Origin of the sequence: Brevundimonas sp. (assembly GCF_036676055.1) — a bacterium.
Classification (GTDB): Bacteria; Pseudomonadota; Alphaproteobacteria; order Caulobacterales; family Caulobacteraceae; genus Brevundimonas.
The window spans coordinates 1-56048 of the sequence record NZ_JAKFDS010000021.1 but is presented as its reverse complement, the minus strand read 5'-3'; the positions used below and the strand labels follow the sequence as shown (position 1 = coordinate 56048).

The 56048-nt window shown below is 69.8% G+C and carries 50 protein-coding genes and 1 tRNA gene (1 of these 51 running past the window's edge); 31 read left to right on the top strand and 20 right to left on the bottom strand.

The genetic code is table 11. The features are described from left to right. The 3 genes in view from V6M45_RS04250 to V6M45_RS04240 are tightly spaced (at most 2 nt apart) and all read left to right on the top strand, a layout consistent with a single transcriptional unit that may run on beyond the window. A protein-coding gene (locus V6M45_RS04250; RefSeq protein ID WP_332654244.1) for a flagellar basal body P-ring protein FlgI crosses the window boundary here: on the top strand, positions 1–390 show its 3' end. It extends 717 nt beyond the left edge of the window; the window shows 390 of its 1107 coding nt (coding positions 718–1107); the start codon falls outside the window, past its left edge; it ends in the stop codon at positions 388–390. A gap of 2 nt (positions 391–392) precedes the next feature. Then, entirely contained in the window at positions 393–689 is a 297-nt protein-coding gene (locus V6M45_RS04245; RefSeq protein ID WP_332654243.1) for a rod-binding protein, read from the top strand. Further along, entirely contained in the window at positions 686–1129 is a 444-nt protein-coding gene (locus tag V6M45_RS04240) for a flagellar basal-body protein FlbY (protein ID WP_332654241.1), read from the top strand. Before V6M45_RS04245 ends, V6M45_RS04240 begins: the two co-directional genes overlap by 4 nt. Here the strand turns inward: V6M45_RS04240 and V6M45_RS04235 are convergent. Next, positions 1113–2738 carry an ABC-F family ATP-binding cassette domain-containing protein gene (locus V6M45_RS04235; RefSeq protein WP_332654239.1) on the bottom strand — a complete coding sequence of 542 codons (1626 nt, stop codon included), beginning with the start codon at positions 2736–2738 and terminating at the stop codon, positions 1113–1115. The genes V6M45_RS04240 and V6M45_RS04235 overlap by 17 nt on opposite strands. Before the next feature lie 235 nt (positions 2739–2973). Between V6M45_RS04235 and V6M45_RS04230 the strand changes: the two genes are divergently transcribed. Together V6M45_RS04230 and uvrA are read left to right on the top strand one after the other, a co-directional pair. After that, positions 2974–3462 (top strand): group III truncated hemoglobin, encoded by a 489-nt coding sequence (locus V6M45_RS04230; RefSeq protein ID WP_332654237.1) that lies wholly within the window; start codon positions 2974–2976, stop codon positions 3460–3462. Between the two features lie 170 nt (positions 3463–3632). Continuing rightward, the gene (uvrA, locus tag V6M45_RS04225) at positions 3633–6578 is read left to right on the top strand and encodes an excinuclease ABC subunit UvrA (RefSeq protein ID WP_332654236.1); all 2946 of its coding nucleotides are present in this window, start codon (positions 3633–3635) and stop codon (positions 6576–6578) included. On the opposite strand, the gene V6M45_RS04220 is transcribed toward uvrA, so the two are convergent. After that, complete coding sequence (locus tag V6M45_RS04220) at positions 6575–7507, bottom strand: type II CAAX endopeptidase family protein (protein WP_332654235.1); 933 nt, start codon at positions 7505–7507, stop codon at positions 6575–6577. The two genes, uvrA and V6M45_RS04220, sit on opposite strands and share 4 nt — an antisense overlap. Before the next feature lie 50 nt (positions 7508–7557). Then, positions 7558–8508 carry a hypothetical protein gene (locus V6M45_RS04215; RefSeq protein ID WP_332654234.1) on the bottom strand — a complete coding sequence of 317 codons (951 nt, stop codon included), beginning with the start codon at positions 8506–8508 and terminating at the stop codon, positions 7558–7560. A gap of 107 nt (positions 8509–8615) precedes the next feature. On the opposite strand from V6M45_RS04215, the gene trmFO reads away from it, so the two are divergent. Next, positions 8616–10007: a methylenetetrahydrofolate--tRNA-(uracil(54)-C(5))-methyltransferase (FADH(2)-oxidizing) TrmFO gene (gene trmFO / locus V6M45_RS04210; protein WP_332654233.1), complete on the top strand. Its 1392-nt coding sequence runs from the start codon at positions 8616–8618 to the stop codon at positions 10005–10007. 12 nt (positions 10008–10019) lie between these two features. On the opposite strand, the gene V6M45_RS04205 is transcribed toward trmFO, so the two are convergent. From V6M45_RS04205 to V6M45_RS04190, 4 genes are all read right to left on the bottom strand, one after another. After that, positions 10020–10547 (bottom strand): cytochrome b, encoded by a 528-nt coding sequence (locus V6M45_RS04205; RefSeq protein WP_332654232.1) that lies wholly within the window; start codon positions 10545–10547, stop codon positions 10020–10022. Between the two features lie 116 nt (positions 10548–10663). Further along, positions 10664–11872 (bottom strand): acyl-CoA dehydrogenase family protein, encoded by a 1209-nt coding sequence (locus tag V6M45_RS04200; RefSeq protein ID WP_332654231.1) that lies wholly within the window; start codon positions 11870–11872, stop codon positions 10664–10666. Between the two features lie 80 nt (positions 11873–11952). After that, a complete protein-coding gene (locus V6M45_RS04195) occupies positions 11953–12258 on the bottom strand; it encodes an SCP2 sterol-binding domain-containing protein (protein ID WP_332654230.1) in 306 nt (101 codons plus the stop codon). Positions 12259–12475: 217 nt separating this feature from the next. Continuing rightward, positions 12476–13351 (bottom strand): hypothetical protein, encoded by an 876-nt coding sequence (locus V6M45_RS04190; RefSeq protein ID WP_332654229.1) that lies wholly within the window; start codon positions 13349–13351, stop codon positions 12476–12478. 153 nt (positions 13352–13504) lie between these two features. On the opposite strand from V6M45_RS04190, the gene V6M45_RS04185 reads away from it, so the two are divergent. Both V6M45_RS04185 and V6M45_RS04180 read left to right on the top strand, forming a co-directional pair. Next, entirely contained in the window at positions 13505–15625 is a 2121-nt protein-coding gene (locus tag V6M45_RS04185; protein WP_332654228.1) for a TonB-dependent receptor, read from the top strand. 7 nt (positions 15626–15632) lie between these two features. After that, complete coding sequence (locus V6M45_RS04180) at positions 15633–16688, top strand: PepSY-associated TM helix domain-containing protein (RefSeq protein ID WP_332654227.1); 1056 nt, start codon at positions 15633–15635, stop codon at positions 16686–16688. On the opposite strand, the gene V6M45_RS04175 is transcribed toward V6M45_RS04180, so the two are convergent. Together V6M45_RS04175 and V6M45_RS04170 are read right to left on the bottom strand one after the other, a co-directional pair. Continuing rightward, positions 16685–17056 carry a helix-turn-helix domain-containing protein gene (locus tag V6M45_RS04175; RefSeq protein ID WP_332654226.1) on the bottom strand — a complete coding sequence of 124 codons (372 nt, stop codon included), beginning with the start codon at positions 17054–17056 and terminating at the stop codon, positions 16685–16687. The genes V6M45_RS04180 and V6M45_RS04175 overlap by 4 nt on opposite strands. A gap of 89 nt (positions 17057–17145) precedes the next feature. Then, positions 17146–17916, bottom strand: a complete 771-nt coding sequence (locus V6M45_RS04170) for a prepilin peptidase (RefSeq protein WP_332654225.1) — start codon at positions 17914–17916, stop codon at positions 17146–17148. 280 nt (positions 17917–18196) lie between these two features. On the opposite strand from V6M45_RS04170, the gene V6M45_RS04165 reads away from it, so the two are divergent. The 13 genes from V6M45_RS04165 (at position 18197) to gspM (ending at position 32681) form a co-directional block, all read left to right on the top strand. Next, entirely contained in the window at positions 18197–19708 is a 1512-nt protein-coding gene (locus V6M45_RS04165; RefSeq protein ID WP_332654224.1) for a hypothetical protein, read from the top strand. A 76-nt stretch (positions 19709–19784) separates the two neighbouring features. Then, a complete protein-coding gene (locus V6M45_RS04160; protein ID WP_332654223.1) occupies positions 19785–22436 on the top strand; it encodes a TonB-dependent receptor domain-containing protein in 2652 nt (883 codons plus the stop codon). A gap of 187 nt (positions 22437–22623) precedes the next feature. After that, a complete protein-coding gene (locus tag V6M45_RS04155) occupies positions 22624–23451 on the top strand; it encodes a type II secretion system protein N (RefSeq protein WP_332654222.1) in 828 nt (275 codons plus the stop codon). Further along, positions 23448–25538, top strand: coding sequence for a type II secretion system secretin GspD (gene gspD / locus V6M45_RS04150; RefSeq protein ID WP_332654221.1), 2091 nt, complete (start codon positions 23448–23450; stop codon positions 25536–25538). Before V6M45_RS04155 ends, gspD begins: the two co-directional genes overlap by 4 nt. 7 nt (positions 25539–25545) lie before the next feature. After that, the gene (gspE, locus tag V6M45_RS04145; protein WP_332654220.1) at positions 25546–27060 is read left to right on the top strand and encodes a type II secretion system ATPase GspE; all 1515 of its coding nucleotides are present in this window, start codon (positions 25546–25548) and stop codon (positions 27058–27060) included. Continuing rightward, the gene (gspF, locus tag V6M45_RS04140) at positions 27060–28277 is read left to right on the top strand and encodes a type II secretion system inner membrane protein GspF (protein ID WP_332654219.1); all 1218 of its coding nucleotides are present in this window, start codon (positions 27060–27062) and stop codon (positions 28275–28277) included. The genes gspE and gspF overlap by 1 nt, the downstream gene beginning before the upstream one ends. An 11-nt stretch (positions 28278–28288) precedes the next feature. Further along, the gene (gene gspG / locus V6M45_RS04135) at positions 28289–28738 is read left to right on the top strand and encodes a type II secretion system major pseudopilin GspG (protein ID WP_332654218.1); all 450 of its coding nucleotides are present in this window, start codon (positions 28289–28291) and stop codon (positions 28736–28738) included. After that, positions 28707–29177 (top strand): GspH/FimT family pseudopilin, encoded by a 471-nt coding sequence (locus V6M45_RS04130; RefSeq protein WP_332654216.1) that lies wholly within the window; start codon positions 28707–28709, stop codon positions 29175–29177. The genes gspG and V6M45_RS04130 overlap by 32 nt, the downstream gene beginning before the upstream one ends. Then, the gene (gspI, locus tag V6M45_RS04125; protein ID WP_332654214.1) at positions 29170–29535 is read left to right on the top strand and encodes a type II secretion system minor pseudopilin GspI; all 366 of its coding nucleotides are present in this window, start codon (positions 29170–29172) and stop codon (positions 29533–29535) included. The genes V6M45_RS04130 and gspI overlap by 8 nt, the downstream gene beginning before the upstream one ends. Continuing rightward, positions 29532–30122 (top strand): type II secretion system minor pseudopilin GspJ, encoded by a 591-nt coding sequence (gspJ, locus tag V6M45_RS04120; protein ID WP_332654212.1) that lies wholly within the window; start codon positions 29532–29534, stop codon positions 30120–30122. The genes gspI and gspJ overlap by 4 nt, the downstream gene beginning before the upstream one ends. Further along, positions 30122–31108 carry a type II secretion system minor pseudopilin GspK gene (gene gspK, locus V6M45_RS04115; protein WP_332654210.1) on the top strand — a complete coding sequence of 329 codons (987 nt, stop codon included), beginning with the start codon at positions 30122–30124 and terminating at the stop codon, positions 31106–31108. Before gspJ ends, gspK begins: the two co-directional genes overlap by 1 nt. Further along, a complete protein-coding gene (gspL, locus tag V6M45_RS04110) occupies positions 31105–32211 on the top strand; it encodes a type II secretion system protein GspL (RefSeq protein WP_332654208.1) in 1107 nt (368 codons plus the stop codon). The genes gspK and gspL overlap by 4 nt, the downstream gene beginning before the upstream one ends. Further along, positions 32208–32681: a type II secretion system protein GspM gene (gspM, locus tag V6M45_RS04105; protein ID WP_332654206.1), complete on the top strand. Its 474-nt coding sequence runs from the start codon at positions 32208–32210 to the stop codon at positions 32679–32681. The genes gspL and gspM overlap by 4 nt, the downstream gene beginning before the upstream one ends. A 58-nt stretch (positions 32682–32739) precedes the next feature. Here the strand turns inward: gspM and V6M45_RS04100 are convergent. Next, positions 32740–32831, bottom strand: a tRNA-Ser gene (locus V6M45_RS04100). A gap of 135 nt (positions 32832–32966) precedes the next feature. Between V6M45_RS04100 and V6M45_RS04095 the strand changes: the two genes are divergently transcribed. From V6M45_RS04095 to V6M45_RS04080, 4 genes are read left to right on the top strand one after another with little or no spacing between them, the layout of a single operon-like run. Further along, positions 32967–34550, top strand: a complete 1584-nt coding sequence (locus V6M45_RS04095; RefSeq protein WP_332654204.1) for an exopolysaccharide biosynthesis polyprenyl glycosylphosphotransferase — start codon at positions 32967–32969, stop codon at positions 34548–34550. A gap of 1 nt (position 34551) precedes the next feature. Then, entirely contained in the window at positions 34552–36003 is a 1452-nt protein-coding gene (locus tag V6M45_RS04090; protein ID WP_332654202.1) for a lipopolysaccharide biosynthesis protein, read from the top strand. Then, a complete protein-coding gene (locus V6M45_RS04085) occupies positions 36000–36941 on the top strand; it encodes a glycosyltransferase family 2 protein (protein ID WP_332654200.1) in 942 nt (313 codons plus the stop codon). The genes V6M45_RS04090 and V6M45_RS04085 overlap by 4 nt, the downstream gene beginning before the upstream one ends. Further along, positions 36941–37882, top strand: a complete 942-nt coding sequence (locus tag V6M45_RS04080; protein ID WP_332654198.1) for a glycosyltransferase family 2 protein — start codon at positions 36941–36943, stop codon at positions 37880–37882. Before V6M45_RS04085 ends, V6M45_RS04080 begins: the two co-directional genes overlap by 1 nt. On the opposite strand, the gene V6M45_RS04075 is transcribed toward V6M45_RS04080, so the two are convergent. Together V6M45_RS04075 and V6M45_RS04070 are read right to left on the bottom strand one after the other, a co-directional pair. Beyond that, on the bottom strand, positions 37879–38580 hold the full coding sequence (locus V6M45_RS04075) for a hfsB (protein WP_332654197.1): 702 nt from the start codon (positions 38578–38580) through the stop codon (positions 37879–37881). The genes V6M45_RS04080 and V6M45_RS04075 overlap by 4 nt on opposite strands. Positions 38581–38640: 60 nt before the next feature. Further along, positions 38641–40086 carry a GumC family protein gene (locus V6M45_RS04070; protein ID WP_332654195.1) on the bottom strand — a complete coding sequence of 482 codons (1446 nt, stop codon included), beginning with the start codon at positions 40084–40086 and terminating at the stop codon, positions 38641–38643. Between the two features lie 123 nt (positions 40087–40209). Here V6M45_RS04070 and V6M45_RS04065 point away from each other — a divergent pair, with 123 nt between their 5' ends. Then, entirely contained in the window at positions 40210–40968 is a 759-nt protein-coding gene (locus V6M45_RS04065) for a polysaccharide biosynthesis/export family protein (RefSeq protein WP_332654194.1), read from the top strand. On the opposite strand, the gene V6M45_RS04060 is transcribed toward V6M45_RS04065, so the two are convergent. From V6M45_RS04060 to V6M45_RS04050, 3 genes are all read right to left on the bottom strand, one after another. Continuing rightward, on the bottom strand, positions 40965–41219 hold the full coding sequence (locus tag V6M45_RS04060) for a PilZ domain-containing protein (protein ID WP_332654192.1): 255 nt from the start codon (positions 41217–41219) through the stop codon (positions 40965–40967). The genes V6M45_RS04065 and V6M45_RS04060 overlap by 4 nt on opposite strands. Before the next feature lie 80 nt (positions 41220–41299). After that, complete coding sequence (locus V6M45_RS04055) at positions 41300–41602, bottom strand: sel1 repeat family protein (RefSeq protein WP_332654191.1); 303 nt, start codon at positions 41600–41602, stop codon at positions 41300–41302. Positions 41603–41815: 213 nt separating this feature from the next. Then, on the bottom strand, positions 41816–42535 hold the full coding sequence (locus V6M45_RS04050) for a glutathione S-transferase N-terminal domain-containing protein (RefSeq protein WP_332654189.1): 720 nt from the start codon (positions 42533–42535) through the stop codon (positions 41816–41818). 166 nt (positions 42536–42701) lie between these two features. Here V6M45_RS04050 and V6M45_RS04045 point away from each other — a divergent pair, with 166 nt between their 5' ends. The 4 genes from V6M45_RS04045 to V6M45_RS04030 all read left to right on the top strand — a co-directional run bounded on the left by V6M45_RS04045 (position 42702) and on the right by V6M45_RS04030 (position 48245). Beyond that, complete coding sequence (locus V6M45_RS04045) at positions 42702–43313, top strand: RcnB family protein (protein WP_332654188.1); 612 nt, start codon at positions 42702–42704, stop codon at positions 43311–43313. 165 nt (positions 43314–43478) lie between these two features. Beyond that, on the top strand, positions 43479–44396 hold the full coding sequence (locus V6M45_RS04040; RefSeq protein WP_332654187.1) for an RcnB family protein: 918 nt from the start codon (positions 43479–43481) through the stop codon (positions 44394–44396). Positions 44397–44502: 106 nt separating this feature from the next. Further along, the gene (locus V6M45_RS04035) at positions 44503–46725 is read left to right on the top strand and encodes an RNA degradosome polyphosphate kinase (protein WP_332654186.1); all 2223 of its coding nucleotides are present in this window, start codon (positions 44503–44505) and stop codon (positions 46723–46725) included. Beyond that, positions 46725–48245, top strand: coding sequence for a Ppx/GppA family phosphatase (locus tag V6M45_RS04030; protein ID WP_332654184.1), 1521 nt, complete (start codon positions 46725–46727; stop codon positions 48243–48245). The genes V6M45_RS04035 and V6M45_RS04030 overlap by 1 nt, the downstream gene beginning before the upstream one ends. Before the next feature lie 7 nt (positions 48246–48252). Here V6M45_RS04030 and V6M45_RS04025 read toward each other — a convergent pair whose 3' ends face one another. From V6M45_RS04025 to V6M45_RS04015, 3 genes are all read right to left on the bottom strand, one after another. Beyond that, positions 48253–48816, bottom strand: coding sequence for a hypothetical protein (locus V6M45_RS04025; protein ID WP_332654183.1), 564 nt, complete (start codon positions 48814–48816; stop codon positions 48253–48255). A gap of 32 nt (positions 48817–48848) precedes the next feature. Then, positions 48849–49481 carry a methyltransferase family protein gene (locus V6M45_RS04020; protein ID WP_332654182.1) on the bottom strand — a complete coding sequence of 211 codons (633 nt, stop codon included), beginning with the start codon at positions 49479–49481 and terminating at the stop codon, positions 48849–48851. Positions 49482–49562: 81 nt separating this feature from the next. Continuing rightward, positions 49563–50519 (bottom strand): M28 family peptidase, encoded by a 957-nt coding sequence (locus tag V6M45_RS04015; RefSeq protein WP_332654180.1) that lies wholly within the window; start codon positions 50517–50519, stop codon positions 49563–49565. 150 nt (positions 50520–50669) lie between these two features. Here V6M45_RS04015 and ligA point away from each other — a divergent pair, with 150 nt between their 5' ends. Beyond that, positions 50670–53009 carry an NAD-dependent DNA ligase LigA gene (ligA, locus tag V6M45_RS04010; RefSeq protein ID WP_332654179.1) on the top strand — a complete coding sequence of 780 codons (2340 nt, stop codon included), beginning with the start codon at positions 50670–50672 and terminating at the stop codon, positions 53007–53009. Here ligA and V6M45_RS04005 read toward each other — a convergent pair. Continuing rightward, positions 53006–53995 carry an aldo/keto reductase gene (locus tag V6M45_RS04005; protein WP_332654178.1) on the bottom strand — a complete coding sequence of 330 codons (990 nt, stop codon included), beginning with the start codon at positions 53993–53995 and terminating at the stop codon, positions 53006–53008. The genes ligA and V6M45_RS04005 overlap by 4 nt on opposite strands. Before the next feature lie 72 nt (positions 53996–54067). Then, entirely contained in the window at positions 54068–55882 is a 1815-nt protein-coding gene (locus V6M45_RS04000; protein WP_332654177.1) for an aminopeptidase P family protein, read from the bottom strand. Positions 55883–56048: the final 166 nt, after the last annotated feature.

Genomic DNA, 56048 nt, shown 5'->3' with positions numbered 1-56048 from the left:
AGCCAGGTCGAGAACCTGCCTGTCACGGTCGACTCCCCGGCCAGGGTGATCATCGACGAGGTCAACGGCGTCATCGTCATGGGCGACGCGGTGCGCGTCTCAACCGTCGCCATCGCCCAAGGCAACCTGACCGTCTCCATCCAGGAGACGCCGCTGGTCAGCCAGCCGGAACCCTTCAGCCGGGGTGGAGAGACCGTGGTCGTGCCGCAGTCGGACGTCTCGGTCGAGGAGGAGCTCGGCCGTCAGATGCGCATCGTCGGCGGCGGGGCCTCGCTGTCCGATCTGGTCAACGGTCTGAACGCCCTCGGCGTCAGCCCGCGCGACATGATCAGCATCCTGCAGGCCATCAAGGCCGCCGGCGCGCTGCAGGCCGACATCGAGGTGATGTGAGCATGAGCGACCTCGCTGTCTCCCCTTCCCTGCTGCAACCGGTCCCGACCGCGCCCGCCGCCACGGCCCGGATGCGCGAAACGGCGGAGGCGTTCGAGGCCTCCTTCCTGTCGCAGATGCTGAAGCCGATGTTCGAGGGTCTCTCGACCGACGGTCCGTTCGGCGGCGGCGAGGCCGAGAGCACCTGGCGCGGCTTCATGATCGAGGCCATGGCCAAACAGACCGTCAAGGCCGGAGGGATCGGCCTTGCCGACCAGGTCGTGGCCCAGATGCTGAAAATGCAGGAGCAGACGCAATGACCGGAACCGCCGAACTCAACGCCACAGCCCGCGTTCGCCAGCTGATCGACCTGACCGAGCGCCTGACCGCCAGTCTCGGGGCCGAGGCGAAGGCGTTCGAAGCGCACCGCCCGCAGGACGCGGCCGCAACTCTCGCCGGGACGCAGGACCTCGCCAACGCCTACCGGCGCGAGTCGGCCCAGGTGAAGGCCAATCCGAAGGTCCTGGCTGCAGCACCCGCCAGTGAACGCAAAGCCCTGATCCGGGTCACGGAGACATTCGAGGCGGCCCTGAGCCGTCACTCCCACGCCATCGAGGCGGCCCGGATCATCTCGGAAGGCCTGGTCCAGACCATCGCCGCGGAGGTGGCGGCCCAGCGCGGCAGCCCGTCGGCCTACGGGGCCAGCGGCCGGGCCAACGCCGGCGACGGGCGGGCTGTGGCCTTCAACCGCACGGCCTGAGCTCCAGCGTTCGTTCCACGCCAATGGCGTTCAGGAAGTCCGGATCGTGGCTGACCACGATCACCGCACCATCGTAGTCGATCAGTGCAGCCTCGACCGCGGCGATGGAGTCGAGGTCGAGGTGGTTGGTCGGCTCATCCAGGATCAGCAGCGACGGCGGCCGGGCGCCGGTCATCACGCAGGCCAGTGCGGCGCGCAGCCTTTCGCCGCCCGATAGCGTCCCCACAATCCGCTGCGCCGCCGCGTTGCGGAACAGGAAGCGAGCCAGAGCCGCATGGGCCTCGTTCGGCGTGGCGTCGGGGTTGAGGCGGCGATACGCCTCGATCAAGGTCTCGTCCGGCCGTAGCAGCGCCGTTTCCTGATCCAGCAGGGCCGCCGCGACCGGGCGGTCGACCCGCCCGGCGGTGGGTTGCAGGCCGCCGGCCATCAGGCGGAGGAGCGTCGTCTTTCCGGCGCCGTTCGGGCCGGTTATCGCAACCCGCCCCGGACCGGTGAGCCGTGCCGAGAGCGGACCGACGATGCGCCGGCCGTCCGGCGCGTCCCAGGCCGCGTTCTCCAGCGTCAACACCGTCTTCCCCGTCGCCAGGCCCGATGAGGGCATGGGAATGGTAAGGGCCCGGACCCGCTCGACCCGCTCGCGCGCGTCGTTGAGTTGGGCTTCCGCCGCCTCCGCCCGGCGAGCGGCCAGCACAGTCTCGCGGGCGCCCGAATTCTCCGCACGCTCAGCCATGGCGCCGAGGAGGATCTTCGGCTCTGACTTCCGGGCCGCAAAAGCCCGGCCGGCCTTGTCGCGTCGCGCCTTCTTCTCGACAGCCCTCTGGCTCTCGCGCGTGATCCGGGCGGCGCTTCGCTCGGCGACGTCCAGGTTCCGCTCGGCCGCCGCCCGCTCGGCGGCCTTACGCTCTGCGTAGAGGTCGTAGTTCCCGCCATGGACGGCGGCGCCGAGGCTCGACAGTTCGACGATCCGGTCCATTCGCCGCAGCAGGGCCCGGTCATGGCCGGCCACGAGAACGCCGCCCTTCCAGCGAGTCAGAAGTTCGGCGATGGCGGCGCGACCGTCGGTGTCGAGATGATTGGTCGGCTCGTCCAGCACCAGCAGGTCGGGGGTCTCGAGCAACAGGGCCGCCAGGCGCACCCGGGTCTGCTCGCCGCCGCTCAGGGTCGCCGCCCGGCGGGCCGGGTCGAGCCCCGGGAGGCCGACGTCGGCCAGCGCCGCCTCGATCCGACCCTCCAGCGTCCAGTCGGCGGCGGCGAGATCGTCAGCTCCCCCCTCGCCGGCCAACACTCGCCGCACCACGACCATGGCGGGAGCGGCGCCAAGCAGGTCGAGGACGGTTTCGCCGGGGCGAAGCTCGCGCCGCTGCTCCAGCCAGCGGACCTTGCCGGCGTGCGAGACGGCCCCCTCGGCGGGTCGGGCGAGGCCAGCCGCCAGCCGTAGCAGGGTGGTCTTGCCGACGCCGTTGCGACCGACGACGCCCGTGCGCTCGCGCCCGAAGGCGAGGCTCAGGTCAGAGAATAGGGTGTGGCCGTCAGGCGTTCGGGCCGCGACGCGATCGAGCGTCACGAGTGCGGATGCGGACGGGTTTGGGGCGAGGCTGGGTGAGGACATGGACAAACGCGAGCAGCGAAGCGGAAAGGGCGAAACCAATTCCCAGTGCGCTGATCATGTTCGTCGGGCCTCCAGTGAGCTCAGTCGAAGCTGGAAGATGAGTGCGACGGTCCGGCTTCGCAAGCAATTTCGCTGTGCCGGACGGCTGACGATACCGTGACCGGACCCGCCCGGGGGCCGGCGTGCGACGCCGCGCCGGCTGGCTTCAGCGTCCCTTCATCCCTAGATGACGCCCATGAGCGACACCGCCGACACCCAGGACGCCGCGGGCCGCCGCGCGGCTATCGTCGAGCAGATCCGGGCCGAAACCGGCATCGACGAGGCCATGATCGCCCGGCTGGTCGATGGCTTCTACGACCGCGTGCGCGCCGACAGGCTGCTCGGCCCGGTGTTCGCTGACCGCATCAGCGACTGGGGTCCACACCTGGAGCAGATGCGGATGTTCTGGTCGTCCGTGGCCCTGATGAGCGGCGTCTATCACGGGCGTCCCATGCCGAAACACCTGCCCCTGCCGGTCGATGCGCGCCATTTCGACCGCTGGCTGGAGCTGTTCGAGGCCACGGCTCACGATCTGTGCCCGCCGGCCGCCGCCGCCCATTTCATCGAGCGCGCCCGCCGCATCGCGGAGAGTCTTGAGCTCGGCATCGCCGGGGCCAATGGCGTGCTGCTGGCCAAGGGTGAGCGTTACCTGCGGCCGACAGAGGCGTGGGCGCCCGTGGATTGAGCCGGCACGAAGCGGCCTGCTGCCAGAAAGTGTCAGCAGTCGGGAACGTCGGCTCGCCATGTTCCCACATTGTTCTTGCTGAATCCCGCGAACCAATCCCCATATAGCGCTGTCGCGCCGGACCCTCCCCGGCTCCCCCGCGTTTCCGGACTCCCCAGTCTTCAGGCCCCATGACCGAAAAGCACAACTTCATCCGCGTGCGCGGCGCCCGCGAGCACAATCTCAAGGGCGTCGATGTCGACATCCCGCGCGAGCAGCTGGTGGTGATGACCGGCCTCTCCGGGTCGGGCAAGAGCTCGCTCGCCTTCGACACCATCTATGCTGAGGGCCAGCGCCGCTATGTCGAGAGCCTGAGCGCCTACGCCCGCCAGTTCCTGGAGCTGATGGGCAAGCCGGACGTGGACCTGATCGAGGGGCTGTCGCCGGCCATCTCGATCGAACAGAAGACGACCTCGAAGAATCCACGCTCGACCGTCGGCACGGTGACCGAGATCCACGACTACATGCGCCTGCTGTGGGCGCGGGTCGGCGTGCCCTATTCCCCGGCGACCGGCTTGCCGATCGAGAGCCAGACCATCTCGATGATGGTCGACAAGCTGACCGCCCTGCCCGAAGGCGAGCGTCTGCTGCTGCTGGCCCCGGTGGTGCGCGGGCGCAAGGGCGAATACCGCAAGGAGATCGCCGAGTGGCAGCGGTCGGGCTTCCAGCGGCTGAAGATCGACGGCCAGTTCTACGCCATCGAGGACGCGCCGACGCTGGACAAGAAGTTCAAGCACGACATCGACATCGTCGTGGACCGGATCGTCACCAAGGCGGGACTTGAAGCCCGGTATGCCGACAGCCTGCAGACGGCCTTGGGCCTCGCCGACGGCATTGCGGTGGCCGAGTGGGCCAATGCGCCGGAGGGCGAGCCTCCCCGCCGCCTGACCTTCTCCGAAAAGTTCGCCTGCCCGGTTTCCGGTTTCACCATCAGCGAGATCGAGCCGCGGCTGTTCTCGTTCAACAATCCGTTCGGCGCCTGCCCAACCTGCGACGGCCTCGGGGTCAAGCTGGCCTTCGACGCTGATCTGGTGGTGCCGGACCGCGACAAGTCCCTGCACAAGGGCGCCGTCGCGCCGTGGTCGCGCGGCCCGTCGCCGCTGTATACGCAAACCCTGCAGTCGCTGAGCCGCCACTACGGCTTCTCGATGGACAAGCCCTGGCGCGACCTGCCGGAGAAGGCGCAGGCCGTGATCCTGCGCGGCTCGGGCGGGGACAAGATCAAATTCACCTACGACGACAACGCCCGGACCTATGAGACCACCAAGGCCTTCGAGGGCGTGCTGCCGAACCTCGAGCGGCGCTGGCGGGAGACGGATTCCTCATGGGTGCGCGAGGAGCTGGGTCGCTTCCAGTCCGAGACGCCGTGCGAGGCCTGCGGCGGTAAACGCCTCAAGCCCGAGGCTTTGGCGGTCAAGATCGCGGGCGAGGACATCGCCCAGGTGTCGTGGCTGTCGATCAAGCACGCCCACGAATGGTTCACGGCCCTCGATGGCAAGCTGACCGACAAGCAGATGGAGATCGCCCGGCGGATCCTGAAAGAGATCACCGACCGGCTGCGCTTCCTCAACAATGTCGGCCTCGACTATCTGAACCTGTCGCGGGCCTCGGGCACCCTGTCGGGCGGCGAGAGCCAGCGCATTCGTCTGGCGTCGCAGATCGGCTCGGGCCTGACCGGGGTGCTTTATGTGCTGGACGAGCCGTCCATCGGCCTGCATCAGCGCGACAACTCGCGCCTGCTGGAAAGCCTGCGAGGCCTGCGTGACCTCGGCAACTCCGTGCTGGTGGTCGAGCACGACGAGGAGGCCATCCTGACGGCCGACTACGTCATCGACATGGGCCCCGCCGCGGGCATCCATGGCGGGGAGGTCTGCGCCCAGGGCACGCCCGCCGACGTCATGGCCAATCCGAATTCCCTGACCGGCAAATATCTGACCGGCGAGCGCGAGATCGAGCTGCCGTCGGAGGGGCGCCGCCCGGTCGACCGCAAGCGGATGCTGAAGATCAGCGGCGCGTCCGGCAACAATCTGAAGGCCGTCACGGGGGAAATCCCCGGCGGCCTGTTCACCTGCGTCACCGGCGTGTCCGGCGGCGGCAAGTCGACCTTCACCATCGAGACCCTCTACAAGGCGGCCGCCCGCCGGCTGCACAACGCCTCGGACGCCCCGGCCCCGTTCGACCGCATTGAGGGTCTGGAGATGTTCGACAAGGTGATCGACATCGACCAGTCGCCCATCGGCCGCACGCCCCGCTCCAACCCGGCCACCTATACCGGCGCCTTCGGCCCGATTCGCGACTGGTACGCCGGCCTGCCCGAGTCCAAGGCGCGCGGCTACGGCCCCGGCCGCTTCTCGTTCAACGTCAAGGGCGGGCGCTGCGAAGCCTGCCAAGGCGACGGCCTGATCAAGATCGAGATGCATTTCCTGCCCGACGTCTACGTCACCTGCGACGTCTGCAAGGGCAAGCGCTACAACCGCGAGACGCTGGAGATCGTCTTCAAGGGCAAGTCGATCAGCGACGTGCTCGACATGACCGTCGAGGAGGCCGCCAGCTTCTTCAAGGCCGTGCCGTCGATCCGCGACAAGATGCTGACCCTGAACCGCGTCGGCCTCGGCTACGTCAAGGTCGGCCAGTCGGCGACCACCCTGTCCGGCGGCGAGGCGCAGCGGGTCAAGTTGTCCAAGGAGCTGTCGAAACGGGCCACCGGCAAGACCCTCTACATCCTCGACGAGCCCACCACGGGCCTGCATTTCGAGGACACGCGCAAGCTGCTGGAGGTGCTTCAGGAGCTGGTCGACAACGGCAACACCATCGTGGTGATCGAGCACAATCTCGACGTCATCAAGGTGGCCGACTGGCTGCTGGACTTCGGTCCCGAGGGCGGTGACGGCGGCGGCGAGATCGTCGCGGTCGGCACCCCCGAGCAGGTCGCCGCCAATCCGAAAAGCTGGACCGGCAAATACCTCAAGGAGGTGCTGGACCGGCACGAGCTTCGACGCAAGGCGCGGGTGGCGGCGCTGTCAGCGCCCGGCGAGGCGGCCCCCACAAGGCCAGCGCGGGCGAAGAAACGGGCCTAGTGCGGGCTGGCCGGTTCGGCCTCCACGCCGTGATCACGCGTACGGCCACGCAAGGCCAACGCCGCGGATCCAAGCAGCAGGACGACGGTGGTGACGATGCTGGCTTCCGGCCCGAAGGCGGCTCCCGTCAGCCACCAGGCGGCGTCGGCGCGCGTCGTCAGGTCGGTGATCAAGGGGGTCGTGGCCACGGCCTCGCCCGACACCTCGAGGCCGAAACCGAGCCCCAGCAGCCAGTTCCACGCCGCATGCCAGCCGCACACGCCCCAGAGCGACCCTTCGCGCGCGGCGTACAGGCTGATGAAGACCCCGAACAGGAGGACGTTGAACACGCCCATGGCCAGTTCGACGGAGGGCGTGATGTTGCCGGCGTGAACGAGGCCGAACAGCACGGCGTTTCCGATGACGGCGACCCACAGTCCGTGCCGGGACGCGATCAACTGCATCAGCCATCCTCTGAAGACGATCTCCTCGGTCGAGCCCTGCACAATGAAGCCGAGCAGGAGCAGCCCGATTGGCCCCAGGGCCGGGATCACGGCCGCGCTCTGGAACGCGCCGCCGGCTTCGATCTCATAGCCGCCCAGCGCCCAGATGATGCCGACGATGACGAGCAGGAACGCCAGGCCGATCGCATAGCCCCGGGCGAAGCGCGGCAGGCCACGGGCGTTGAAGCCGATCTCGCGCAGACCCCGGCGCTCGAAGATCATCACCCAGCCGATGGTGAGCGCGGCGCCGAGGCCGAAGGCGACGAAAAGGATGTAGGCCAGAGCCTGCCAGGTGTCGTCGGCCTCCAGCAGGCCCGACATCATGGCCGGGTAGACGGCGCCGATCTGCCCCAGCAGAATAAAAGCCACGCCCAGGACGACCGCCGCGGCGGTCCAGGTCCGACGATGTCGCGGCTTGCGCGGCGCGTAGAGTTCGATGCCTTTCATGGGTCCCCCCGGACGGTCACCGCCGCTGCGGGCGACGGCCTGTGGCTGGATCAAGCCGAGATGTCGGCGCCTGATCGGCGGACGACGATATCACGATAGGCCACGGCCGGCGGGGCCAGAAAAATGGCGTAGGTGAGAGCCGAGATCAGGGCATTGATCACCAGGTTGGCGATCATCGCCGGAGACAGGAAGGTCGCGACCGAAGTGTAGTCGGCCTCCATCGACTCAAGAATTGCAAGGAAGCTGCCGCCCTCGCCGCCGCCGAAGCCCAGCATCACCGCCATCGCGATAACGCCGCCCAGCAGGCCGACGACGATGCCGAGGATACCGGCGACGACGTAGCAGCCCAGCAACGACCAGAAATGGCCCTTGGTCGCGCTCCAGGATTCGAAAATGCGAATCCGACCGTCGTTGAAGGTCATCGGGCCGGCGAAGGAAAACTTCGTCCAGAATACGAGGGTGGCGAAGATCATGCCGATGTAGATGAGGATTATCAGCACCGCGACGGCGATGCCCGCCCCGATCCCGCCCGCGCCGCCCGCGTTCATTCCTACGCCCACAATGGCGCCGACGAGGCCGAGCACAAGGGTGACGACGATGCTGGCTGCAATCCCAAGCAGGAACAGCACGAGCATCACCACGGCAAGGCGCAGCTCGGTCATGCCCAGGCGCAGATAGCCAAAAGCGGAGTCGGCGGGGCGCAGCACGGAGCGGTAAACGGCGGCCGTGAATATGGCGAAAACCAGCAAGGCCAGGGGGAGCAGGAACGCATAGAGCAGGCCGACCTGTCCCAGCATGGCCATGACCTCGGCGGGATCGTCGCTCGGGGCCCGGCTCATGGCCATGAACTCATTCAGCGTCCCGCCGAACAGCGCCACCATCCCGATCGAGGAGACGAGGCTGATCACCAGCGACGCCGCCGCCCAGATCAGCATCGCCTTCGGCTTTTCGCGCGCAATCCGGAATCCCTCGATCGCCGCATCCATCGCCTGGAACGCCATGATTCCCTCCCCTGACCTCTGGCCCTCGCACGCTAGACCAAGCGCAGCTTCATGGTGAGTGAAAATCACGCAATGACGCCGTGGCCGGGCCTCGCTAGAAGCGCGCGATGAGCACTTCCTCCCCCTCCCCCGTCCATGTCATCGGCGGCGGCCTCGCCGGATCCGAAGCTGCCTGGCAGATCGCCGGCGCCGGCGTACCGGTGATCCTGCACGAGATGCGCGGCGTCCCGGGCGTCAAGACCGACGCCCACCACACCGACGGCCTGGCCGAGCTGGTCTGCTCGAATTCGTTCCGCTCGGACGACTGGGAGTACAATGCGGTCGGCCTGCTGCACGCCGAGATGCGGGCGCTGGACTCGGTGATCATGACCTGCGGCGACGCCAATCAGGTGCCGGCAGGCGGCGCGCTTGCGGTCGACAGGGAGGGCTTTTCGCAAGCGGTGACGGCGAAGCTGGAGGCCCATCCGCTGGTCACCATCGTGCGCGAGGAAATCGCAGGCCTGCCGCCCGCGGACTGGGACAATGTCATCGTCGCCACCGGCCCCCTGACCTCGCCGGCGCTGGCCGACGCGATCCTGAAAACGACGGGCGAGGAGAGCCTGAGCTTCTTCGACGCCATCGCCCCGATCGTCCACGCGGACTCGATCGATTTCGACATCGCCTGGCGACAGTCGCGCTACGACAAGGAAGGTCCGGGCGGTGACGCGGCGGCCTACGTCAACTGCCCGATGAATCGCGACCAGTACGAGGCCTTCATCGACGCCCTGCTGGCCGGGCCCAAGGCCGAGTTCAAGGAGTGGGAGAATGTTCCCTATTTCGACGGCTGCCTGCCCATCGAGGTGATGGCCGAGCGCGGCCGCGAGACGCTGCGTCACGGCCCGATGAAGCCGGTCGGCCTGACCAATCCGCGAGACCCGCAGGTCAAGGCCCACGCCATCGTCCAGCTGAGGCAGGACAATGCGCTGGGGACGCTGTTCAACATGGTCGGCTTCCAGACCAAGCTGAAGCACGGGGCCCAAGCGGAGGTGTTCCGGATGATCCCGGGCCTGCAGAACGCCCAGTTCGCGCGTCTGGGCGGACTGCACCGGAACACCTTCCTCAATTCGCCCAAGCTGCTGGACCGGCAGTTGCGGCTAAAGGCCATGCCGAAGCTGCGCTTCGCCGGGCAGGTGACGGGGGTCGAGGGTTATGTCGAGAGCGCCGCCATGGGTCTGCTGACCGGCCGGCTGGCGGCGGCGCAGGCGCTGGGCCGCGAGCTGGCGCCGCCACCGCCGGAGACGGCGATGGGGGCGCTGGTCGAACACATCACCGGCGGGCATCTGGAAGGGTCGAAATTCCAGCCGATGAATATCAATTACGGCCTGTTGCCGCCGCTGGAGGCGCCGAAGGTGGACGCCGAGGGCAAGCGGATCAATCCGAAGGATCGCGGCCGGGCGAAGAAGCGGCTGATGAGCGAGCGGGCGATCGCGGCGCTGAAGGCGTGGCGCGACGCCGGCTGATCGGTCGCGGTCTTACCAGGCGGTCATCCGGCGCAGCGCGCCGTCGCGGAGCATATAATGGTGCACGAGAGCGGCGGCGGCGTGGAGACCGACGAGCCAGTAGCCGACCGTGCCCAGCGTTTCGTGGATCGTCTCGGCCTGCTCGGCCAGGGCTTCGTTGGGGCCGGTCAGGGGCGGCAGGGGCAGGCCGAACAGTTGGATGGGATCGCCCTCGGCGCTGAGGACGGTCCAGCCCAGCAGCGGCATGGCGATCATGAAGGCGTACAGCGCCAGGTGCATCGCGGCCGCCGCGATGCCGAAAAACCCGCGCGCGTGCGTCCGGCCCCGGTGCAGCAGCCGAGCGACGGCGCGCAGCCCCACGAGGATGAAGACCGACAGGCCGAGGCTGAAATGCCAGGCCTTCAGGGCCTCGCGGATGTCGCTGCCGCGCGGATACTCCTCGCGTAGCAGGATGGTCGCATAGACCGCGATCAGCAGGGCCAGCATCACCCAGTGGAGAGCGACCGACAGCCGGCTGTAGGGACGGGGAAACGTGTTCATGGGAGCCGCACTCATGGTCTACTCCACAGTGATCCGGTCCAAGCTGCGCCGCAAGCCGGGAGACGTCCTTGCTCTGGCGCAATTCGCGCCGGAGGGAGGCGGACGGTGGTCGACCTCTAGCCGCCGCGGCCGCCGTGTTTGGCGTATTCGAGCCGGGCGATGGTGCGGTTGTGGACCTCGTCAGGACCGTCGGCGATGCGCAGGGTGCGGACCATGGCGTACATCTCGGCCAGCGGGGTGTCGGCCGAGACGCCGGCGCCCCCGAAGGCCTGGATGGCGTCGTCGATGATCTGCAAGGCCATGCGCGGGGCGGCGACCTTGATCTGGGCGATCTCGGATTTGGCGTTTTTCGCGCCGGCCTCGTCCATCATCCAGGCCGCCTTGAGGACCAGCAGGCGGCACATCTCGATGTTGGTGCGGGCCTCGCCGATGCGCTGTTCCCAGACCGAATGTTCGGCCAGGGCCTTGCGGAAGGCGGTGCGAGACAGCAGCCGTTCGCACATCAGCTCCAGCGCCCGCTCGGCCATGCCGATGACGCGCATGCAGTGGTGGATGCGGCCCGGCCCGAGACGCCCTTGGGCGATCTCGAAGCCGCGGCCCTCGCCGGCGATCAGGTTCTCGACCGGGACGCGGACATTCTCCAGCACCACCTCGGCGTGACCGATGGGGCGCTCGTCATAGCCGAAGACCGAGAGCATGCGCTCGACGCGGAAGCCGGGCGTGTCGACGGGGACGATAATCTGCGATTGCTGGGTGTGGACCGAGGCGTCCGGGTCGGTCTTGCCCATGACGATGGTCACGGCGACGTTCGGATGGCCCATGTTGGTCGACCACCATTTGCGGCCGTTGATCACATAGTGGTCGCCGTCGCGCTCGATGCGGGTCTGGATGTTGGTGGCGTCGGACGAGGCGACCTCGGGCTCGGTCATCAGGAAGGCCGAGCGGATCTCGCCCGCCATCAGGGGCTTGAGCCAGCGGGCCTGCTGTTCGGCGTTCCCGTACATATGGAGCACTTCCATATTGCCGGTGTCGGGGGCGTTGCAGTTGAAGACCTCCGCCGACCACAGGTGGCGGCCCATCAGCTCGGCCAGGGGGGCGTATTCGAGGTTGGTCAGGCCGGCGCCGTGATCGCCGGGCAGGAACATGTTCCACAGGCCGGCCTCGCGGGCCTGGGCTTTCATCTCCTCCATCGCCGGAGGCTGGCGGGTGTGATCCTCGCGGACCTGGGCCCAGTATTCCGCCGACCGCGGCAGGACCTTGTCGTCCATGAAGCGGCGCACGCGCTCCTGCCAGTGCAGGGCCTTGTCGCTGGGGCGGAAGTCCATGGGGTGGTCCTTCTCAAAAGACAAACGGCGCGGGGTCCCATCGGACGCCGCGCCGTCGAAGTCGTTGCTTCAGGTCAAGTTCAGCGCTTCAGCAGCGGGGCCAGCTTCTGGGCGATCATCATGTCGCCGGCGATTTTCAGCTTGCCCTGCATGAAGGCCATCATCGGGTCGAGCTTGCCGTCCGACAGAGCCATGAAGTCGTCCCACGTCATCGAGACGGTGGCGTCGGCGGGCTTGTCCTCATTGGTCACGGTGTTCGGGACCGAGGCGCCGTCGATGTAGATCTTGCCGGCGTCGCCAAGGTCCAGCTTCACGGTCTTGCCCAGACCGGAGTTGTCGCCGACGGCGCCGCGGATGTGTTCGGTGACTTGAGCCAGATCGGCCATGGTGCGTCTCCTGACGAGGTTGAGCCTTCGACCTAGACCGCGTGGAGGCGCATGCCAAGATCACGCGGGGTCAAGTTGTCGGCTGGGCCGACCCCCGCGGCGATGCCATGCGGCGTCGTTCCGCCGCACGGGCGCGGCAGGCCTTGGGACGGCGTGCGGAGATTTGCGGGTGCTTGCGTCGGGTGGCGCTCAACGCCTTACCGCAGCGCCTCCCCGGTCACGGGCGGACTTCAGCCCAGACGGGTCTGGGGTCGGAGGGGATCGGCTCCCAGCGCTGCGGCTCCCGGCGGGGGTCGCGGTCCTGATTCATCGCCCGCCGCCGCTCTTCCTGCTCCCAGCCGACGCGCGGGTCGACCAGGTCCGGACGGGCGGGACGTCTGTATTCGGAGCGATCCTCGCCCCACGACGGGGCGTCGCGCCCGTCGTCCCGGCGGCTTTCCCAAGCGTAGCGCTCTTCCGCGGCGCGCTCCCGCCGATCACGTTCGGCGGCCCGCCGTTCATAGGCGTATCGCTCGTCCTGCGCGCGCTCGCGACGGAAGCGTTCGGCGGCGCGGCGTTCGCGCTCATGGCGTTCCATCGCATCGATGCGGGCCCGACGGGCGGCGCGCTCGGCCTGATAGTCCCGACGCGGCGCATCGAAGCCGAACCAGCGCTGCACCGCGCGGATGGGGGCCGGCGGTTCGGGCTCGGGTTGCGAATAATAGGCTCTCGCCTCTGCCACAGGACGCGCCTCGGCCCGCGGCGATCCGAAGCCGCCGCCGTTCTCGTCCCAGCCGTCGTCGTACGACCACACGACGTCGGTGTACTGCGGACCCGGGGGCGGGAGCCCCTGGAAGCCGTCCACCAATTCGCCGACGTCCATCACCGAGCCGGCGACGATTTCGGGTTCGACGGGCTGGACCACCTCGATCCGCAACCGCTCATGATCGGCGATGGGCCGCGGGCCCGGCAGATCGGCGGCGCGCAGGCCCACCAGGCCGAAGCCGGCCGCGAAGACCACCGACAGGGCGACGACATGGCCCGCGCGCACCCGCGATCCCATCCAGCGCAGAGCCGGACCGAGACGGTCGAAATGGGGCGAAGGCAGGGTCATGGCGGTGCGCCGTGCGGAAGCTCTGTCTGCAATCCCTGAAATGCGCTCCGGTTTCATGACGCAGTTCGGTAACAATTGAGAATGCGAGTGCGATTGACTCGCAACTAAGACCGTGGTGGAAGGCCCCTCCTCTCCCGTGACCCTGGATTTGCCGTGACCCACCGCCTGCTCGCCACCGTCTCCGCCGCCAGCCTGCTGATCGCCGCGCCGGCCCTCGCCCAGGAGGCGGAGCCCGCCACCCTGGATGAGGTTGTGGTCACGGCGTCCCGGATCGAGGCCCCCCGCTCGGCCTTGGCGGCCACTGTAGAGGTCATCGACGCGCGCGCGGTCGAACAGCAGACCGCCCTCGCCGCCTCTGCGGTCGAGACGGTGTCGGCCCTCGTGCCGTCCTTCTCGCCGACGCGGCAGAAGCTGTCCGGGTTCGGCGAGACCCTGCGCGGCCGCTCGCCGCTGTATCTTGTCGATGGCGTGCCGCAGTCGACGCCGCTGCGCGACGACAGCCGCGACGGCTACACCATCGATCCCTTCTTCATCGACCGGGTCGAGGTCATCTTCGGCTCGAACGCGATCCAGGGGATCGGCGCCACCGGCGGGGTGGTCAACTATGTCACCGCGCGCAAGCCGGCCGAGGGCGCGGGCCTGACTGGCCGGATGATGGCCCAGCTGACCACCGACGACGAGGTCCAGGGCGACGGCTTCGGCGCCAAGCTGGCCGCCATCGGCGGACAGGATTTCGGGGCGTTCGACCTGACGCTCGGCGCCGCCCTCGAGACCCGCGGCGCCTATTATGACGCCGAGGGCCGCCGCATCGGCTTCGACGGCGCCCAGGGCGAGGTGCAGGATTCACGGGCGCTGTCGTTCTTCGGCCGAGCCGGCTGGGACCTCGGCGACGACCGTCGGCTGGACGGCTGGATCAACCGCTTCGACCTCGAGGGCGACGGGGACTATGTCACCGTGGCCGGGAACCGGGCGACCGGCCTGCCGACGAGCGCCGTCCGCGGCGCGCCGGAGGGCTATCAGCCGTCCAACGAAGTCACCTCGGCGGCGCTGACCTACACCGACCGCGATCTGTTCGGCGGCGTGTTCCGGGCGCAGGTCTTCGCCCACGACTATGCGGGCGTCTTCGGGGGCGGTTCGTTCGACAGCTTCCAGGATCCGGCCATCGCGCCCATCGGGACCCTGTTCGACCAGTCGGCCAACAATTCCGAGAAGCTGGGCCTCAAGGTCGACTGGCAGGGCGACGTCCCCGGCGTGGCGGGGTTGAAGGCCCTCGTTGGTCTCGACGCCCTGCGCGACCGGACCTACCAGGAACTGGTGCTGACCGGCCGCAACTGGGTGCCCGAGACGGCCTATGAAAGCCTGTCGCCCTTCCTGCAGCTGAACCAGTCGCTGCTGGCCGATCGCCTTACCCTCTCGGCGGGGGCGCGGCATGAGTCGGCCAGGCTGAAGGTCGACGATTTCGAGACCCTCTATTTCTACGGTCCGCAGACCGTGGCCGGGGGCGAGCCGGGTTTCGAGGAGACGCTGTTCAACATCGGCGCGACCTATGAGGTGACGCCGGGGCTGCTGGTCTACGGATCGTTCGCCCAGGGATTCACCATGCCCGACGTGGGCCGGGTGCTGCGCGGCATCGACACGCCCGGCGAGGACGTCGACGACTTCCTCGACCTTGAACCGGTGGTGACGGACAATACCGAGGTGGGCCTCGAATATCGCAGCGATCGTCTGGAGCTGTCTGCGGCGGCATTCCGGTCGGAGACGGGGCGCGGCGCGCTGTATGTCCGCCAGCCGTCCGGCGACCTTGCGGTGCAGCGCCGGGCCACGCGCATCGACGGTCTCGAGCTGAAGGGGCTATGGCGCGCGACAGACGCCGTCACCCTCGGGGGCAGCTATGCGGCGCTGGACGGCCGCAGCGCCGGCGTCGAGAACGGTCCGCTCGACCGCGACCTCGACGGCGCCAACATCTCGCCGGATCGGCTGCTGCTGTGGGGCGAGTACGAGACCGGACCGCTGGCCCTGCGTCTGCAGGCGCAGACCTTCCTCGAGCGCCAGTTCGAGGGCCAGCCCGCCGCCAACGCCTTCGAGGGCTATACGGTGCTGGACGCCGTGGCCCGCTATGAGGCCGGGTTCGGGACCGTGTCGCTGGGGGTGCAGAACCTGCTGGACGAGCAGTACGTCACCTATTTCTCGGACACCCAGGGCCCGACCGACAACCTGCGCTTCTTCGCCGGGCGCGGGCGGACGGCGACCCTGACGCTGGCGCGGAGTTTCTGAGCCGGTGATGGGCGCGATCCGCACTGTTCACGCCTGGGCCGGGGCCGCGCTGGCGGTGCTGGCGATCGTGTTCGGCCTGACCGGATCGCTGCTGGTGTTCGAGGACGACTGGGTGCGCGCCAGCGTGCCGGCCGCGCGGGCGGCCGTCGACCTCGACACCGCCCGGCTCGGCGCCGCGCTGGAAGCCATCGAGGCCGCGGAGCCGGGGGTGAAGACGGCGGTGATCCCCTCGGACGGGGTCGGCTCCTGGCGTCTCTATCTGCCGGACGAGGCCTTCGCCTGGGCCGACGCGGAGGGCGTGGTGGTCGAACGCTGGCGCGGCGCGGGACGGCTGGAGACGCTCGTCTTCGACCTGCATCACGAACTGCTGGCCGGCCATACGGGCAAGCTCGTGGCCGGCGGGGCGGGACTGGCGCTCGGGCTGATGATCCTGACCGGGCTGATCGTCTGGGTCCCCGCCTGGCGGGCCACCGGGTGGCGGATGTGGCCGCGCTCGGGCGCGCGGCGCGAGCTGATCGGCAGCCATCGCAACCTCGGCCTGATCTTCGCCCTGCCCCTGCTCCTGTTCAGCCTCACCGGGGCGGCCATCGTCTTCCACGGGACGACCCAGGCCCTGCTCAACGGCGGCGCGCCGGCGGCGCCCGCCGCGCCCGTCGTCGGACAGGGCGACATCGACTGGCCGCGCGCCCTCGCCGAGGCCCGCGCCCGCTTCCCCGGCGCCGCGCCGCGCATGGTCAGCTGGCCCGCGGGGCCCGGAAAGCCGGCCACGCTGCGGCTGCGCCAGCCGGGCGAATGGCACCCGAACGGCCGGACTACGGTCAGCATCGATCCGGCCACCAGCCGCGTCGCGGCGACGACCGACGCCCAGAGGCTGGCCGGGGGGACGCGGCTGTTCAACGCCCTGTATCCCGTGCACGCCGCCACGATCGGCGGCTGGCTGTATGAAGCGGTCACAGTGCTGAGCGGCCTGGCCATGGCCGGTCTGGGCGGCGTGGGTCTGTGGGCCTTCCTGGCTCAGCGGCTCGGGGGTCGGCGACGGGTCCGACGCGGGCGGGCCCTCTAGGGTCGACCCAACTCGCGGGCCAGGGCGACCAGCACGGCCCGCTTCGCCGGCGGCAGGCGGCCGGTCATACGGGCGACCTGGAGCACGACCCGGGTCTCGGGGTCCTCCGAAGCGCCATCGTCGAAGGCGTCGCCGATCAGGGCCGACAGGGGCATGTCCAGCGCGTGGGCGATCTGGACCAGACGGCCGAACGGAACCGCCATCTCGCCGCTCTCATAGCGCTGGATGAGCTGGTGGCCGCCGCCGACCGACGCGGCCAGATCGGCCAGGGTCAGCCCGCGGGCGGCGCGGGCAAGGGCGATGCGCTGGCCCAGCAGCCGGTTGTTCCGGGCCTCGGCCGCTCCGTCCGATTTGCGCTTGATGGTCATCTGTCGCGGCGTCCCCGTGTATCGGGACTAGCGCAGCCGCAACGCAGATTTGTGTCGTTTCGTGGAAGGTTTGCCGTCGCTACGGCTGCTCAGCGCGCGAGGCCCGGCGGGCCCAGCAACCAGACCAGCGCGATCCCGATCGCCAGAAACACGCCGAACGGCAGCCGGTCCGAGCCGGACACCCGGCCTCCGGTCAGGGCGCGCGCGGCGGCCACGCTCAGCCCGGCCAGAGCGGCCCAGAGCAGGACGCCGGGCAGGCCGATCCAGCCGGTCCAGGCGCCGCCCGCGGCCAGCAGGAAGGGGTCGCCGCCGCCCAGCCCTTCCCTGCCCCGAACCCGACGATACAGGCGGGCCAGCAGCCAGAGACCGCTGAAGCCGACCGCCGCGCCGGTCAGCGATTCGATCACCGTCAGCCGGTCCAGCGTCGCGGCGGCGAGGAGCCCCGTCCCGAGCAGGGGGAAGGTCAGCTGATCGGGGAGCCAGAAATGCTCGCCGTCGACCACCGCGATCAGCAGCAACTGCCATCCGAGCAGGGCGGTCAGGACGGCGGCGGCGACGGACGGCTGGGTCAAGGCCGCGCAGGCGCCGACGGCGGCGCTGGCGAGCTCCATCATCGGATAACGGAGCGGAATGGCCGCGCCGCAGCCGGCGCAGCGACCACGGGCGACGGCGTAGCTGATCAGGGGGATCAGCCGCCACGGCCCTAGCGGCTGGTCGCAGCCGCGACAGCGCGACCGTCCGGCGACGAACCCCTCGCCGCGCGGCAGGCGCAGGCTGACGAGGCCTAGAAAGCTGCCGGCCAGCAGTCCCGCGCCGCCGAGCGCGACAGCCAGAAGCGCCGCCCCTGTGTCGATGATCATCGAACTTCCCGACTGTCACACACGGTTTCGGGCCGCTCAGACACGCCCGTCGCCAGCGGCTCTACCGTCGGTATGTGACGATCCTGCCGTACCGGGACGGTCTTTCACTGAACGGCCAAGACAACTTCACAGAGCTGCGCCCCAACCGTCACGGTTCGGCGGCCACGGTGTCACAAGCCGCTTCTAACGAGAGCCCCGGGCAGGGGGCGAGTTCGCCGCGATGGGACACTGTGTCCGGTCGTCCTGCCGATGATCCTTTGGACCAGACACGGTGGAAACGATGACCGGCCTTCGACTGACAACCCTGCTCGCGGTCTCCGCCAGCGCACTGACTCTCGCCGCGTGCGGCTCGGCCGAGGTGGCCTCGCCCGGCGAAGGCGATTTCGGCGGCGGCACCGGCGGCACCGGCGGGGGCCCCGTGACCCCGCCCCCGGGCACCCCGGCGACGGATTGCCCGACCGGCTTCGCCAACGTGGGCCTGGTCGCCAACAACACCCTGCGCGTCTGCCAGCTGCCGCAGCAGATCCTCGGCGCCCTGACGGTGCCGCTGCGCGCCGGCACCATCTATTCGATCAGCGGCCGCACCGAAGTCGGCACCGACCGCGGCATCGACCCGGCCTCGCCGACCCCGGGCAGCGCCCAGGGCATCCTGACCATCGAGCCGGGCGTGCGCCTGTTCGCCTCGGGCGGCTCGGACTATCTGATCGTCAACCGCGGCTCGCAGATCTTCGCCGAGGGCACGGCCACCCAGCCGATCGTCTTCACCAGCCGTCAGAACATCGAAGGCACCACCAACGAGTCCTCGCAGGGCCAATGGGGCGGCCTGGTCATCGCCGGCCGGGCGCCGCAGGCCAACTGCCAGCTGACCGCGCCGGTCACCTGCACCGGCACCGTCGAGGGCACCAGCGCCTTCTACGGCGGCAATACGCCCACCGATAACTCGGGCCGCATCCGCTATGTGCAGATCAAGTTCTCGGGCTTCGAGATCTCCACCGGCAACGAGCTGCAAGGCCTGACCATGGCCGGCGTCGGCTCGGGCACCACGGTGGACCACGTCCAGATCCACAACAGCTCGGACGACGGCATCGAAATCTTCGGCGGCAACGTCAACCTGCGCCACCTGGTCATCACCGGCGCGGACGACGACGGCCTGGACACCGACACCGGCTGGCGCGGCGGAGCCCAGTTCGGCATCGTCACCCAGCGCCCGCCCAATGCGACCAGCCGCAGCGCCGGCTTCGAGTTCTCGTCCGCCCCGGCCTCGACGCCGCTGGCCACGCGTTACGTGTCGCAGGCGAAGATCGCCAACTTCACCCTGGTCGGCCGCAACTCGCCGACCAACGCCCACACCGTCGCCCACTTCGACACCGGGACCGATCCGACGATCATCAACTCGGTGTTCACCAGCGTGGCGGGCTCGCAGGCCGGCTGTCTCGACATCGCGGACGCCGACACCGAGACCAGCCTGCCGACCTTCAGCTCGGTGTTCATGTCGTGCGGCATCTCCTACCGCCCGGCCAACGCCGCGCGGTCGCAGGCGGTGTTCACCGCCGGGACCAACAACACCGCGGCCGGGGCCTCGACCCTGACCGCTCCGGCCTCGGGCACCAGCCTGAGCAACCAGGTCCTGACCTTCATCAACGGCGCCAACGAGACTGCGGTCCCCGTGGCCAACGCCCCGGCGGTCTATCCGTTCTTCACCGCCACGACCTACATCGGCGCCGTCCAGAACGCCGCCGACACCTGGTGGCAGGGCTGGACCTGCGGCCTGACCGCGGGCGCGACCTGCTGATGACGGATGCGGCGGCGGCTCCCCCGAGCCGCCGCCGGCTTTCGCCCGTCCGTTGAAACTCTCCAAGGCGCAGATCATGAAGACCGCTCACCTGACCCTCACCGGGCTCCTGCTGGCCACCAGTGCGCTGATCGCGCCCGGAATCGCCGCCGCCCAATCGCAACCCGCGCCGGCCGTCGGCGATTCGTCCCCGACCCAGCCGCAGGAGCCTGAGGAAACCCAGGTGGACGAGGTGGTCGTGCTGGGCCGCTACATCCCCGAGCCGAACCGGGAGAGCTCCGAGGTCGCCGCCTTCCTGACGACCGAGGACCTCGAGCGCACGGGCGACTCCAGCGCCGCCGCCGCCCTGACGCGGGTCACGGGCCTGACCGTCGTCGAGGGACGGTTCATCTATGTCCGGGGCCTGGGCGAGCGCTATTCGTCCGCCCTGCTGAACGGCTCGCCCCTGCCGAGCCCCGAACCCCTGCAACGGGTGGTGCCGCTGGATCTGTTCCCCTCGAACATTCTCGAGAGCGTGACGGTCCAGAAGAGCTATTCGGCCAACTATCCGGGGGAGTTCGGCGGCGGCGTCATCGACCTGAGGACGGTGGACGCGCCCAACGAGCCCTTCTTCAACTTCTCGGCCTCGATCGGCGGCAACACCGAGACGACCAACGAGGAGAGCCTGATCTACTACGGCTCGCGCACGGACTTCACGGGCTTCGACGACGGCACCCGCGACGTGCCGGGACCCATCGCCCTGGCCTTCGGGTCCGGCCGGCAGATCAACCGCGCCAATTTCTCGACCAACGAACTGCAGGCCATGGGCCAAGCGCTGGTCAACGCGCCTCTGCGCCTGCTGCAGCGCGAGACCACGCCGGTGAATTTCGGCTTCGAGGCCACCGGCGGCCTGTCCAGCGACAGCAGCCTCGGCACGGTCGGCCTGATCGCCGTCGCCGGCTACAGTAACAGCTGGAGCACCCGCAACGGCTTCCAGGAAGAAGGCCAGTTCTCGGGCGGCGCCATCGTCCCGGTGACCAGCAAGGCCTTTGAGTCGAACCAGAACGACGTCCAGCTCAACCTGCTGGGCGGGCTGTCGCTGACGCGGCCCGACCATGAGCTGAAGTGGACCAATTTCTACGTCCGCAGCACCACGAAGGAAGCCCGCACCAGCGCCGGTCCAGACCTGAGCGCGGGCGGCGCGATCATCCGCGACGACTACACCGAATGGTTCGTCCGCCAGTTGTTCTCGACCCAGCTGAGCGGCGAGCACGTGTTCATGGATGGGGCGCTGGAGTTCGACTGGCGCGGCGCCTGGGCCCGCACCTCGCGGGACGCGCCGTATGAGTCGCGCTTCCAGTACGGCGTCAACGCCGCCGGCGACTACATCCACAATCCGTCCAATCTGATCTCGTTCAGCGAACTGGACGAGGATGTGATCTCCGGCGGGGCCGATGTCCGCTACACCCTGCCGCTGTCGGACTATCGTGAAGCGGTGTTCAGCCTCGGCGTGGCCCATACGGACAGCAGCCGCGACGCCACCCGTCGCGACCTGCAGCTGACGGCGGTCAGCGGGCTGACCGACGAACAGCGGGCCTCGCGGATCGACTATCTGTTCTCCGACTTCAACATCAATCCGACCACGATCGAACTGCGGCAGGTCGCAGGCACCAACGGCGCCGGCGCCTATGAGGCCGAGCTGACGGTCGACGCCGTCTACGCCCAGGTCGACGCCGAGATCATTCCGCTGGTTCGCACCACGGCCGGGGTCCGGTTCGAGGACGGCCGGCAGTCGGTGACTCCGCTCGACCTGTTCGGCGGCGCCTCCACCTTCGCAGCCACCGAAATCGAGGAGCAGTATTACCTGCCCTCCTTCACCGCGACGTGGAACTTCGCCGAGGACCAGCAGCTGCGCTTCGGCGCCTCGAAGACGATCGGCCGGCCCCAGTTTCGTGAACTGGCGCCGCAGTCCTACATCGACCCGGAAAGCGACCGCGAGTTCACCGGCAACCCGTTCCTGGTCGACACCGAGATCCTGAACCTCGACGCCCGGTACGAGTGGTATTTCGCCCGGCAGCAGTTTCTGACCGCCGGCGTCTTCTACAAGGATCTGGACAAGCCGGTGGAGTCGGTCGTCGTGCTGACCGGCGACCAGCGCCAGCAGTCGTTCCTGAACGCGCCCAAGGCTACGGTCTACGGCGCCGAGGTCGAGGCCAAGAAGTATTTCGAGTGGCCGGACGCCGGCTCGTCCTTCATCGCCAACAAGCGCTGGCTGGTGCAGGCCAACTACACCTGGTCGACCTCAGACGTGCAGGTCGGCGCGGACGACGTGGTCTTCACCCAGGGCGGCGGCGGCGCGCCGGAACAGGCGTCCTTCTTCATCGCCGACGGCAGCCGGCTGCAGGGTCAGTCCGACCATGTCGCCAACCTGCAGCTGGGCTGGGAAGACGACACCGCGCGGTCGCAGGCGACGATCATCGTCAACTACGTCAGCGAGCGGATCACCGCCCGCGGCGCCGGCGCGGCCGGCGCGCGCGAGCCCGACTACATCCAGGACCCGGGCGTGTTCCTCGACTTCGTCTACCGCAAGGACTTCGAATATGCGGGTCGCGATCTCGGCTTCGCCCTCGAACTGCGCAACCTTCTGAACACCGACTACGACGAGTTCCAGGAGCTTGGGAACAAGATCCTGATCAACAACTACGAGCTGGGTTCCAGCGCGACGGTCAGCCTGACCGCCCGCTTCTGACCGTCACACGGGGAGGCTGCCGCACCGCGGCCTCCCCGTCCGTGATTGCAGATTTGCGGCACTTGGTCCGGACCCGTCGCAACCGTCACCGCAACTTCTCTGGTCCGTCATGAGGCCGTGAAGCCCGGACACGGACGATTGGTCTACGAGGCTTTCGGGCCGTCGGGGCCCGTCGGGGCCTGCGATCGTGATCGGCGCAATTCGCAACTGGAGTACGGGGATCCGGGAGACTCTCGCCGCCCGCCCGGACCGGGTGCGGAGCGGCGTCGAGGCGGCGCTGGCGCTGGTTCTGATCGTCCAGCTGGGCCGACTGGCGTGGATCGCGGTCGAGCCGGTCGAGATCCCGGCCGCGGCAACGACGAGGCCCCCGGCCAAACCCGTCGACTTTTCCGTCTTCCAGCGTTTCGACGCCTTCTTCCGCACCGGGGCCCAGGGCAATCCGGTCGAGGATGCCGGCGGCGGCCAGATGCGGCTGTTCGGCCTTCGCTCGGATGGCGCCGGCGGCGGCTCCGCCATCATCGGCCTGGTGGACGGGCGTCAGCTGTCCGTCGCCGTGGGCGAGACCCTGGAGCCCGGGCTGATCCTTCAGTCGGTGGGGTCCGACCATGTCGTTCTGGCCCGGGGAAGCTCGCTGAGCCGGCTTGTCTTCAGCGACCTGCCCACCGGGGCCGCGCCGCCGCCGCCTCCGGTCCCTCAGACCGTCACGCCCAACCCCGCCCCGCCCGCCGGTCCGACAATCGATCCGGCGCGGCTGATGGCGGAGGGGTCGCTGCGGCCGCGGATGCAGGGCGTTCGCCTCAACGGCTTCACCATCGCCGACGGGGCCGACGCGGGGCTGCTGGACGCCGCGGGCCTGCAGGCCGGCGACGTCATCCTCTCGGTCAACGGCGTCGCGCTCGACAGCCCGGCCCGCATCGCCGGCCTGCGCGGCCAGCTGGCGAACGCAGCCAGCGCCGAAATCCGCTTCGAGCGGGACGGCGCGTCGCAGACCACCACCATAAGGACAGGCCGTTGAAACCGACCCGCCACAGAGCCCTCGCCGGCGTCCTCGCCGCTGTCCTGCTGGCCCAGGGGCCGCTGGCCGCAACGCCGGTGCGGGCGCAGGCGGGCCAGACCCTGAACGTGCAGGGCGCCGACATCCGCGCCTTCATCCAGGACGTGGCCCGCTCGACCGGCCGCACCTTCATCGTCGATCCGGCGGTGACGGGCACTGTGACGGTGACGAGCGACCGGCCGCTGTCCCGCGCCCAGCTGTTCGAGGTCTTCCTGTCGACCCTGCGCGCCAACGGACTGGTGGTGACGCCGACGAGCTCGGGCGCCTACCGCATCAGCCCGGCGCAGGGCGCGGCCCAGGGACCGGCGACGGTCGGGGCCGAGCGGTTCGCCACCGAGGTGTTCCAGCTGCGCAACATCGACGCCGCCTCCGCTGCCGAGACCATCCGGCCGCTGGTCGGGCCGCAGGGCCAAGTGTTGCCCAATGCGGGGGCCAACAGCGTCGTGGTCGCCGACTTCGCCGACAATCTGGCCCGCATCCGCGCCCTGATCGGCCGCATCGACGTCGACCGCACCGGTTTCGAGGTGGTGACGCTGGAAAACTCATCGGCGCGCGAGATCGCCGCCGTGCTGCAGTCGGTGCTGGCGCCGCCGGGTGGCCAGCCGGGTCAGGGCATGGTGTCGGTGACGCCGGTGGAGAGCTCGAACTCGGTCGTGCTGCGCGGCGACCCTTCGGCCGTGGCGCGGGTGCGCCCGCTGATCGAGGACCTCGACCGGCGGGCCCAGTCGGCTGACGACGTCAAGGTGGTCTTCCTGCAGCACGCCAATGCCGAGGCCCTGCTGCCGGTGCTGCAGCAGATCGTCGGCCAGCCGGTGACGGCGGCCAGCGCCAATGCGACGCCGGCCGCAGTCCGGGGCGGCGGGAGCGGCGGCGACAGCGAGGTCGCCTCGGCGGCGCCCTCCCCGGCCGCCCCTGTGCCGGGCCAGCGCGCCACCATCGCCCGCTTCCCGGGCGCCAATGCCCTGGTGATTTCGGCCTCGGGCGACACCCAGCGGATGCTGGCCGAGGTCATCCGCCAGCTGGACCAACGCCGACAGCAGGTGCTGATCGAGGCCATCGTCGTCGAGCTGTCGGACAACGCCGTCAAGGAGCTGGGCGTGCAGTGGCTGCTGGCCGGCGAGGACGGCAATCCGGTCGGCCTGACCAACTATTCGGACCGCGCCACGCCGCTGGTCCCGATCGCCGGCGGGGCCGGGGCGGGCCAGCTGGACGAGGACGATCCGCTGCGCGAGCAGCTGCAGAACCTGGCGCTGAACACCCTGCTGGGCGCCAACGGCTTCGTCGGCGGCGGCGGCGGGCGGATCGGCGACGGCCTGTTCGGCTTCATCATCAACGCCGCCAAGACCGACGACGGCTCCAACCTGCTGCAGACGCCGTCGCTGATGACCCTCGACAACGAGGAGGCGACCATCCTGGTCGGTCAGGAGGTGCCGATCACGACCGGCGAGACCCTGCTGGACGGCAACTCCAACCCGTTCCGCACGACCCAGCGGCAGGACATCGGCGTCAAGCTGATCGTCCGCCCCCAGATCAACGCCGGCGGCTCCATCACCCTGTTCATGCGGCAGGAGGTGTCGAGCATCAATGGCGTGCTGTCCAACTCGGCCAGCGATCTGGTGCTGAACAAGCGGGAGCTGGAGACGACGCTGGTGGTCGACGACGGCGACATCGCCGTGGCCGGCGGCCTGCTGGACCAGAACGACCGGATGTCGGTCGACAAGGTGCCGGGGCTGGGCGACATCCCCGGGATCGGCGCCCTGTTCCGCTCGACCAGCCGACAGCGCGGCCGGACCAATCTGATGGTCTTCATCCGCCCGAGCATCATCCGGTCGCAGGCCGACGCCCAGGCGCTCGCCGCCGACCGCTGGGGCTATATGCGGCAGCAGCAGCTTAACAACGATCCGACGGTGGAGCCCAGCCTGGACGAGATGCTGCGCGAATACATGCGGACCCAGGCGCCGGTCGCCCCACCGGCGGTCGACACGGCGCCGGTGGGCGAGGTGACCGTCTCGCCCCTGCCGCCCGCCCAGTCCGCGCCGCAAGAGTGACGGCGGCATGATCACCCTCGTCAATCCGACCCTGCCCTACGGTTTCGCCAAGCGGCACGGCGTCATCCTGCTGGACGCGGGCGAGATCGCCCTGGTCGGCCTGAGGGAGGGGGCCGATCCGTCGGCGCTGGTCGAGACCCGCCGGGCGCTGGGCCGGGCGCTGCGGATCGAGCGGCTGAGCCAGGCCGAGTTCGACCGGCGGCTGTCGCAGGTCTATGCCGGCGACCATCTGAACGCGACCGACGGCGACGATCTGGACATGCCGTCGGGGCTGGACAGCCTGATCGACGACATCCCCGCCGCCGCCGACCTGCTGGACACGGCCGACGACGCCCCGGTCATCCGGCTGATCAACGGCATCATCGCCGAGGCTGTGCGGGCCGGGGCTTCGGACATCCATCTGGAGCCCTACGAGACCGCCCTGACGGTGCGGATGCGGGTGGACGGGGTGCTTCGCGAGGCGCTGTCGCTGAACCCGCGGATCACGCCGCTGCTGGTCTCGCGGATCAAGGTCATGGCCCGGCTCGACATCGCCGAGAAGCGGGTGCCGCAGGACGGCCGCATCCCGCTGACCCTCGGCGGCAAGTCGCTGGACGTGCGGGTCTCCACCCTGCCCTCGCGGGCCGGCGAGCGGGTGGTGCTGCGCATCCTCGACAAGGACCAGGCCGAACTGAAGCTGGACCAGCTGGGCATGACCGGCGAGACGCTGGACGCCTTCCGCGCGGCGCTGCGCGAGCCCAACGGCATCATCCTCGTCACCGGGCCGACGGGGTCTGGCAAGACGACCTCGCTGTACGCCGGCCTGTCGCTGCTCAACGACTCCACGCGCAACATTCTTACGGTCGAGGACCCGGTCGAATACGCCATCGACGGCGTCGGCCAGACCCAGGTCAACACCAAGGTCGGCATGACCTTCGCCGCAGGCCTGCGGGCTATCCTGAGGCAGGACCCGGACGTGGTGATGGTCGGCGAGATCCGCGATGTCGAGACGGCCCGGATCGCGGTGCAGGCCTCGCTGACCGGACATCTGGTGCTGTCGACGGTGCACACCAATGACGCGGCGGGCGCCATCACCCGGTTGAGGGACATGGGGGTCGAGCCCTTCCTGCTGGCCTCGACGCTGCGGCTGATCGTGGCCCAGCGGCTGGTGCGGCGACTGTGCCCGGCGTGCCGCCGGTCGGAGCCGGCGGACCGGACCACAGCGCGGCTGCTGGGGGTCAAGGCCGGACAGCCGGTCTGGCGGGCGCAGGGCTGTGAACGCTGCCGACAGACCGGCTACGTCGGGCGGGTCGGCCTCTATGAGGTCATCGCCGTCGACGACCGCGTGCGCCGGCTGATCGCCGCCGAAGCCGACGAGGAGGCCATCAACGCGGCGGCGTTCGAGCGGGTGGACACCCTGACGCAGCGGGCGCGCGCCTTCGTGCTCGCCGGCCTGACCTCGGTCGAGGAGGCGGTGCGCGTCACGCGGCAGGATGTCGGGGCCCTGCAGGGCGACGCGCCCGCGGCGGAGGCGGCGGCCTGATGGCGGCGTTCGACTATGTGGCGGTGGACGCGGGCGGGCGCACGGTGACGGGGGCGCTGGTCGCCGCCGACGAGGCCGCCGCGCGGGGCCTGCTGGAACGTCGCAGACTGATGCCGCTGGAGATCACCCCGGCGCGCGGCGCGGCGCAGAAGCCCGTGCCCGTGGCGATGGCGCGCGCCGGCAAGCTCAACGCCAAGACCCTGGCCCTGACGACGCGGCAGCTGTCGACCCTGGTGTCGGTGGCGCCGATCGAGGAGGCGTTGCGGACCATCGCCCTGCAGGCCGATCGGCCCGCCGTGCGCCAGGTGCTGGAAGGCGTCCATGGAGGCGTCATGGAGGGCCGGCGGCTGTCGGACGCCATGGCGCTGCAGGGGCAGGCGTTTCCGCCGCTGTACCGGGCCATGGTCTCGGCCGGGGAGACGTCGGGCGCGCTGGAGCCGATTCTGGAGCGGCTGGCGGACGGGCTGGAGCGCGACCAGACGGTGCGCGGCAAGGTGATCACGGCGCTGGTCTATCCGGCCGTGCTGGCGGCGGTGGCGCTGGGCGTCATTGGCGCGTTGATGACCTTCGTGGTGCCCAGGGTCGTCGACCAGTTCGACAGCATGAACCAGACCTTGCCGCTGCTGACGCGGCTGGTGATCGGCGTGTCGGATCTGATGCGCGACTGGGGCTGGCTGGCGGCCGTGCTGCTGTTGCTGGCGGGTCTGGCGGGGGCGGCGGCGTTGAGGAATCCGGCCGTCCGGCTGCAGGCCGATACGGCCCTGCTGCGGCTGCCGCTGATCGGCCGGCTGACCCGCGACCTGCACGGCGCGAAGATGGCGAGGACCCTGTCGACCATGATCGCGGCGGGCCTGCCGGTGCTGGAGGGACTGACCATCACCGGCCGCACCGTCTCCAACCGCCGCCTGCGGCTGGCCACCGAGACCATGGCCGACGCCGTGCGCGAGGGCGGCGGCCTGTCGGCCGCGATGCGCCGGGCCGACGTCTTCCCGCCGATCCTCGTCTACATGACCGCCTCGGGCGAGAGCAGCGGCCGGCTGGAGCCGATGCTGGAACGCGCCGCCGACTATCTGGAACGCGAATTCTCGACCTTCACCGCCGTGATGCTGAGCCTGCTCGAGCCGGCCATCATAGTCGTCATGGGCGGCGTTGTGGCGATGATCGTGCTGTCGATCCTTCTTCCCATTCTGCAGATCAACACCCTGGCGATGGGGTGAGGAGCGTAGCCATGACGACTGAAATCGAAGACAAAACCGCGAAGCGTCGAAAGCGCCCGGGCTTTACGCTCGTCGAACTGATGGTGGTGATCGTCATCATCGGCCTGCTGGCTACGGTGGTGGCCATCAACGTTCTGCCCAGCCAGGACCGGGCCATGGTCGGCAAGGCGAAGGCCGACATCTCGGTGCTGGAGCAGGCGATCGAGACCTATCGCCTCGACAATCTGACCTTCCCGGACGACCTCCAGGCGCTGGTCGCGGCGCCGGCCGGGCTGGCCCAACCGGAGCGCTATCGCGAGGGCGGCTACGTCCGGCGCCTGCCCGAGGATCCGTGGGGCAATCCGTACCAGTACCGCCGCCCCAGCACGCACGGCGGCCAGTTCGACGTCTTCTCCCTCGGAGCGGACGGTCGCGAAGGGGGCGAGGGCAATGACGCCGACCTCGGCAACTGGCAGGCCTGATCGCCGCGGGCGCCGGGCGGGTTTCACGCTGGTCGAACTGTTGATGACGGTGACCATCATCGGTCTGGCGGCCGGCGCCGTGGTGCTGTCCGTGCCCGATCCCAGGCCGTCGGTGGCGGAAGACGCCGAGCGCTTCGCCGCGCGCCTGTCACGGGCGCGCGAGGAGGCCGTGCTGACCAATCGACCGGTGGCGGTCGAGGCGACGGCCGTCGGCTACGGCTTCTCCGTCTTCGACGGCGCGGACTGGTCGCCGCTGACGGATGGGCCCTTCGGTTCGGAGACGTGGAGCGAGGGCGTGTCCGTGTCGCCGACAGAACCGGTCCGGATGGTGTTCGACCCGACCGGCGTGGCCGAGCCCGCGACCCTGACCCTGAGCCGCGACGGGCGCGCCTCGCGCATCGAGATCGACGGCGCCGGCGAGGTGACCATCAATGGCTGAGCGCCCCAAATCCCCAAGGGACGGCTTCACCCTGATCGAGCTGCTGGTCGCCCTGGCGGTGTTCAGCCTCGCCGCCATGGCGCTGCTGAACCTCTCCGGCGAGAACACCCGCTCGGCGGCGCGGGTCGAGACGCGGACGCTGGGCGGGCTGGTGGCCGAGAACCTCGCGGTCGAGGCGATGATCGCGCCGCAAATCGCAGAGGGCGAGACGTCGGGCGTGGTCCCGCTGGCGGGCCGTCAGTGGCGCTGGACGCGGTCCGTAACGGGCGTCGAGGCCGGGATGGTGCGCATCGATATCCGGGTCGCCACTGACGAGGGACAGGCCGCAGAGCGCGCCCTGTTCCGGGCGCGGCCATGAGCGGGTCCCGTTCCGGCTTCACCCTCGTCGAGGTGCTGGTCTCCCTGCTGATCTTCGCCCTGATCGCAGCGGCGGGCGCGGCGGTGTTGAGCCTGTCGATCGACAACCGCTTCGCCATCAAGGCCGCCACCGACCGCACCGGCGACCTGCAACGGATGCGCAGCCTGCTGAAGGCCGATCTGGGACAGGCCAGCGGGCGGCGCTCGCGCGGGCCGACGGGTCGGCCGATGCCACAACCGATGAGCGGCGCGACCGTCCCCGGCGAGCCGGTGCTGGTCCTGACCCGGGCCGGCTGGAGCAATCCGGGCCAACGGCCGCGGCCGTCGCTGCAACGGGTCGAATACCGGCTGGTCGAGAACCGGCTGGAGCGGCGCGTCGCCACCCACCTGGACGGAGCGCGGCCGGGACCGCCGCAGGTGCTGTATCGCGGCGTCCGCGACCTGACCGTGGCCTTCGTCAAGGACGGACAGGAGGCGCCGGCCTATATCGCCACCGCCGAGCGGCCGCTGCCGGAAGCGGTGCGGATGCGGATGACGCTGGACGGCTTTGGCCCGGTCGAACAGCTTTTCCTCGTGGGCGGCGGCTGATGCGGCGCGGGGTGGACAAGCGCGAGGGCATGGCCCTGCTGACCGTGCTGCTGCTGGTGGCGGTGATGTCGGTCGTCGCCGTCGCCGTGCTGGACGATGTACGCTTCTCCGTGCGCCGCGCCACCAACGCCGAGACCCAGGCCCAGGCGCAGTGGTACGCCTCGGGCGCCGAGGTGTTGGCCCGGCGGCAGATCGCCGGCCTGATCAACGCCGGACCGACCCGCACGCCGCTTGAGCCCGAGTGGAACGGTCGCCGGCTGAGCTTCCCGATCGAGGCGGGGACGATCAGCGCCGTGGTCACCGACGGCCAGGCCTGTTTCAACCTCAACAGCCTGGTCGAGGGGTTCGGCGAGGACCTGATGGCGCGACCGCTGGGGACGGCGCAGTTCCTCGCTCTCGGCCGGGCCGTGGGCGCGCCGGACAGCCGCATGCGCGCCGTCGCCGACGCCCTGACCGACTGGCTGGACGCCGACGGCGAAGCGCGGCCGCTGGGGGCCGAGGACGGCGCATACGCCGGGCTGGAGACGCCCTACCGCACCGGCGGGGTGATGCTGGCCGAGGTCAGCGAGTTGCGCGCAGTCAAGGGCGTCGACGCGGACCTGTACCGCCGGCTGCGGCCGTTCGTCTGCGCCCTGCCGACCAGCCGGCTCTCGCCGCTGAACATCAACACCCTGACGCCGGAACAGGCGCCGCTGCTGATGATGCTGACCGACAACGCCCTGGGACCCGAGAGCGCCCGCGCCGTGATCGCCCGGCGGCCGCGGGCCGGGTGGGCGGACGCCGCCGCCTTCTGGTCTCAGCCCGCCCTGGCCGGGGTGGAGGTCCCGGACGAGGTCCGCAACCAGGTCACCGTCCTGACCCGCTACTTCAACCTGCGCGTCGATGTCGATTACGGCGGCGGCCGCGCGGTTCGCACCGCCCTCCTCGACGCACAGCCCGACGGCGCGGTGCGGACCGTCATCCAGCGCTGGATTCCCGAAGAATGAAACCGATCCGCCTGATCCTGATCCCAACCCTGCCCGGCCAGCCGGCGCCGTTCATGATCGTCGCCGCGGACGGGGGCGTGCTGGAGCGCGGAGCCCTGACTCCGGACGCACTGGAGCGGCCGGAACCGATGCGCACCGTCGCGGTATGCCCCGGCGCCGACGTCTCCGTGCGCTGGCTGGATCTGCCCGCGGGCGGGGCGGCCCAGCTGCGGGCAGCGGCGGCGTGGCGACTGCGCGAGGATCTGGCCGTGACGCCGGATCGGGTCGCCACCGTGGTGGGCCCGCCCTCCGGGCCGGGCGAGCCGAGGCTGGTCGCCGTGGTCAGCCACGGCCTGCTGCAGGCCTGGTCGGATTATCTGGACTCGCTGGGCGTCCGCCCCGACGTCGTCGTGCCGGACATGCTGACCCTGGCCGAACCCGATGATGCGGACGTCGTGCTGGCGGTGACCTTCGGCGAGAATGCGGCGCTGCGGGGTCGCCGCTTCGCCGTCACGGTGCAGCCGGATCTGGTGGACCTGGTCGCAGGCGACCGCCGCGTCGTCCCGCTTCAGGATCCGCGGACGGTCGAGCAGGCGCTGGCGGCCGCGGCGCGGTCCCCGGCCATCAATCTGCTGGACGCGGGAGACCGCGACCGAGCGGCGTCGCGGGCTGGATGGCGGCGCGCGGCGGGGCTGGCCGCTGCCGTCCTGGTCTCGCCGCTGCTGCTGACCGCCGCCGGAGCCGCCCGCGACGACATTGCCGCCCGCCGACTGGAAGCCGAGGCGGTGGCGGCGATCACGGTCGCGGCCCCCGAACTGGCGCGCGAAGCCGATCCGGCGGCCGCCCTGCGCCGCCGCGCCGCCGCAGCCCCGCCGCCCGGCGGAGTGACGGCCGCCGCCGCGGCCCTGTTCACCGCGATCGAGTCTGTCGAGGGGGCCGAGCTGGAGATGCTGGTGGCCGGGCCGGACGACGGGGTGAAGGCCACCCTCAGCCACCCGGCCTATTCGGACATTGAGGCGATCAACCTGCGGATGGCCGAGGCCGGCATGGCCGTCACCGAAACCGCCACCCTCGACGACGCCGGCCGCATCGTCAGCGACATCAGCATCGGAGCCCGCCCGTGAACGGTATCGTCGCCCAACTCCAGCAGGCCTGGGATGGACGCACCCGGCGGGAACAGCGGATGCTGGCCGTGATGGCGCTGCTCGCGGCGGCGGTCGTCGTCTGGCTGGGCGTGGTCCGCCCGGTCAACGACTGGCGGGCCGAGGCGGCCAACAATCATGCCCGCGCCGGCGCCGAACTGGTCGAGGTCCGAACGGCGCTGACGCACCTGGCGCCCGCAAAGGCCGGCCGGGCCCGCATGGACGCCCGGGGTCTGGAGCCGGTTGTGGTCCAGACGGCGGAGGCGGCGGGTCTCAAGCTCACCACTGGTATGGATGCGTCGGGCCGGCTCGGGTTCCGCGCAGCCGGAGCGCCAGCGGCCGCCGTGTTCGGCTGGCTGGCGGCCCTTGAGACGACCCACGGGCTCCGGCCCGCGAGCCTGAGCGTGTTCGAGAACGCCGACGCGACCCTGCAGGTCGAGGGGGCGTTCTAAGCCTGCCGCACAGGCTCGCGCCTGAACGACTGCAGAACTCCGGAAAGCGGGAAGGTTCTGGCGGAGACGGAGGGATTCGAACCCTCGGTACCCCTTACAGGGTACGACGATTTAGCAAACCGTTGCCTTCAGCCACTCGGCCACGTCTCCGGCAGGCGGCGTGGATAGCGGAGCGCGCGTGCGGGCGCAACGGGTCTTGGTGATGCGACGGGGCAGGCCACCGTTAACGCGACAGTGAGAGGGCCTGTGCAAGGTGGCGACGAACCCGCCGGATATGAGCCGAGATTGACCGACGCCGCGAACCGCCTTTCGTTCGACGCCGACCCGGCCGCCACGGCCGGCGGTTTCGACGTGTCGGGATTGCAGGCGCTAGCCGCCTCCTCCGCCGTGGGGCAAGGTCGCGGCGCACGGGCCGCGGGGTCGGCCCGGCGCGGGCCGTTCCGCCCCGAAGTCTGGCTGAACGCCCGGCAGAGGCACGCCTCGCGGCTGGCGGCGCACTATTTCCGGGCCTTCGACGTGCTGGCGGTGACGGCGGTCACCCTGCTGTGCGCCTGGGCGGCGACGCCGGGGCCGCTGCTGCACGCCGAGGCGTCGCGGCTGGCGCCTTTCGCTCTCGGGGCCCTGACGGTGCTGGGCCTGATGCGGTCTCTGGGCCTCTACCGGTTCGCCCGCGGCCAGAAGGCGTCGCTTCATCTGGCCTCGGTGGCGGGGATTGTCGCGGCCGGGGCGGCGGCGGCCCTGATCTCGGGCGGGCTCCTTCTCGGAGCCGAAGCGCAATGGTCGGCCTGGCTGGTGTGGAGCGGGCTGGTGCTGGTCAGCCTGTACGGCCTGCACATGGGCTGGAGCGACCTGGTCGGACGCTGGCGGGCATCGGGCGCGCTGACGCCGAACATCGTGCTGGTCGGGGCGACGCGGCGGGCCGAGACCCTGATCCGCGAGGCGCTGAAGCGGCGCGATCTGAACGTGCTGGGGATCTTCGATGACCGGCTGGCGCGCTCGCCAGAGGCGATCGAGGGCGTGCCGGTGCTGGGCACGGCGGACGACCTGCTGACCCACAAGATGACGCCCTATGTCGACCGGGTCGTGCTGGCCATCGATCCGAAGGCGGAGGCCCGGGTGCGCGAGCTGACAGCGCGGCTGCGGACCCTGCCGAACGAGGTCACCCTGCTGGTCGAGCCGAACGGGGAGGCGGAGACGCGATCGGCGCTGAACCGGCTGGCGGCGGCGCCCCTGGCCGATGTGCAGGGACCGGTCGACCATGACCGCCGGGCCTTCAACAAGCGGCTGCAGGATCTGGTGATCGGCCTGATCGCCCTGGTGCTGCTGGCCCCCGTGATGGCGGTCATCGCCGCAGCCATCCGGCTGGACAGCCCCGGGCCGATCTTCTTCCGCCAACGCCGCCATGGCTTCAACCACGAGGAGATCGTGGTGTGGAAATTCCGCTCGATGAAGCAGGAGGCCGCCGATGCGACCGCCAGCCGGCAGGTGACGCACGACGACGACCGGGTCACCCGCGTCGGCCGCTTCATCCGCAAGACCAGCCTCGACGAACTGCCGCAGCTGCTGAATGTGCTCACCGGCGAGATGTCGCTGGTCGGGCCCCGGCCCCACGCCATCGGCATGAAGACCGGCCATGTCGAAAGCGCCCGGCTGGTGGCGGAATACGCCCATCGTCACCGGATCAAGCCCGGCATGACGGGCTGGGCCGCCGTCAACGGCTCGCGCGGGCCGCTGCACACGGCGCAGGACGTGCGCACGCGGGTGCGGCTGGACATCGAATATGTCGAGCGCCAGTCGCTTTGGCTGGACCTGTGGATCATGGCCATCACCATTCCGGTCCTGCTGGGCGACCGTTCGGCGGTCCGCTGAGATGTTCTGGCGCGGCGTCTGGGGCTATCTGCCCGCCAATATCGTGCAGGGGGTGGTCGGCTTTCTGGCCATCGTGCTGTTCACCCGCCTGTTGAGTCCCGAGGATTTCGGCCGCTACGCCCTCGCCTTCTCGGTCATGACGCTGGCGCACGTCGCGGTGTTCAGCTGGCTGGAGGCGGCCATGGCGCGGTTCTGGGCGGCGCAGGAGCCCGGGGCCGCGACGCAGGGGCATTTCGCTTCGCTGTACCGCACCGCCTTCGCCCTCAGCGCCGGCTTCCTCGTGCTCACGGCGCTGTCGATGTGGATCTGGCCAGGCGACCCGTTGTTCCGGATCGCCCTCGCGGCAGGTCTGGCGGGCGTGCCGGCGCGCAGTCTGGTCAAGCTGGGTCAGGAGCGATTCCGCGCCGCCGGAGAGGTCGGCAAGGCGGCGGGACTGGACATCGCCGTGACCATCGGCGGCCTCGTCATCGGCGTCGGCTTCGCCCTCGCCGGATGGGGCGGGGCCGCGCCGCTGCTGGGCATTGGACTTGCCCCTCTGGCCGCCCTGCCCTTCGTGCTGCCGGGCGAGCTGAGGCAGGCGCGCGGCGGCGGCTTCGAGCCGGCGCGGGTGCGCGGCTACGCCCTGTACGGCTATCCGATCGCGGCCTCGCTGGCCCTGACCGTAGTGCTGTCGTCGACCGACCGATTCCTGCTGGCGGCCTTCCTCGATGAGGCGGCGGTGGGCGCCTATCACGCCGGCTATTCGATCGCCAACCGGACGCTGGACGTGCTGTTTCTGTGGCTGGGATCGGCGGGGCAGCCGGCCCTGATCATGGCGCTGGAGCGCGGGGGACCGGGCCAGCTGAAGGCGGCGGCGCGGGAGCAGTTGTCGACCTTCCTGCTGATCGGTCTGCCGGCGGCGGCGGGCGTGGCGCTGGTCGCCCGGCCGCTCGCCGAGGTGCTGATCGGTGAGGAGTTGCGCGTCGCGGCGGCCAGCATCACGCCGTGGATCGCCCTGTCGGCCCTGCTGTACGGCCTCACCGCCTATTATTTCGGTCAGGCCTTCACCCTCGGCAAGAAGACGAAACTTCTGCTGGTGGCCATGGCGATACCGGCGGGGCTGAACGTGGTGCTGAACCTGATCCTGGTGCCGCTCTACGGCCTGATCGGGGCGGCATGGGCGACAGCGGCCAGCTTCGCCCTCGGCCTGCTGGCGACGCAGGTGATCGGGCGCCGGGTGCTGCCGCTGCCGATCCCGTGGGACAGTCTGATCCGCTGCGGCGTGGCCACGGGGGCGATGGCGCTGGTCGTGGCGCGGCTGCCATCCATCGGCGGGTTCGCGGAGCTGATGCTGGACGCGAGCGTCGGCGGGGTCGTCTATGCCGCCGTGGCCCTGACGCTGAACGCGGCGGGGGTGCGGGATGTGGCCCTGCGGCTGCTGGCGCGGAACCGGGACCGGAGGGCGACAGCATGACGGCGGCGCGGGCGAAGATCATCGACAACGCCGCCTGGAAGGGCGCCCGGCCGACCCTCTCGGTGCTGACGCCGTTCCTGCGCGACGACCCTGAGGAATTGCTCGCCCTGCTCGACGAGGAGGCGGCGTCGGTCGACGGGGCGGTCGAGGTCATCGTGCTGGACGACGGCACCCGCGATGCGACACTGACGGCGCGGCTGACTGCGCGGATCAAGACCATGGCCCTGCCCGCCCGGTTGATCACCCTGCCGGTCAACGAGGGGCGGTCGGTCGGCCGCAACCGGCTGGCGTCGGCGGCGCGGGGGGGCAGTCTGCTGTTCCTGGACAGCGACATGCGGCCCGACCATCGCCGCTTCCTGCGCGACTGGGCCGAGCTGGTGGCGCGCGAGGATCCGGCGGTGGCCTTCGGCGGCTTTTCGCTGTTGCAGGCGCCGACCGACGCGCGGTTCGCCGTGCACCGGGCCATGGCGGCGAAATCGGAGTGCGTGCCCTATACGGAACGGGCGCGGCAGCCGGAGAAATACGTCTACACCTCCAACCTGCTCGTGCGCCGCGACGTGTTCGAGGCCGAGGCCTTCGATCCCGGCTTCACGGGCTGGGGCTGGGAGGACGTGGAGTGGGCGATGCGAGTGTCGCGGCGCTTCCGGGTCGTGCACCTCGACAATGCCGCCACCCATATGGGTCTGGACACCGTGGCCTCGCTGGCCGGCAAGTATGAGCAGTCCGCGCCCAATTTCGCCCGCATGGCCGACCGCCATCCCGGGATCGTCGCGGCCTATCCCAGCTACAGGGCGGCGAAGCTGCTGAAGCGCCTCCCGGGTTTGCCATGGCTGCGCGGCCGGATGCGCAAGGCGGCCGAGGCAGACTGGCTGCCGGTGGCGGCGCGGGCCTTCTCGCTGCGCCTGTATCGGGCAGCCCTCTATGCGGACGCGGTGTAATGGCCGACGTCGCGATCATCGTTCCGACCCTGCGGCGCCCGGAGAGCCTCGAGCGGGCGCTACGCTCGCTGTTCGCCCAGACCGGCGTGGGGGACCGGATTTCGGAGATCGTGGTCGTGGACAACGACCCTTCGGGGTCGGCCGGGATCGGGGTCGAGGCCCTGCGCGGTCTGGCGCCGTGGCCGCTGGTGTATGTGCACGCGCCCCGACCCGGCGTGGCCACGGCCCGCAACGCCGGCCTCGGCGCCACCCGGGCCCCTCTGATCGCCTTCCTCGACGATGACGAGGCGGCCTCGCCCGGCTGGCTGGCCGCCCTGATCGAGGCGCAGGAGAGCACCGGCGCCGATGTCGTGTTCGGCCCGATCACCGGGCGCGCGCCCGATGCCGAGCCTTGGCTGAAGCCCTATCTGGAGCGGTTCTTCGGCCGCGAGGGACCCGGACGCAGCGGCCTGATCGATGAACCGTACGGCTGCGGCAACTCCCTGATGGTGCGCAGCGTCGCCCTGCCCGGACCGGCCCCGTTCGACGCGAGGGCCGACCATGCCGGCGGTGAGGACGACGCCCTGTTCGCGGGCCTGGCCGCCCGCGGAGGCCGTTTCGGCTGGGCCGCCGACGCCGCGGTCGAGGAGTTCGCGCCGGCCCATCGCGCGACCCTGAAATACGCCCTCGCCCGGGCTTTCGCCTACGGCCAGGGCCCCAGCCAGACGGCCGCGGCGGCGCGGGACTGGCCGGCGGTGCTGCGCTGGATGGTCGTCGGCGCTGGCCAGGCCCTGGTCTGGGGTGTCGGGGCCGCCTTGCTGACCCTGATCCGCAGCCCGAAGCGGGCGGACCTCTACGACCGCACGGCACGGGGCGTGGGAAAACTGTTCTGGATGAAGGGTCTGGAGCCGCACTTCTATGGCGTGCGCGAAGTAGCGCGGCTGGACGCGGCGCAGGCCTAGCCGGTCAGCCGCTTCAGGAAGGCCGGGGGCCGATAGGTCGAGCGGTTGACCACCACGCCGGCGATCCTGCCGCCCGCCGCCTCGATCTCGTCACGAAGGATCAGCGGGTCGCCCGCCGCCGTGCTCTCGGCCGCCACCACCAGCACCGTGGCGTCGACGAAGGGCGCCAGGGTGATGGCCATGGCGTTACGGTCGGCGGCAGGGCTGTCGATCACCACCGTGTCGGCATGTTTGCGCAGGGCGTCCCAGTAGCGGGGGTCGGCGATCGCCTCGGCCCGCTGACCCGAACGCAGGTGTTCGGCCGCGAACCGGGTGACCCAAAGCCGCCCGCCGAGGCAGGGGCGAGCTGTCAGCAAGCGGGCCGGATGCACCGGCTTGCCGGCCCGGTCGGTGATCCGCGGGGTGATGGCGAAGAAGATCGAGCCGTCCGGCGTCGCGATGGCCGCCTTGCCCAAGGCCCCGAAGCGGTCGGGTTCGGCCGCCACGGCCTCGAGCTGGCCCTGCTGCGCCAGATCGGCGTCGATCAGCCAGACCGGGCGACGGGCGCGCACGGCGGTCAGGCGGGCGTATTCGCGCGCCACGGTCGAGACGCCCTCGCCGGAGTTGGCGGCTGCGATCTGGATCACGCGGCCGCGGTGGCCCGGCGCCGGGCCCAGCGCCGCCCAGAGAGCCGCCATTTCGGATGTCAGGTCGACCATCGAATCGCTACGCGCCCGCTACAAGGCCCCACGCTACCATGACGAGCGTAGGGAGGCGCATCACCGGGCCTTCATCGGCGCGACGGCCAGCACCGGCATTTCGAGGGTGCGCCCGGTCGAGGCCGGCGTGGTGTAGCCGCGGCGGGTGAACACCCTCAGCAGGCCCACGCACAGGGCGGTGAAGCCAGCGAACAGGACGACCAGGGCCAGCAGCGGCGCCTTGAGGCTGGAGCCGCGGGTCGGGGCCTCGGCCCGCTCGATGACGGTGACATTGTCGGCCCCGGCGGCGACAAGGGCGTTGTCGGCGCGCGCCTGCACCTCGCGCTGCTGGAACTCCCGGATGTTGGCGGTCAGGACCTCGCGGTTGCCGGCGAGGTTGGCGTTGGTCGATTCCAGCCGGGTCAGATCGGCCAGCCGCGAGCGCAGCTGGGACAGCTGGCGTTCGGCCACGGCCAGCCGGGCCGCCAGCCCGTCCCGGTCGGCGGCGGCGGTGATGCGGGCCGTCTCGATCGCGGTGAAGACGGTGCTGGGCCCGGTGCGGACCTCCTTGGCGCCGACGGTCGTCCCGGTTGCCACATAGGCCTGGAGATCAGCGATCTGCTGTTCGATATCCCTCACCGGCTGGGCGTCCGGCGTGTAGCGCGACAACAGCGCCTCGCGCTGGGTGCGCAGCTCCAGAATCTGGTTCTGGGCCGAAACGTTCAGGTCCTGCTGCAGCACGACCTCGGCCGGTTGCTGCGCCAGCTGGGCCTCAAGGGTGTTGAGCCGCTGCGTCGCCTGGTTCAGCTGGGCCCTCAGCGAAAGCGCCTCGGCCTGGGTGGTCTGGTAGCTGGCGGCCAGCGACGCCTTGGCCGTGGCGAAGTCGCCGATGTTGTTCGACGTCATGAAGGCGTTGTAGGCCGCGTCGGCCCGGGCCAGATCTTCCTCGAACGCCTCGCGCTGGGCGGCGATGGCGGGGGTGGTGCGATCCCGGAACACCGTCCGGCGCTGGACCAGATACTGATCGATCAGGCTGTTCAGGATCGTCGCGGCGCGCACCGGGTCGTTGGCGGCGTAGGACGCCGAGATGATCGCGCTGCCGGGCGTGGTGCCCACGCCGAGACCGCTGTCCAGGGCCTTGAGCGCCGCCGCCTTCTTTTCGGCGGGGGTTCCGGTCGCGCCGGGCCCGAGAATGGCGTCGGCCCCGAGGGCCTCGACCGTCTTCTGCTTGACCGCGAGGCTGCCGAGGATCTGGGCCTCGGACTGGGCCACGGCGTCCGCCTCCAGCGGCTGCCCTCCCCGCTCGGCGGCGCCGACCCGCGGCTGGTAGACATATTCCTGTCCGACGCCTGCGTAGACGCTGGCGCTGGCGGTGTAGGATTTCTTCAGCGTCAGCACCGCGGCCGTGCCGAGCGCGAACAGCAGCAAGAAGACGATGATCATCAGAAGCAGTTCGCGAAACAGCAGGCCGACGACATCGACGAAGCCGTAGCGCGGGCGGACTGTCGTGTAGGCCGTCGTGCGCATGCGGGCGGACTGATTCCATCTGCGGGACTGAACGGGTCCAGCCTTGGGCCAGCGGCGTTAACTCATGGTTACCCATAAGCGGCGACCTTGCGGTCAGACGCTGCTTCCGGGAATCAATCCGCCATGTCCATCGACCGCCGCCTGCTGCTTCTGGGCCTCGCCGGGGCCGGCGGCGCGCTGGTCTCCGGGTGCGGCGGCGGCGAGTACGGCGCACGGATGCCCGGGCCGATGGCCTCGGGCGGCGACCGCGTCCAGCAAGTCGGCCGGACGTCTTTCCCGGAGATCGGCTTCGCCGACTGGACCGAGAATGAACCTGAGTATGTGCTCTATCCCGGCGACGAGATCGAGATCGCTACGCCGACCGCCGTCGAACTGACCCGGACCCAGAGGATTGGGCCCGATGGCCGGATTTCGCTGCCGCTGGTCGGCCAGATCATGGCGGCGGACAGGACCATCGCCGAGGTCGAGGCGGATGCGTCCGACGCCTTCGCCAGCCAGCTGCGGCGACCGGTGGTGGAAATCACCCTGAAGACGGCCGGACCGATCCGCGTCTGGGTTGGCGGCGAGGTGCGGACCCCGGGCATGATCGAGATGACCGGCGACCTGGACGCCTACCAGGCCGTGATCCAGGCCGGGGATTTCCTGCCGACCGCGCGCCAGCACGAGGTGGCGCTGATCCGGCGGGGTCCGGGCGGGGTGCGGATGATGCGGGCGGTCGATCTGCGGCCCCGCCGCGGCGAGGTCGTGGCCCTGAGGCGCGGCGACATCCTCTTCGTGCCGCGTTCGAACCTGGGCGAAGTGGCGAATTTCGTCTCGCTGTTCCGCAACGCCCTGCCGATCGGCTTCAGCTACGCTATCGGCGGGCAGTATCAGAATTTCTAGGGCTCGAACCGAAGCCCGACCTCGTCGCCCTTCTGCCAGACCACGGCGCACTCACGCTCGCCGCTCGCCAGCTTCAGCACGACGGCGCCCGAGAAGGTCAGGCCGCGCGTGTCGACAAGCCGAACCTTGGCGCCGCCCTCGTGCATGTTGCGAACCACGACCGCGTGGCTTTCCTTCATCGGGCCGTGGATGAGCTGCGCTTTAACGGCGATGCGCGGCCGTTCTCGTTTCCTGTAATCACTAACTGGCATTCAGGGACCGTCCGTCGTCTGCGGACAGTGTAGTGTCTAGCTGGCCGACAAGGATTAACGGCGGTGGACGGTCGGCGGGCTCAGGCCGCGAGCGACACGACGCCCGCGTCAATCCAGCGGCGGGCCGCCTTTTGCGCTTCGCAGATTTCATCCTGCTCCATCTCGGCGCTCATCTCGCGGCGATAGACGCGCGCCTCGATCGAGCCCTTCATGGCCGCCAGGTTGAAGATCATATGGGCCGAAACGCGGTCCATCGGGCAACCGCCCTGGCCGCTCGAATACATCATACCCAGACGGAACAGGTCGTCCCCGCTCATCTCAGCCGTTGGCAGGGGCAGACCCTGCTCTTCGTTGACCGTGGGCGCCGTTTCTTGCGCGATCATCACCGTATCCTCCGAACCGGCGCCTTTCTGGCCCCGCCTTCTGACACCGATGAAATACCCGCGGTTTGAAGTTAAAGTTAACAGCCACGGCCTCTGAACGGCCTTTCCGGCCAGATCGTCCGGAATAGCGCGCCGTGTAAAGACCTCTGAAATCTCTTCGAAATCTCTGATTCACCACCGCTAACGAAGAGTCACCGCACCGCTTACAAAGGGTTACCGCGCCCGTTGCCCGAACAGCACCTTGCGGGCCTCTTCGGCGGCCTTGCCGGAAGCGGCGAGGCTGCGGCGCAGGGTGTCGCCCAGCGCCCGGCCAGCGACCACGCCGGGCCTTTCCCCCACCCTCGCCATCCAGGCCTTGACGTGGGGGAACTCTTCCAGCGACTGGCCCTGCAACTCCGGCAGGATCCACGGCCAGATGGCCATGTCGGCGATGGAATACTCGCCGGCCACGAAGTCGCGGTCCGCGAGGCGGCGGTCCAGCACCCCGTAGAGGCGGTGCGTTTCGTCGGTGTAGCGCCGCACGCCATAGGCGATCTGACGCTGGTCCTTGATCATGGCGGGAGCGTACTGGCGGAAATGATGGGTCTGGCCCGCCATCGGACCCAAGCCGCCCACCTGCCAGAACAGCCACTGGTCGACCTCGGCCTTGCCCCGAGGGTCCTGCGGATAGAAGCGGCCGGACTTCACGCCGAGATACTGCAGGATGGCCCCGGACTCGAATATCGCCAGCGGCTGCCCGTCCGGACCGTCAGGGTCGACGATGGCCGGCATGCGGCCATTGGGGCTGATTTCCTGGAAGGCCGGCGCGAACTGCTCGCCGGCGCCGATGTTCACCGGCCTCATCACATAGGGCAGGCCCATCTCCTCAAGCGCGATCGAGATTTTCCAGCCGTTCGGCGTCGGCCAGTACCAGAGTTCAATCGGTCGGGTCATGCGGCGGCTCCGGACTCAAACACATGTCTGGACTTGGGCGGTCCGGTCGCCCGGCGCAACGACGAACCTGACCGCCGCGTTCAGGCGCAGTTCATCACGGTGGCTGAATGCTGACATGATTAACGGGCCGGTAACGCCTTCCGTCCCGAAGAGGATGGAGACCCGGATGAGACGCTTCACCAGAGCAGCAATCATAGGCCTCGCCCTGGCCACGACGGCTGCGCCGTTGGCCGCTGAGGCCCAGAGCTGGCGGGACCGGCAGGAACGCCGCGAGGATCGCCGGGAGTATCGTCAGGACCGACGCGAGGACCGTCGCGAGTATCGGCAGGAACGCCGGGAGGACCGCCGCGATTGGCGCCGGGGCGAGTACGACAGCCGGCGGGATTACCGTCAGGACCGCCGCCAGGACCGGCGGGAGTTCCGCGAGGAACGTCGCGAGGACCGTCGGGAATTCCGTCAGGATCGCCGATGGGACCGCAGCAATCGCGACTGGTGGCGGGGTCGCGACGACTTCCGCGACTATCGCGGCGCCCGCAGCGGCTACTGGTACGCCCCGAGCTACGGCTACTACCGTGTCGAGCCGCGCTATTACGGCTATCGCTGGCAGCGAGGCGGCTATCTGCCGCCGTCCTATCGCGGCTATTATGTGCGCGACCCGTACGTCTACGGCCTGCGGCCGGCGCCTCGCGGCTACCGTTACGTCCACGCCGGCGACGACATCGTCATGATCGCCATCGCGACCGGCCTGATCGCCAGCGTGCTGAACGACGTTTTCTAGGCCTGGCCAAAGGGCCTTCAGGAACGCCCCGCGGAGCTTCGGCCCGGCGGGGCGTTTCATTTCAAATGATTAATGAAACGTCGCCATCCGTTCAGTCACGGTTCATCGTGCAAGCGCGACCTTTCCCTCAAGCCGTCTGACAGGGACGTGCAGGAAGAAACGAGAATGAAGCGCTCATTGATGGTCGCCGCCGCAGTCGCGGCTTTCGTCGTTCCCGCGGCCTCGCCGCTCGCCGTAATGGCGCAGGACCAAGAGGCGTCCGCAAGCACCGAAGCTCGCGAACAGCGTCGCGCAGCCCGGGCTGAAGCCCGCGCCGAACGCCGGGCCGAAACGCCTCCGCCTGCGCCCCGTCCGGAGCGACCGGCTCGTCCGGACCAGCCCGATCGACCCCAGCAGCCCGACGCCCCCCGTCAGGAGCGGCGCGAAGAGCGCCGGGACGACCGGCAAGAGCGGCGCGCAGAGCGGCGTCAGGATCGCCCTGCGCCGCTGATCCGCCCCGAGGTCCGGCAGGAGCGGCGCGAGGATCGCCAGGAACGGCGGGAAGACCGGCGGGACGACCGCCAGGACCGTCGGCAGGAGCGGCGTGAGGACCGGCCGAACCGTCCGGAGCAGCCGCAGGATCGGCAGGAACGCCGGGAGGAACGCCGGGACGACCGTCAGGAGCGACGCCAGGACCGTCGTGAGGATCGGCAGGAGCGCCGGGAGGACCGGCGCGAATACCGCGAGTTCCGCCAGCGGTTCAACAGCGACAGCTGGCGGCGCGACTGGACCCGTCGTCACGGCCGCGACTGGTGGCGCCACGACCGGCGCTGGCGCGGTTATAATGGTGTCCGGATCGGCTTCTATTTCGCTCCGGGGTACGGCTACTACAACGTCCCGCGCACCTACTGGAGCCAGACCTGGCGGGTTGGCGACTACCTCCCGTCGATCTTCTGGCGCTACCGGCTGAACGACTGGCGGACCTACGGGCTCGGCTATCCGCCCGAAGGAACCCGTTGGGTGTTGGTCGATAACCACATCTATCTGATCGACGAATACGACGGCTACATCATCGACGTCATCTACGACGCCTGGAGCTGGTAAGCCTTCGGCCTACGGATGGAACGCCGGCCGGTCGCGAGACCGGCCGGCGTTTCGCTGTCTGGGATCGAGGTTGCAGCAACCGCCGCGCCGCGTCAGAACCGGTCCCATGAAGGACGCGGCGATCAGCGACACGACCACCGGCGAAGAGGTCCCCTCCTCCCGCGCGCCCCAGCTGCACCTGTCAGAGGAGCTGATGGCCTCGCCGGCCCGCTTCTTCAACCGTGAAATCTCGTGGCTCAGGTTCAACGGCCGCGTCCTCGAGGAAGCCGCCAACCCGGCGCACCCGCTGCTGGAGCGGCTGCGCTTCCTGTCGATCTCGGCCAACAACCTCGACGAATTCTTCATGACCCGGGTCGCCGGGCTGAAAGGCCAGGTCCGCGAGCGTGTCCGGGTCCTGTCCGCCGACGGCCTGACGCCCGCGGAACAGCTGGCCGAGGTCAGCGTCGCGGCCGGCGGACTGATGGACGAGCAGCAACGGCGCTGGCGCAAGCTGCGAAAGGAATTGGCGGCGGCCGGAATCGAGGTGGTCGATCCGACCAGGATCAACCGCACCGAGCGCGAGCGGCTGGAGCCCGAGTTCCTCAGCCAGCTGTTCGCCATCCTGACGCCGATGGCCATCGATCCGGCCCACCCCTTCCCCTTCCTGCCAAACCTCGGCTTCTCGCTGGCCCTCAAGCTGCGGCGGCGCTCCGACAACCGGATGCTCTACGCCCTGGTGCCCGTGCCGACGCAGGTGAAGCGATTCTGGCCGCTCGCCACCGACGGACGATCCACGCCGGGCCGTAAGCGGTACCTGGCCCTCGAGAGCCTTCTGATGCTCTTCATCGACCACCTGTTCCCGGGGTGCGACGTGCTGGAGCAGGGCGTCTTCCGCCTGATCCGCGACTCGGACATCGAGATCGAGGAGGAGGCCGAGGATCTGGTCATGGAGTTCGAGGAGGCGCTGAAGCAGCGCCGGCTCGGCTCGGTGGTGCGCATCAAGATCGAGGCGTCGATGCCCGACGACCTGCGCACCTTCATCACCAACGAGCTGGACGCGGCGCCGCAGGACATCGTGCTGGTCGACGGGATGCTGGGCCTGGCCCAAGTCTCCGATCTCATTCCCAGCGGCCATCCGGACCTGAAATTCCCGGGCTACGAGCCGCGCTATCCTGAGCGGGTCCGCGACAACGGCGGCGACATCTTCGCCGCTGTCCGTGAGAAGGACATGCTGATCCACCACCCCTTCGAGAGCTTCGACGTGGTGGTCCAGTTTCTGCGCCAGGCCGCGCGCGACCCCAACGTCATCGCCATCAAGCAGACCTTGTACCGGACCTCGCGCGACAGCCCGATCGTCGCCGCCCTGATCGAGGCCGCCGAGAACGGGAAGAACGTCACCGCCCTGGTCGAGATCAAGGCGCGCTTCGACGAAGAGGCCAACCTGAAATGGGCCCGGGCCATGGAGCGGGCGGGCGTCCATGTCGTCTTCGGCTTCGTCGAGTACAAGACGCACGCCAAGCTGAGCGTCGTGGTCCGCCGCGAGGGCGAGGGCCTGCGCACCTACTGCCACTTCGGCACGGGCAACTACCACCCGGTGACGGCCCGGGTTTACACAGACCTGAGCCTGTTCACCTGCAATCCGGTGCTCGGCCGGGATGCGAGCCGCGTGTTCAACTACATCACCGGGTACGCGACGCCCGACCAGCTGGAGGCCCTGGTGGTCTCGCCGCTGAACATGAAGGCGACCCTGATCGACCTGATCGGCGCGGAGATGGCCGCCGCCGCGAAGGGCAAGCCCGCCGCCATCTGGGCCAAGCTGAACTCCCTCGTTGATCCGGGCGTCATCGACGCCCTGTACCGGGCCAGCCAGTGGGGGGTGCGCATCGAGCTGGTCGTGCGGGGCATCTGCTGCCTGCGGCCCGGCGTGCCCGGACTGTCGGAGAACATCCGCGTCAAGTCGATCGTCGGCCGCTTCCTTGAGCACAGCCGCATCGTCGCCTTCGCCAACGGTCGGGACCTGCCGCACGACAAGGCGAAGCTGTTCATCTCTTCCGCCGACTGGATGACCCGCAACCTCGACCGCCGCGTCGAGTTGATGACTCCGGTGCTCAACGCCACCGTTCACGACCAGGTGCTGGATCAGATCATGGTGGCCAACCTCAAGGACGACGCCCAGAGCTGGATTCTGGACGCCGACGGCGACTACCGCCGCGTCGCGCCGGCCGACCCCGAACGGCCGTTCTCGGCCCACAGGTATTTCATGACCAATCCAAGCCTGTCGGGACGCGGCCGCAAGGTGAAGACCCTGCCCGGCCAGCTGAGCTACGAGCCGTCGCGGAAGAAGCGTTGATGCCGACCGCGCTCGCGCCAGCGACCGGATCGATTTTCGACGCGCCCCGCGAGTTCGCGGCCGTCGACATCGGCTCCAACTCGGTCCGTCTGGTCCTGTATCGTCTGGAAGGCCGCGCCGTCTGGACCGTGTTCAACGAAAAGGTGCTGGCCGGGCTCGGGCGCGACCTGGCGTCGACCGGCCGGCTGTCGGAGGACGGGGCGGAACTGGCCCTGACAGCATTGAAGCGGTTCGCCGCGGTCATCGACGGGGTCAAGCCCGCCCGGACTTTTGTCGCCGCGACGGCGGCCGTGCGGGAGGCCGCCGACGGCCAGACCTTCTGCGAGCGCGTGGCGGCGGAGACCGGCCTGGTCATCCGCGTTCTGTCCGGCGAGGAAGAAGCGCGGTACGCCGCTCTCGGCGTCATCGCAGGCATGCCGGGCGCCAGGGGCGTCGCGGCTGATCTCGGCGGGGCCAGCCTGGAGCTGGTCGGGATCGAGGACGGTCGGGTGGGGCGAGGCGTCACCCTGCCGCTGGGCCCCTTCTCCCTGGCGAATGACGGCCCGTTCGACGTCGGCAAGCTCCGCGAGACGATCGCGACGCGGCTGAAGCCGGCGGGGGAGTACAAGGCCGACACCCTCTACGCCGTCGGCGGCGCGTGGCGGACCCTGGCGCAGGTCCACATGGGCCACGCCCGCTATCCGCTGCACATCGTGCACCAGTATGTGATGGAGGCCGACGAGGCGCGTGACATCGCGCGCCTCGTCGCCCGGTCGTCGCGGGCCTCGCTGGAGCGCTGGAAAGGCCTGTCGAAGAAGCGGGCCGAAACCTTGCCGCACGCCGCCCTTGTGCTTGAGGGCCTCATCGACCGCCTCGGTCTAAAGCGCATCGTGCTGTCGGCCTGGGGCGTGCGCGAGGGGCTGCTATACGAGGCCCTGGACGAAGAAGCCGTCGCCGCCGACCCGCTGTTGGCCGGCTGCACCGCCCTGGGCGCACGGCAGGGCATTTCGCCGGGCCTCCCCGGGGCGCTGTTCGGCTGGATCGATCCCATCATCGAAGCCCTGCCCCGGGCGTTCGACTCCGGGCGGGACCGGACTCTGGCGGATGCGGCCTGCCGACTGGCGGATCTCGGCGCCCGGCTGCACCCGGATCATCGCATCGAGCTGGCCTTCGACCAGGTCCTGCGCGCGCCCATCCCGGGCCAGACCCACGCCGAACGCGCCTATCTCGCCACCGCCGTAAACGCCCGTTACGGCGGCGGGGCGGCCACGCCCGAACCGGACACAGTGACCCGGCTGCTGAACGAGGACCAGAGGACCGCCGCGCGGGCGCTGGGCCTCGCCATCCGTCTCGCCTGTGATCTGTCAGGGCGCGCGCCGCAACTGCTGGTCAACGCCCATGTCGCCGTGAAGGATGGCGTCCTGGTGCTGTCCGCATCCGACGGCTATGCCGACGTGCTGCTGGGTGAGCAGACCCGGCGGCGGGGCAAGGCGCTTGCCGAGGCCATGGGTCTGAAGCTGGATATCCGGAACGGCGCCTGAGGTTCGCTCAGTCGCCCATCGACCAGTTCAGACGCACATTGCGCACCGACTGCCCGGCCGCCGTCAGGGTTCCGGTCAGGACGACGCCGTCACGGCCCAGATTCCGTCTCGCCGTAGCCAGGGCGTTCGGGTCCAGCCGTCCGTCAAAGGAGACAACGCCGAGCTCCGGCGATCGGCCCTCGAAATTCAGGCGGGTGTCTGTGACCGAATAGCTCGTCGGCAGAACGCGGGCGGTGACTCCACGCGGCCCGCCCGAGACCGCCGCGTCCGTCGGCCCACCGGCGACTGCGCTGAACTGGATCATGACCGGCCCGCTCCCCCCGCGCGCCCCACCGGCCCAGGCCTCGAAGGCCGGAGGCTGGCCAATGAAGACATGGTCCAACCGCCAGCGCCCGAGCCGGACCACGGCCGCGGGCCTGTAGTAGCCCGACAGGTCGGACGTGGCGGCATGAGAGAAGGACGCAGCGGCCGGACCACCCGCCTCCCCGCTCGGCCGTGGGCCCGTCTGGTCGCAGGCGGCGAGGGTAAGCATCGCAGCAGCAAGCCCGATGGAGCGGCGAAAGGTGGACATTTCGCTCCCGCGTAGGACCCGGCTGGCCGCGATCACGGCAGGTAGGCGACCACGCGCAGCCAGTGAGCCGCCTGACCCATGTCGATCACTTCGAACAGAGGGATGGCGAAAAGGAAGACGAGGCCATCGCGAATGGTGAGCAGGAAGAGCGAGGGGCGAATGGTCAGTTGGTCCTCGTCGCGCCACAGCCCGAACCGGGGCCAGAAACGCGGGGTGCGCGCCTTGTAGGTCAGGTAGGCCGATCCGAACTCACGCTCCAGGAAGGCCTCCTCGCGACCGACCGTGAGCGAGAACACCAGCATGGCGACGAGCACGAACAGGAGGGCGATGGTCACGCTGCCGCTCTGGGCCCCGATGCCGAAGGCCCCGATGAAGCTGAACACATAGAGCGGATTGCGGCTGATCGAATACGGGCCGCGGTCGACGATTTCCGACTTCTTGCGGCCGCCGATGTAGAGCGAGCACCAGGCGCGGCCGACGATGGCCAGGACAATGGCCGCAAGTCCTACCCCCTCCACATCCTCATGCCACTGTCCATCAACGCCGCCGATCGACTGGCTTACCAGCGACAGGCCGACGAGGCTGACCAGTCCGATCAGCACCGCCGCCTTACGGATTTTCTGGACCGCACCGAGGCTGAGAGGGGTCGGGGTCAATGTCGTCATGCGTCGGGTCTCCGGCGGCTACCGAACGCCGTATCGACGGTGATTTCAAGGCCCGTGTTTGCGAGCGAAAGGCGTTCGCGATCAACGATCCAGGCCGCGGTCCAGCGCCCGGAAGGAGGCGATCGACAGTTCGGTGGCGCTGATGAACACCGAGGGCGTAATCGTCCCGAAATCATCCGACGGACGGTGATAGTCGGGGTGGTAATTCACGCCGAGATACAGGAACGGCACCTGCGCCCGGTGGAAGGCCGCATGGTCGGACGAATTGACCCAGTTGTCCTCGCCGGTGTCCTGCGGCGTATCCTTGCCGAAGGCGAGCGCAACCGCCCCGTTGGCCGGCAGGGTCTCGAGCAGCGGACGGAAGCCGGGGTGCTGGTAGGTGCCGGTGACCCACAGCTTGCCGTCGGTCTCAGCGCGGGCGGTCATGTCGAAATTGAGGTTCATGGCGATCGACTCGAGCGGCACCGGCGGGGCCTCGACGAAGTGGCGGGCGCCCAGCAGGCCCCGCTCCTCGCCGTCCAGCCCCACGATCAGCACCGAGTGCTCCGGCGCCTCGCGCTTCAGATCGGCGGCCAGCGCCAGCATGGTGGCGACGCCCGAGGCGTTGTCGTCGGCGCCGTTGTAGATCTGACCCTCGGAGACGCCGACGTGGTCGTAGTGGGCGGTCACGACGATGTACCGATCGGTCACCCGCGTGCCCGGGATGACGCCGAGCACATTGACGCCGTTGAAGGTCCTGGGCCCCTCGCGGGTGCGGCCCTGCATTTCCCACGGCTGCAGCCGTCCCATGGCCGGGGCGGCCACGCCCAGCGCCTCGAGCCGACCGACGATATAGGTCCGGGCCATTTCCCCGCCGGGCGCGCCGGTGTCGCGACCCTGCATCTCGTCGGCGGCGAGGATTCGGACGTCCTCGAGCAACTGGGCGTGCATCGCCGACGGCTGCGGCGCGGCCGGAGTTTCCGGCGTGGCGGTCGAACAGGCGCCGAGCAACAGGGCCGCGGCGAAAGGCGTGAGAACGGCGAGGCGAAGGTGGCGCATGGAGATTCCCTTGAGACTCCGTCACGCTAGCAGGCGCAGCCGACGTCGTCAGATTAACGTCGTGTCATGGGCGACGAAACGGACCCGGTCTCGCGGCGTTCGCCCCGGGTGCTAGAAGTCGGCGGCAAAACCGGAGCGAACACGATTCCCATGACCGACACCGCCGTCGATCAGCTGACCGAAGAACAGGCCCGGGAGGAATTCACCCACCTGACCGTCGAACTGGCGCGTCACGACGCCCTCTATCACAGCCATGACGCGCCCGAGATTTCGGACGCGGAGTATGACGCGCTGAAGCGGCGCGCCCTGGAGATAGAGGACCGCTTTCCCGAACTGACCATGGCCGACTCGCCGTCGCAGGTGGTCGGGGCGGCCGTCTCCACCCAGTTCGCCCCGGTCCGGCACGGCGTGCCGATGCTGTCGCTGGACAACGCCTTTGACGCCGGCGAGGTCGCCGATTTCGAGGCGCGCATCCGCCGCTTTCTGAAATTGCCCGCGGGCGAGCCGGTCGCCTTCGTGGCCGAGCCCAAGATCGACGGCCTGTCCGCCAGCCTGCGCTACGAGAACGGCGTGCTGGTGCGGGGCGCGACCCGCGGCGACGGGCGCACCGGCGAGGACGTCACCGCCAACCTGCGCACCATCGACGACATCCCCGAACGCCTGGCCGGCGCCGACTGGCCGGAGGTGATCGAGGTGCGGGGCGAGGTCTATGCGCCCAACGACGCCTTCGACGCCTTCAACGCCGCGGCCGAGGCGGCCGGAACCCGCACCTACGCCAACCCGCGCAATTTCGCCGCCGGGTCGCTGCGCCAGAAGGATCCATCGGTCACGGCCGCACGGCCGCTGCGATTCTTCGCCTACGCCTGGGGCGAGATATCGGAGCCGTTCGCGGAGACCCAGGCCGGGGCGTTGGACGCCCTCAAGGGCTGGGGGTTTCCCGTCAACGACCGCTCGCGCCGGGTCGAGGACGCCGACGGCCTGCTGACCCTCTACGACCGCCTCCAGAGCGACCGGGCGACGCTCGGCTATGACATCGACGGTGTCGTCTACAAGGTCGACCGGCTGGACTGGCAGGCGCGACTGGGCTTCGTCGCCCGCACCCCGCGCTGGGCCATCGCTCACAAGTTTCCGGCCCAGCAGGCCCAGACCGTGCTGGAAGGCATCGACATCCAGGTCGGCCGCACCGGTTCCCACACCCCCGTGGCGAGACTGCATCCGGTCACCGTCGGAGGCGTCGTGGTCCGTAACGCCACCCTGCACAACGCCGACGAGATCGCGCGTCTGGACGTCCGCATCGGCGACACCGTCACCCTGCAGCGGGCCGGCGACGTGATCCCGCAGATCTTGGGCGTCGTCGACGCCGGCCGCCCCGGGCGCGGCGAGCCCTATGCGTTTCCGCACATCTGCATCTGCCCGCTGAAGACGGCGCTGGTGAAGGAGACCAACGCCTCCGGGGTCGAGTCGGTAGTGCGACGCTGCACTGGCGAACTGGCCTGCCCGTTCCAGCGCATCGAGCACCTCAAGCATTTCTGCAGCCGGCGCGCCTTCGACATCGAGGGGCTGGGCGAGAAGCAGCTGATCGCCTTCCATGAGCGGGGCTGGATCAGCCAGCCGGCCGACATCTTCCGGCTGGCGCGGGACGCGGAGAAGCTGGACGCCCTGCGCGCCGAGGACGGCTATGGCGAGACCAGCGTGCGCAATCTGGTGGCAGGGATCGACGCCCGGCGGACCATTGCGCTGGACCGGTTCATCTACGGCCTGGGGGTGCGGGACATCGGGGAGCAGACCTCTATCGTGCTGGCCCGCGCCTTCGAGACCTGGCCCGCCTTCGAGGCCGCCTGCCTCGCCGCGGCGGAGGGCATTCCGAGTGAGGACTGGGTGCGGCTGGCCGAGACCCATGCGGTGTCGCCCCGGGTGATCGCGGCGCTGGCGGAGGCATCGCCTGCCGCTGAGGATCCGTGGCCCGAGGCGCCGATCGACCAGAAGATCGCCCTCGCCTTCCCCGGCCTCGCCGCCCCGGCGCGGCGCGGGCTGGCGTCGCTGGCCGACGACTGGGCCGGGCTGGTCCGGCTGGCGGAGGTCGCCCGCACCGAGGGGCCGTCCGAAGGCCTCGGCCAGATCGCCGGGGTATCCGGGGTCGGACCGGTGGCGGCGCGGGCCCTCGCCCTGTTCTTCCGCGAGAGCCACAACCGGGCCATGGTCGACGCGCTGGTGGGCGAGCTCGACCGGATCGAGGACGCCGAGAAACCGAAGACCGACACCGCCGTCGCGGGCAAGACCGTAGTCTTCACCGGGGCCCTCGAACGCTTCACCCGCGACGAGGCCAAGGCCCGGGCCGAGAGCCTCGGCGCCAAGGTCTCGGGGTCGGTGTCGAAGAAGACCGACTACCTCGTCGCCGGCCCCGGCGCGGGATCCAAGATGGCCGAGGCTCAGAAGCACGGGGTGACGGTGCTGACCGAGGACCAGTGGCTGGCGCTGATCGGCGGCTAGCGGTTCAACGCCGAACGGGCGGCCTCGGCGTAGCGGTGGCCTGAAGCCGCGCCCTTGGGGAAGACCCCGTCGATGCGGGCGAGATCTTGCGGCGTCAGGGTCAGGTCGACGGCGGCGACGTTCTCTTCCAGCGTGCGGATGCGGCGGGTGCCGGGGATGGGGACGAGGTGCTCGCCCTGGGCCAGGACCCAGGCGAGGGCCAGTTGCGCGGCGGTGACGCCCTTGTCGACGGCGATGGCCTGGACGGCCGCGACGAGATCGAGGTTCTTCTGGAAATTCTCGCCGATGAAGCGCGGGTTGGACCGGCGGAAGTCGTCGGCGGCGAGGTCGTCGATCGACTTGATCTCGCCGGAGAGGAAACCGCGGCCGAGCGGGCTGTAGGGGACGAAACCGACGCCCAGCTCCTCACAGACGGCGAGCAGTTCGTCCTCGGGGTCGCGGCTCCACAGCGAATATTCGGTCTGCAGGGCGGTGATCGGGTGGGTCGCGTGACCGCGGCGCAGGGTTTCAGGCGCGGCTTCCGACAGACCGAGGAAGCGGACCTTGCCCTCGGCGACCAGCTCGCCCATCGCTCCGACGGTTTCCTCGATCGGCGTGTCGGGGTCGACACGGTGCAGATAGTAGAGGTCGACGTGGTCGACGTTCAGCCGCTTGAGGCTGCCCTCGATGGCGCGGCGGACATTGGCGGGCGAGCCGTCGACCGCGAGCGCCGAACGGTCGGCGTTGTAGCCGATCCCGAATTTGGTGGCGATGAAGGCCTGGTCGCGCCGGCCGGCCAGGGCCTTGCCGAGCTGGATTTCATTGGTGTGCGGGCCGTACATCTCGGCGGTGTCGAACAGGGTGACGCCGAGATCGAGGGCGCGGTGAATCACCGCTGTCGCCTGGGCCTCGTCGGACGGCTGGCCGTAGAAGGCGGCCATGCCCATGCAGCCGAGGCCGATGGCGGAAACCTCAGGGCCCGACCGGCCCAGCTTGCGCGTCTTCATCGGCGCATCTCCTGAAATGTGGGAAGCCGGCGACGCACCCGCCGGCTCCCGGGAGGTGGGCGCCGTTCCGCCTTATTTCAAGGGCGCGCAGGCCGCCTCCAGCCACGCCTTCGCCTCGCCCTCCAGCAGCGGCCCGACCTTGGCGAGGGTCTCGGCGTGATAGGCGTCGACATAGGCGCGCTCGTCCGGCGTCAGCAGGGCGACGTCGATCAGCTTGCGGTCCAGCGGGGCGAAGGTCAGCTGCTCGAAACCGTGCATCGGGCGCTCGCCGCCGGGAATCGGCTCGGGCGGAGTCACCACCTGCAGGGTCTCGATGCGGATGCCCCAGTGGCCTTCGCGGTAGTAGCCGGGCTCGTTGGACAGGATCATGCCGGTCAGCAGCGGCTGGGCGTTAGGGGCCCGGGCGATCCGCTGCGGACCCTCGTGGACGCCGAGATAGCTGCCGACGCCGTGGCCGGTGCCGTGGTCGTAGTCGAGACCGGCCATCCACATCGGCAGGCGCGCGAGAGCGTCCAGCTGGTGGCCGGTCGTGCCGGCGGGGAAGCGGACCGTCGCCATGGCGATGTGGCCCTTGAGCACGAGGGTGAACATGCGCCGCTGCTCGGCCGTCGGCTCGCCGACCGCCATGGTGCGGGTGACGTCGGTGGTGCCGTCCAGATACTGGCCGCCGCCGTCGACGAGCAGCAGGCTGCCCTTCTCCATCCGGCGGATGGTGCGGGTCACCGGCTTGTAGTGCGGCAGGGCGCCGTTGGGGCCCGAGCCGGCGATGGTGTCGAACGACAGGTCCTTCAGCGCCCCGGTGGCCTCGCGGAAGGACTCCAGTTTTTCGGCGATCTCGCGCTCGTCGGGCAGGGTCTCCTGCGCCGTCGTGTCGACCCAGTGCAGGAAACGGGTCAGGGCCGCGCCGTCGCGGATGTGGGCCTGACGGCTGCCTTCGATCTCGACCGGGTTCTTGCAGGCGCGCGGCAGGGTGCAGGGATCCATGGCGCGCACGACGGTGGCGCCGGCGGCCTCGAGCCGGTCGAAATACCAGGCCGAGGACTGGCCGGGGTCGACCAGAACCGATCGCCCGGACAGGCGGTCCAGCGCGTCCCGCAGCGCCTCGGGCGCCTCCAGCGTCACGGCGTCGCCCAGCCAGCCCGGCAGTTCGTTGGTGACCTTGCGCGGATCGAGGAACAGGCGCGCGCTCCCGTCGGCGGCCACGATGGCCTGGGACAGCGGCAGCGGAGTGCGGATCACGTCGCCGCCGCGGATGTTGAACAGCCAGGCGATCGACGACGGCGCCGTCAGGACCGCGGCGTCGGCCCCGGCCTCGCGGATGGCCAGGCCGATGCGGGCGCGTTTCGAGGCGCTGGACTCGCCGGCGTAGCGGTCGTCGTGAGGGACGACGGGGGCGGTCGGCTGCGACGGACGCTCGTCGCCCCAGGCCTGGTCGACCGGATTGATCTCGACCGGCTTCAGCACCGCCCCCGCCTTGCCGACCGCGCGCTTCAGCGAGGCCAGGGCGTCGGGGCTGTGCAGGCGCGGGTCGTAGCCGATCGTGGCCCCCCTCGGGGCCTTCTCCAGCCAGGCGGCGAGGCCGTCGTTCTCCAGCGACAGGATCTCGAACTGCGCCGGATCGACCTGGGCCCGGACCTGGACAGTGTAGCGGCCGTCGGCGAACACCGCCGCCCGGTCCGTCAACACCGCCCCGGCGCCCGCCGAGCCGGTGAAGCCGGTCAGCCAGGCCAGCCGGTCGTTGGCGGCGGGCAGATATTCGTTCTGATGCTCGTCCTCATGCGGGACCAGCAGGCCGTCGAGACCCTGTTCGGCCATGGCGGCGCGCACGCGGGGCAGGTGTCTGGCCCCGAAGGACGGATCGGTGGTTTCATCGAAGGACTGGCGCATGGAGGCCTAGATAGCCGTCGTTGACGCGGTTGGGGAGGGACAAGGCACGACTCTGCGCCGCTTCTTGCGAAGCGGTGTGGGGAGGGAGCGGGACAGCCGGGCCTCGCCCGGTTGTGAATGTGATTACCGTTTCGACGAGACAGGCTGCCCCGCGCGGCCGTTTTCC

Excerpts from the sequence above, each read along its gene's own strand:
- V6M45_RS04245 (WP_332654243.1), top strand. The coding sequence starts at position 393 with ATGAGCGACCTCGCTGTCTCCCCTTCCCTGCTGCAACCGGTCCCGACC.
- V6M45_RS04240 (WP_332654241.1), top strand. The coding sequence starts at position 686 with ATGACCGGAACCGCCGAACTCAACGCCACAGCCCGCGTTCGCCAGCTG.
- V6M45_RS04235 (WP_332654239.1), bottom strand. The coding sequence starts at position 2,738 with ATGTCCTCACCCAGCCTCGCCCCAAACCCGTCCGCATCCGCACTCGTG.
- V6M45_RS04230 (WP_332654237.1), top strand. The coding sequence starts at position 2,974 with ATGAGCGACACCGCCGACACCCAGGACGCCGCGGGCCGCCGCGCGGCT.
- uvrA (WP_332654236.1), top strand. The coding sequence starts at position 3,633 with ATGACCGAAAAGCACAACTTCATCCGCGTGCGCGGCGCCCGCGAGCAC.
- V6M45_RS04220 (WP_332654235.1), bottom strand. The coding sequence starts at position 7,507 with ATGAAAGGCATCGAACTCTACGCGCCGCGCAAGCCGCGACATCGTCGG.
- V6M45_RS04215 (WP_332654234.1), bottom strand. The coding sequence starts at position 8,508 with ATGGCGTTCCAGGCGATGGATGCGGCGATCGAGGGATTCCGGATTGCG.
- trmFO (WP_332654233.1), top strand. The coding sequence starts at position 8,616 with ATGAGCACTTCCTCCCCCTCCCCCGTCCATGTCATCGGCGGCGGCCTC.
- V6M45_RS04205 (WP_332654232.1), bottom strand. The coding sequence starts at position 10,547 with ATGAACACGTTTCCCCGTCCCTACAGCCGGCTGTCGGTCGCTCTCCAC.
- V6M45_RS04200 (WP_332654231.1), bottom strand. The coding sequence starts at position 11,872 with ATGGACTTCCGCCCCAGCGACAAGGCCCTGCACTGGCAGGAGCGCGTG.
- V6M45_RS04195 (WP_332654230.1), bottom strand. The coding sequence starts at position 12,258 with ATGGCCGATCTGGCTCAAGTCACCGAACACATCCGCGGCGCCGTCGGC.
- V6M45_RS04190 (WP_332654229.1), bottom strand. The coding sequence starts at position 13,351 with ATGACCCTGCCTTCGCCCCATTTCGACCGTCTCGGTCCGGCTCTGCGC.
- V6M45_RS04180 (WP_332654227.1), top strand. The coding sequence starts at position 15,633 with ATGGGCGCGATCCGCACTGTTCACGCCTGGGCCGGGGCCGCGCTGGCG.
- V6M45_RS04175 (WP_332654226.1), bottom strand. The coding sequence starts at position 17,056 with ATGACCATCAAGCGCAAATCGGACGGAGCGGCCGAGGCCCGGAACAAC.
- V6M45_RS04170 (WP_332654225.1), bottom strand. The coding sequence starts at position 17,916 with ATGATCATCGACACAGGGGCGGCGCTTCTGGCTGTCGCGCTCGGCGGC.
- V6M45_RS04165 (WP_332654224.1), top strand. The coding sequence starts at position 18,197 with ATGACCGGCCTTCGACTGACAACCCTGCTCGCGGTCTCCGCCAGCGCA.
- V6M45_RS04160 (WP_332654223.1), top strand. The coding sequence starts at position 19,785 with ATGAAGACCGCTCACCTGACCCTCACCGGGCTCCTGCTGGCCACCAGT.
- gspE (WP_332654220.1), top strand. The coding sequence starts at position 25,546 with ATGATCACCCTCGTCAATCCGACCCTGCCCTACGGTTTCGCCAAGCGG.
- gspF (WP_332654219.1), top strand. The coding sequence starts at position 27,060 with ATGGCGGCGTTCGACTATGTGGCGGTGGACGCGGGCGGGCGCACGGTG.
- gspG (WP_332654218.1), top strand. The coding sequence starts at position 28,289 with ATGACGACTGAAATCGAAGACAAAACCGCGAAGCGTCGAAAGCGCCCG.
- V6M45_RS04130 (WP_332654216.1), top strand. The coding sequence starts at position 28,707 with ATGACGCCGACCTCGGCAACTGGCAGGCCTGATCGCCGCGGGCGCCGG.
- gspI (WP_332654214.1), top strand. The coding sequence starts at position 29,170 with ATGGCTGAGCGCCCCAAATCCCCAAGGGACGGCTTCACCCTGATCGAG.
- gspJ (WP_332654212.1), top strand. The coding sequence starts at position 29,532 with ATGAGCGGGTCCCGTTCCGGCTTCACCCTCGTCGAGGTGCTGGTCTCC.
- gspK (WP_332654210.1), top strand. The coding sequence starts at position 30,122 with ATGCGGCGCGGGGTGGACAAGCGCGAGGGCATGGCCCTGCTGACCGTG.
- gspL (WP_332654208.1), top strand. The coding sequence starts at position 31,105 with ATGAAACCGATCCGCCTGATCCTGATCCCAACCCTGCCCGGCCAGCCG.
- V6M45_RS04090 (WP_332654202.1), top strand. The coding sequence starts at position 34,552 with ATGTTCTGGCGCGGCGTCTGGGGCTATCTGCCCGCCAATATCGTGCAG.
- V6M45_RS04085 (WP_332654200.1), top strand. The coding sequence starts at position 36,000 with ATGACGGCGGCGCGGGCGAAGATCATCGACAACGCCGCCTGGAAGGGC.
- V6M45_RS04080 (WP_332654198.1), top strand. The coding sequence starts at position 36,941 with ATGGCCGACGTCGCGATCATCGTTCCGACCCTGCGGCGCCCGGAGAGC.
- V6M45_RS04075 (WP_332654197.1), bottom strand. The coding sequence starts at position 38,580 with ATGGTCGACCTGACATCCGAAATGGCGGCTCTCTGGGCGGCGCTGGGC.
- V6M45_RS04070 (WP_332654195.1), bottom strand. The coding sequence starts at position 40,086 with ATGCGCACGACGGCCTACACGACAGTCCGCCCGCGCTACGGCTTCGTC.
- V6M45_RS04065 (WP_332654194.1), top strand. The coding sequence starts at position 40,210 with ATGTCCATCGACCGCCGCCTGCTGCTTCTGGGCCTCGCCGGGGCCGGC.
- V6M45_RS04060 (WP_332654192.1), bottom strand. The coding sequence starts at position 41,219 with ATGCCAGTTAGTGATTACAGGAAACGAGAACGGCCGCGCATCGCCGTT.
- V6M45_RS04055 (WP_332654191.1), bottom strand. The coding sequence starts at position 41,602 with ATGATCGCGCAAGAAACGGCGCCCACGGTCAACGAAGAGCAGGGTCTG.
- V6M45_RS04050 (WP_332654189.1), bottom strand. The coding sequence starts at position 42,535 with ATGACCCGACCGATTGAACTCTGGTACTGGCCGACGCCGAACGGCTGG.
- V6M45_RS04045 (WP_332654188.1), top strand. The coding sequence starts at position 42,702 with ATGAGACGCTTCACCAGAGCAGCAATCATAGGCCTCGCCCTGGCCACG.
- V6M45_RS04040 (WP_332654187.1), top strand. The coding sequence starts at position 43,479 with ATGAAGCGCTCATTGATGGTCGCCGCCGCAGTCGCGGCTTTCGTCGTT.
- V6M45_RS04035 (WP_332654186.1), top strand. The coding sequence starts at position 44,503 with ATGAAGGACGCGGCGATCAGCGACACGACCACCGGCGAAGAGGTCCCC.
- V6M45_RS04030 (WP_332654184.1), top strand. The coding sequence starts at position 46,725 with ATGCCGACCGCGCTCGCGCCAGCGACCGGATCGATTTTCGACGCGCCC.
- V6M45_RS04025 (WP_332654183.1), bottom strand. The coding sequence starts at position 48,816 with ATGTCCACCTTTCGCCGCTCCATCGGGCTTGCTGCTGCGATGCTTACC.
- V6M45_RS04020 (WP_332654182.1), bottom strand. The coding sequence starts at position 49,481 with ATGACGACATTGACCCCGACCCCTCTCAGCCTCGGTGCGGTCCAGAAA.
- V6M45_RS04015 (WP_332654180.1), bottom strand. The coding sequence starts at position 50,519 with ATGCGCCACCTTCGCCTCGCCGTTCTCACGCCTTTCGCCGCGGCCCTG.
- ligA (WP_332654179.1), top strand. The coding sequence starts at position 50,670 with ATGACCGACACCGCCGTCGATCAGCTGACCGAAGAACAGGCCCGGGAG.
- V6M45_RS04005 (WP_332654178.1), bottom strand. The coding sequence starts at position 53,995 with ATGAAGACGCGCAAGCTGGGCCGGTCGGGCCCTGAGGTTTCCGCCATC.
- V6M45_RS04000 (WP_332654177.1), bottom strand. The coding sequence starts at position 55,882 with ATGCGCCAGTCCTTCGATGAAACCACCGATCCGTCCTTCGGGGCCAGA.